Here is a 43,865-nt window from a genome sequence, read left to right as displayed (position 1 = left end):
AAGACCTTGCCCGACGGCCAGGCCATCGAATACCGCTACGACGAGCTGGGCCGATTGGTCCACGTCAACGACGGCAGCGATCATCCCCTGGCCTTTGAGTACGACGCCCAGGACCGGCTGGTTTGCGAACACCAGGGCTGGGGCACCCTGCGTTATCGCTACGACGCTTGCGGACGCCTCAACCACCTGCGCCTGCCGGACGACAGCCAGCTCGACTACCACCATGCCCCAGGTGGCGCACTGACCGCCATCGACCTCAACGGCTCGCGCCTGACCGAACACCGCTTTGTCGGCGGTCGCGAACGGCAACGCCAGCAAGGCCGGCTGCTCAGTGACTACGACTACGACGAACAGGGCCGCCTCAAAGCCCAGACCGTGTGGCAGAGCCAACAGCAGCAACTGTTCTGGCGCGATTATGCCTACAGCGCCAAGGGCAACCTGCAAACCCTTTCCGACAACCGAAACCGCCGCAGCTACCAGTACGACCCGCTGGATCGCCTGACCCGCATCGACTTTTCCCACAGCGAACCGCCGGAACACTTCTGCCACGATCCGGCCGGCAACCTGATGATGCAGGACCGCCCCGGCCCGACCACCCTCAAGGGCAACCGCCTGCTGGAAGAGGGCGACCGCCACTATGACTACGACGCCTTCGGCAACCTGATCCGCGAACGCCGCGGCCAGGCTCTGGTCAGCGCCTACCGCTACGACAGCCAGCACCGCCTGATCGGCGTCACCACGGCCGATGGGCGTGAAACCTCCTACCGCTACGACGCCTTTGGCCGACGCATCAGCAAGACCGTGGACGGCCTGACCACGGAATTTTTCTGGCAGGGCGACCAGGTCGTCGCCGAAAACAGCCCGCGCCACCACTGCAGCTACGTCTACGAACCCGGCACCTTCCGCCCGCTGGCGATGCTCGACGGCGAAGGCCCCGACGCCCGCCCGTTCTACTACCACCTCGACCACCTGGGCACCCCCCAGGAACTGACCAACCCCGCCGGCCAGATCGTCTGGTCGGCGCGCTACAACGGCTACGGCCAACTCACCGAACTCCAGCACGGCGGCGGCGAACAACTGGAACAACCGCTGCGCTTCCAGGGCCAATACTTCGACCCGGAAAGCGGCCTGCACTACAACCGGCACCGCTACTACAATCCCGGAACCGGCCGCTATCTGACGCCTGACCCGAGCAAATTGGCGGGTGGGCTCAATGGGTATCGCTACACGGTGAACCCGACGGGGTGGGTGGATCCGTTGGGGTTGGTGGATTGCCCGGGGAAGGGTGGGTGTCGGCCGGCGGTTGGGGGGCAGGATCCGGCGGTTAAGGCCCAAGTAGATGAGGGTGAGCCGCGGTTGCCGATGACGGCGGAGCAGCGGCGGGCGCGGATTGGTGAGTTGGGGGAGGCGAATGCTAAGCGGCGCGTAGAGGCGTATGAGGAGAAATATAAAATGCACACTGTCGCCAAGCACAATCCAGAAATATCTGACAAGGCGATTAGGCAACGGTCAATTGATGGAAGTCATCCAACGAAAAAAGGAAAGAAAGGACCGATAAACCATAGCTCGCAATTTATAAGTTGGAGGCTGCAGATGCATGCAATTAATGATGCGATTGCTAGGATGAGTCGGGTGCCGCCAGCTTATACAGGATTTACCAAGGACGGTGATCCAGTAGTAAGAAAAGAGATGCCTGGGGGAGGGAGAGGGTATAAGGTTAATAAAAAAGATAAGGATAATCCTGTGTATATGGATAGCTTGGATTACTCGGAAGTTAGGTTCGATCAGGCCGTTAAGGGTAGGCCTTATACTGCTTTCCCCGATTAGAGGTGTGTAATGTTGATGTGGGTAAATTATGATCTTCCCTTTGTGCCTGTGCTGTCGTATTGGCTAGGGGGGATTTCAATATATGATCTTGAAGAGACGCTGGGTGAGCAGCTTTGGGTGTTCAATCCAAACGAAAAGGATGATAGGGAGAAAATAATAAAGGAGTTTATTTTACGGCGGTTCGATGACTTAACCTATAGGCACAGATTTCTATTGCTTGAAGTTCTGAAGTCGGCTCTTTCTTCTCCTGGTTTTGACTTTTCGAAAGAGTTTGAGAGTGACTATGATGATCCACGCTCTATGGCTTGGGACGAGACTGAAATTGATGATCCTCGCCAATTCTTTGAGGATATATACAAGCTGGCAAGCGAAGAATGGAAAGAGGACTTGGATAAAGCATCCCTCGAAGATCCATCTACTTGGTAGGTCCGAACACAAAATTTCTGGCCTTCTCTCAGCTCAATCCACATACCGCTAAGCTGCTTTTGTGGCGAGGGGATTTATCCCCGCTGGGCTGCGGAGCAGCGCCCAAACCAGACAACTCGGAGTATCAGGAAGAGTGAGTTCGCTGCTTTAGGGCTGCTCTGCAGCCCAGCGGGGATAAATCCCCTCGCCACAGGGGTTGCGCCAGGGCGTTCGGGCCGCGGTGAATGGAGAATCCGCTTACACCGACAAACCCAACTCCACCACAGCCTCCCGCTCAGCCAAACCATCCACTAAATACACACTTCCTCCCAAAATTTCCTTGGCATGATGCTTGGCCTGGGAAGCCAGTTCCGCCAACTGGCTGGCGTCCAATTCCTCACAGGCCTCGGCGCGCAGGTGCACCACGCCAATCGACAGCGACAACAACGCGAACTCCTGTCGAACGCCCTGTCGGTTCAACGCAGTAAAGCATCCAACCTCCAGGTGTTCGGGGCGGTAGAAGCGACGGCAGTGGGTCTGGAAGTCGCTGAGTAGCTGGTCCAGGCGTCTGCGCCAGTCTTCCGGGCCGAGGACCAGCAGGAAGTCGTCGCCGCCGATATGACCGACGAAGTCGCGGCTGGGGTCGATACGTTCGTTCAGGCATTGGGCCAGGCACAGCAGGACTTCGTCGCCGCGACCGTAGCCGTAGATGTCGTTGAAGGGTTTGAAACTGTCGATGTCCACGTAGCAGATCACCGACTCCTGCCGCTGCTGCAGCAGGCGCGTGAGGCATTGCTGGATCGGTACGTTGCCCGGTAGCAGCGTCAGTGGGTTAGCGTAGCGGGCCTGTTGGATTTTCAGTTCAGTGATGAGCTTGAGCACATCGATCACCCGGCCCAGGCCCATGTAGCTGCCGTTGAGGGTGATGATGAAGTCCTCTTCGATGCGTTGTCGGGCGCGGCTGGTGATCAGGCGACTGACTTGTTGCAACGACTGGTTCAACTCCACTGCGAGAAAGTCGTCGCTCATCAAGCGGCTGATGGGTTTGCGGGCGAACAGGTCGGTGGCGAAGGGTTTGAGCAAGGCATCCGAGAGCGAATGGCGATGAACGATGCCGCAGGGCTGCCCTTGATCATCCAACACCGCCAGGGAGTTGAGGTTGGCCTGGCGACGAAAGGCTTCCAGCACGGTGGCTGTCGGCGTGTTGTGGGCCACTGCCGGTTGTTCGTTGAGTAGCGCACCGAGGTCGTTGACCTCATCGCTCAACGCCGCCACGCCGCTGTCCTGCTTGGGCATCAGCGCCCTGGCATCGCGTGACGGTTGTTCCTGAGGCCGGGCCAGCAGATAGCCCTGGACCAGATCGACGCCCATTTCGATCAGCACCGCCAGTTCTTCCGGCAGTTCGATTCCTTCGGCAATCACCTGGGCGCGGGAGGCCCGGGCGATTTTCAGGATCGAGCCCACGAACTCGCGCTTGAGGGCGTCCTGGTGGATGCCGTCGATGAAATGCCGGTCGATCTTCACATAATCGGGTCGCAATTCAGACCACAGCCGCAGGCTCGAATAGCCGGCGCCCAGGTCGTCCAGGGCAATCGAGAAACCCATCGCACGATAATGATGCAGCGCGGTTTGCAGGAGCTGGAAGTCATCGATAGGGGTTTGTTCAGTCAGTTCGATCACGACTTGGCTGGGGGCAATGCCGAGGTCCTGCAGCAGTTGCAGGGTGCGCCCGGTCTGGTGCGCGGACTCCAGCAGCGACTCGGGCGAGACGTTGAGAAACAGCTTGCCCGGGAGCTTTTGCTCATTGAAGCGCTGGCAGGCGCTGCGGCGGCAGGCCAACTCTAGTTCGCTGAGGCGGCCGGCCTGGCGCGCCACGGAGAGTAGCGCGATGGGGGAGTGCAACGGGCTGTTGGAGGGGCCGCGGGTCAAGGCTTCATAACCCACGATGCGCCGTTCGGAAAGGCAGATGATCGGTTGGAACAGGCTGTGCAAACCGCTTTGAGCCAGGATCGAACTCAAGGCACTCAGCTGTTCTGTCGTGGTCATGGCAATCTCTGGCGATAAAAAAAGGACCGGGTGCGTGGCACCCAGTCCTGTATTTCACGACAGACTGATGTCAGTTTGATGACACTCCGACGAGCATCACCATTAAATGGCCATCATCCTAGTGCTTGGCGATCGCTGTGTTGAGTTTCAGGTAATCCAGCAGGATCCGCCCGGTCTCGCTCAGGTAGGCATCGTCTTCCGGCTTGGTTTTCTCCGGCTCGGTGATCAGGTCTTCGTCCTCTTTCTTCAGTTCTTTGAGCGGTTCTTCGCCCTTGGCCTTGCGACGCAGGTTTTCCATGGTCAGTTGCTTGGCCTCGATGTCGGCATGCTGCGCGCGACGGTCGGCTTCGTTGAGGGTGACGGTTTTCTCCATCATCAACTTCTGCGCCAGGGCCAGCTTGTCGCGGATGAAGACAAACTCTGCATCCTGGGCCGTGCGGGTGTCATGCTCGGACTTGAGCTGGGCCAGGAACGGCTTGAACGGATCCACCGCCGGCTTGATCGCCGGGCGGATGGTGTCCCACGGCATCGCTTCGGGCAGGGCGCTTTCACCGATTTCCTTGGTGTCGATGATCGACGGGTAATCGATGTCAGGCAGCACGCCCTGATGCTGGGTGCTCTGGCCGGAAACCCGGTAGAACTTCGCCAGGGTCAGCTTCAGTTCGCCATGGTTGAGCGGCTGGATGGTCTGCACGGTACCTTTGCCGAAGGTCTGGCCGCCGATGATCAGCGCACGGTGATAGTCCTGCATGGCGCCGGCGAAAATCTCCGAGGCAGAAGCGGACAGGCGATTGACCAGCAAGGCCATTGGCCCCTTGTAGAACGCACCGGGGTTTTCGTCTTCCAGCACATCCACTCGACCATCGGCGTTACGCACGAGCACGGTCGGGCCCTTGTCGATGAACAGGCTGGTCAGCTCGGTGGCTTCCTGCAGGGAGCCGCCGCCGTTGTTGCGCAAGTCGATGACCACGCCGTCGACTTTTTCCTTCTGCAGCTCGGTCAGCAGCTTCTTGACGTCGCGCGTGGTGCTCTTGTAATCCGGATCCCCGGCGCGGAAGGCCTTGAAGTCCAGGTAGAAGGCCGGGATCTCGATGATGCCGAGCTTGTAGTCCTTGCCGTCCTGCTTGAGGTTGAGGACCGATTTCTTCGCTGCCTGTTCTTCCAGCTTCACCGCTTCACGGGTGATGGACACGATCTTGCTGGTCTGGTCGTTCGGCGCATTGCTGGCCGGGATGACTTCCAGGCGCACCACCGAGCCTTTCGGACCACGGATCAGCTTGACCACTTCGTCCAGGCGCCAGCCGACCACGTCGACCATTTCCTTGTTGCCTTGGGCGACGCCGATGATCTTGTCCGCCGGGCTGACCTGTTTGGTCTTGTCCGCCGGGCCCGCCGGGACCAGGCGCACGATTTTCACCTGGTCGTTGTCGCTCTGCAGCACCGCACCGATGCCTTCCAGGGACAGGCTCATGTTGATGTCGAAGTTTTCCGCGTTATCCGGCGACAGATAATTGGTGTGCGGGTCGTAGGACATGGCGAAGGTGTTGATGTACGCCTGGAAAACGTCTTCGGCGCGAGTCTGGTCCAGGCGAGCCAATTGGTTCTTGTAACGCTTGGTCAGGGTTTCCTGGATCTGCTTGGAATCCTTGCCGGCGATCTTCATGCGCAGCACTTCGTCCTTGACGCGCTTGCGCCACAGGTCATCGAGTTCGGCTGTGCTTTTGAGCCAGGGGGCGTCCTTGCGGTCGACCAGCAAGGTTTCCTTGGTATTGAAATCGATTTTGTCGACGCCTTTGTTCAGCTCGGCAAGGGCGTAGTCCAGACGCGCCTTCACGCGGTCCAGGTAGCGCTTGTAGATGGTGAACCCGGCGTTCAGGTCGCCGCTCTTGAGGAAGTCGTCGAACTGGGTCTTCCATTTGTCGAATTCAGCGATGTCGCTGGCCAGGAAGTAACTGCGCGACGGATCGAGCAGCTTCAGGTAGCTGTCGTAGATGATGATCGAGCGCGCATCATCGAGTGGCGGCTTGCTGTAGTGATGGCGCTTGAGCAACTCGACCACGTTAAGGCTGGCAATCACCTCGTCACGATCGGGCTGAAGCTTGTCCCAGCTGTTGGCTGCGAACGTATCGTTCGACAGCGGTAACAGGCCGAGGCCAATGACTAGCGCGAGGGCGGTACTGGGGAACAGATGCTTCATGCTGATTCGACGCAGGGACAATTGATAACGCATATTAGGCCGTCTTTGAAGTCGCCGGTTCCATGTGGCCCGGGCGCATAATGCAAGAAAGCCCGGCGTTGAAGCAGCGGGCCCAGTCGAGACTCACTATGGAGGCACCGTGAAAGCATTGCAAGGCGTTGAAGGCCAAGTGGTATGGGCAGATGAGCCGAGCCCGGCGTGTGATGTCGGGCAAGTTCGTATTCGTGTGGCAGCCGCCGGCCTGAATCGGGCCGATTTGCTGCAAAAAGCCGGACTTTACCCGCCGCCGCCCGGCGCCAGCCAGGTGTTGGGGCTGGAGTGCGCCGGGGTGATCAGCGAGGTCGGGCCGGGCTCGTCCTGGCAGGTGGGCGACCGCGTTTGCGCGTTGCTGGCCGGCGGTGGGATGGCCGAGGAGGTGGTGGTCGATGGCCGGCATGTATTGCCGGTGCCGGAGGGCCTGTCATTGACTGAGGCGGCCGCGCTGCCGGAGGTCTACGGCACTGCGTGGCTGAACCTGTTCCAGCTGGCGGCGCTCAAGCCGGGTGAAAAAGTACTGTTGCACGCTGGGGCCAGCGGCGTCGGCTCGGCCGCGATCCAGCTGTGCAAGGCGTTCGGCAACCCATGCTGGGTCAGTGTCGGTTCGACCGAGCGGCTGGCCTATTGCGAGGCCCTGGGCGCCCAGGGTGGCGTGGTACGCACCGATGGCCTGGAGAGTTTGAACGATCTCGGTCCGTTCGACGTGATCCTCGATCCGGTGGGCGGCAGCTACGCCAAACTCAACGTGAAACTTTTGTCAGTTGACGGCCGCTGGGTGTTGATCGGCCTGATGGGGGGGCGCTCGACCGAACTGGATCTGGCACAGGTGCTGGGCAAGCGTATCCAATTGCTCGGTTCGACCTTGCGCAGCCGTGACGAGCAGTTCAAGGCCGACCTGATCAGCGAGCTGGGCCAACAGGTGTGGCCGCTGTTTGCCGACAAGCGCCTGAGCCCGCAACTGGCCAAGACCTTCGCGATCAAGGATGCCGAAGCGGCGTTTGCGGAGTTGGCGACCAACCAGGTGTCAGGGAAGTTGGTGTTGGTGATCGACGAGAGTCTGAGCTAGTCGCGCAAGCAGTACAGCTGCGGTTCCTGTGTCGAGCAAGCTTGCTCGACACAGGAATTTGAGTGTCCTGTAGTAAGTGCTCGCTCCCGCGCTCGCTGGAATTTGCAAAGGGCTAGATAGGGATACACCCTGTCAAGTCTGACAGTAGACACCACGAAGAAAGTCACTCTAGAGTGGGTTCGAGAGTAATAGATGTCTCTCTGTTTAGTGTCCACTGACAGAAGAGGTGCTGTGATGGCTACGAAAGAGCTCCGCATGACCCAGGAATATGTTGACGACAACAGATCGCCCGACGTTGTCCTGGAGATCTATAAGGGCAAGAAGTTGCTGTTCGCGACTTTTGTCTCTGCGTCGAAAAAGAACGGCCCCTACGATACCGTCAATGTCAAAACCGACGCTGATGGCGACGGCGACATGGACAGGCAAGACGAAAAAGCAATTCTGGATCTGGCAAAAGCCTTTTCCAAGTTCAAGTAGGGCACTGGCATGTCTGATCATGTCGTTCTACACGCGCTGGTTTGTGCACTTTCATGGGGGCTCGTTGAAGCTGCCCAAGCACAAGTGCCTTCAGACACGTCAGAACAAGGGCCATGGGGAGATTGGGGCGCGGCTGCATACTGCCCTCAGGGACAATATGTCTGGGGATTCCGACTCAAAAGTGAACCCGATCAGGGCAGTGGGGATGATACGGCCCTGAATGCGATGCAGGTGTATTGCGGGCTCTAGCTCTAGTGCCTGTTGCCGTTTCGCAGACTCACCAGCACAGTGCAGGTGCGGCCCGTGGCAGCGACAAGGTGATATCGACGGTGGCTTTCACCTTTGACCGGCGACCACGGGCAAGCTGACCTTCGGTCGGCAGCCCGTATCCGATGCGCGGGCCCTGCTAGCGTTAACTAATGGGGGATGGGGTAACCGCAGCTTTCATTTCACCCGCCAGGTGAAGAGGTTGATCATGGCCATCGCCGAATGGCGCATGCAGGGCGTCGAATTCATTGCCTGCAACTGCAATTGGGGCTGCCCCTGTCAATTCAATGCACCACCGACCCATGGTCACTGCCAGGCGGTGGCGTCGATGCGAGTGGAACACGGATATTTCAATCAGGTCGCGCTGGACGGTTTGTGCTGGGCCGCCACCTTCGCTTGGCCGGGTGCCATCCATGAGGGCAGCGGCAGTTGCCAGGTGTTCATCGATGAACGCGCCGATGAGGCGCAACGCCAGGCCCTGTTGACCATTCTTTCTGGCTTGGAGAGCGACCCTGGGGCCAACGTGTTTCAGGTGTTCAGCAGCACCATGAGTGAAGCGTTCGAACCGCTGTTCGTGCCCATCACTCTTTCCATCGATGTCGATCAGCGCTTGGCGCACCTGGACATTCCAGGCGTGCTGCAGGCCAGCGGCGAGCCGATCCGCAGCCCGATCGACGGTTCACCTCATCGAGCCCGCCTGTCCCTGCCCAACGGCTTCGAGTTCCGTGAGGCCGAAGTGGCCAGCGGCAGCTACCAGACGCATTCAGCCCTCAAACTACAATCCCAGGGCAGTCATAGCCACCTCGCCCACGTGCACTTCACCGGCCATGGCATAGAGCCGTAATGGCAGAACCTCAGGCGGCGACGCCGAGCAAGCGACTGACAGGCGAGCAGTTACTGCTCCTGCTCTGCCTGCTCGCGCTGACTGCCCTGGCCTGGCTGATGTTGCTGGAGATGGCTCGCGACATGAGTGCGCCGGGCGGCATGGCTGATGCGGCGATGGGTGGCATGGTCATGCCTTGGAGCCTGGCCGATGCGCTGCTGATGTTCGCCATGTGGGTGGTGATGATGGTCGGCATGATGCTGCCCAGCACCTTGCCCATGCTGTTGATCTACCAGCAGATGCTGCGCAAGCGCATGCCGGCACCGCGGCGACACCTGGCCCTGCTGCTGTTCGGCAGCGCCTATGTCCTGGTCTGGGCCGGTTTTGCCCTGGGCGCCACGGCGCTGCAATGGGCGCTCGAGCAGCTCGCCCTGCTCAGTCCGGGGATGCGTAGCACCAGTACCGCGCTGGGCGCCGGCCTGCTGTTGGTCGCAGGCGTCTATCAGTGGCTGCCAGGCAAGGCGGTCTGCCTTGAGCATTGTCGCGGGCCGCTGCATTTTCTGCTCAGCTACTGGCGCCCCGACGTGCTCGGGGGTTGGCGCATGGGGCTGGCCCATGGCGCTTACTGCCTGGGCTGCTGCTGGGCCCTGATGGGCCTGCTGTTCGTGGTCGGCGTGATGAACCTGCTCTGGGTGGCAGTGATCGGTGCCTTCATTTTGCTGGAGAAAAACCTGCCGCAGGGACTCTGGTTCAGCCGTGTCTGCGGTGTGTTGTTGCTCGGCTGGAGCCTGTGGCTGTTGCTTGGCTGAACCTGTGGGAGCGAGTGTGCCTTATTGTCAGGAACTTACCGACGCACTCGTGCCCCGTGGCGAGGGAGCTTGCTCCCGCTGGGTGGCGTAGCCGTCCCAATCGAGACGACGCAATTGCCCAGGCAGATCGCGTCAACCGTTTTTACGACTGCTTCGCAGCCGAGCGGGAGCAAGCTCCCTCGCCACACAAGCCTGGGTGTTCTTCCTGGGGCTGTTCAGTGTTCATTTCCAGGTATGGATTGGCCACCCGGCCGATTCGGCATGGGCCTTCAGCACGGGATCCGGGTTGACCACGTGGGGGAAATCCACCCGCAGCAACAACGGCAGGTCATTGCGCGAGTCGGAATAGAAACTGGCGCCCTCCAGGTTTTCTTCCTCGGCATCCAGCCAGTCCAGCAACCGCGCGATCTTGCCTTCGCGGTAGGTCAGGGTGCCTACGGTCTTGCCGCTGTAGACGCCATGGGCCACTTCAAGGTTGATCGCCAGGATCTCGTCGATGCCCAGGCGTTCGGCAATCGGCTTGACCAGGTGCGTGCCCGAAGCCGAGATCACCAGGATCCGGTCGCCGGCCTTGCGGTGTTCGGCGATGGTCTTGGTGGCGTCGCTGAAGATGATCGGTTCGATGAAGTCTTCCACCCAAGGCCCTACCAAGTGTTCGATTTCTTCCGGTGTGCGGCCGATCATCGGTTCCAGGCTGAAGTCCATGTACTCTTCCATGCTCAGTTTGCCGTGGCTGTAGGCATCCATCAGCGCGTTGTTGCGTTGCATGAACGACTCGGGATCGACCCAGCCCAGGCGTCCCATCTGTTCGCTCCAGAGGGTGGCGCAGTCGCCGTGGATCAGGGTTTCGTCCAGATCAAAAATTGCCAGGGCCATCAGCGCGTTTTCCTCTTCAAGATCAACTTCAAAATCGATAAAGCCATCAGGCTACCTCACACAGCGCCGACGGATCGATGGCAAGTGACAACCGTGCGCCATCGGGGTGCAGGTCGGCGGCCGAGCGATTGAGTACATCCACCACCAGTTCCACGCCACGGGCCTCGACCCGGTAGCGAATCACGTTGCCCAACAGGCTGTGGCTGCGGATCAGCGCATCGGCTTCGCCACCGCGACTCAGCTCGATGGCTTCCGGGCGAATGGCGATGCGGCCGTTCACCGGGCGTTGCAGCAGCCGGCTGGCACTGTCGGCGTCCAGCAGGTTGTAGTTGCCGATGAACCCGGCGGCAAAGACGTCGACCGGCGCAGTGTAAAGGGTTTCGGCATCGCCGCTTTGTACGATCTTTCCCTGGTTCATCAGGAAAATCCGATCAGACATCGTCAGGGCTTCTTCCTGGTCGTGTGTGACGAAGATCGTGGTCAGGCCCAGTTCGCGCTGGATCTGACGGATCTGTTCGCGCAGGTGTTTGCGAATCCGCGCATCCAGGGCCGACAGCGGCTCGTCCAGCAGCAACAGGCGCGGCCGGGTCACCAGGGAGCGGGCGAGGGCGACGCGCTGGCATTGGCCGCCGGAGAGTTGATGGGGATAGCGGCCGGCAAAATCATGCAGCTCCACCAGGCGCAGGATCTCCAGCACACGCTTGTGGCTGTCCGAGGCGTCGACTTTTTGCATGCGCAGGCCGAAGGCGACGTTCTGTTCCACGGTCATGTTGGGGAACAAGGCGTAGCTCTGGAAGACCATGCCGATGCCGCGTTTCTGCGGGCTCAACGGGACGATGTCTTGCCCGTCCAGGATGATCTGGCCAGCATCCACTGCGGTCAGGCCGGCAATGCAGCGCAGCAGTGTGGACTTGCCGCAACCGGAAGGGCCGAGGAGGGTGACGAACTCGCCTTTGCTGATCTCGCAATTGATGTCGCTGAACACCGGCGTGCCGGCGTAGCTTTTTTGCAGGTGTTGGACGCTGACGTAGCTCATTGGCTTTTGTCCTTGTTCAAGATGTTGGCCGCCCAGGTCAGGACCAGTACGAAGAAGAAGTAGGAAATCACCAGGGCACTGGTGAAGTGGCCGCTGCTGTTGCGCATGTTGTTCAGGTAGACCTGCAGGGTTTCATAGCGCGTGCCGACGAGGATGTTGGCAAACACGAATTCGCCGAACAGGAACGAGAAGGACAGCAGCAACGCCACCATCAAGCCCTTGCGCAGGTTCGGCAGTACGACCAGGAACGCGGCCTGAAAGGTGCTGGCGCCGAGCAGTTGGGCGGCGTCCATCAGGTCGCGCAGGTTGATGGCTTGCAGGTTGTTGGTGATCGCCCGGTACATGAACGGCAGGGCGACGGTGAAGTAGCAGCCGATCAGGATCCACGGCGTGCCGACCATCGCCAGCGGTCCGGAGCCATAGAGTTGCAACAGCCCCACCGACGACACCACCGGCGGCACCGCGAAGGGCAGCAGGATGAGGATGTTCATCAGCGCGTCGAGTTTCGGAAAGTGGTAATGCACCACGAACAGCAACGGCAGGATCAACACCACCGAGAGCACCAGCGCACCAACGCAGACCAGCAGCGATTGGCCGAAGGCGTGGAGAAAGCGCGGATCGCTCCACAACTGCACATACCATTTGAACGTGAAGCCGCTGGGCAGCACGGTGGCCGACCAACTGCTGGCGATGGAGTAGACGAGCGTGCCCGCCAGGGGCAGCAGCAGGATGGCGAACAGCAGGTACACCACCGCCCGATGATAGAGCCCGGCGGAGCCCGGTTCAGCGCGAGACATGGTAGCTCCTCTTGAGCAGCAACTGGTGGACGATGGTCACGACGGTCATCAACGCCACCAACACCACGGCCAGGGCGCTGGCCAGGTTCGGGTCGAGGGAAATGTCGCCGGAAACCATGGCGGCGATGCGAATCGGCAGCACGTTGAAGTTGCCGGTGGTCAGCGCATAGACCGTGGCATAGGCGCCGAGGGCGTTGGCCAGCAGGATCACGAAGGTGCCCAGCAGCGCCGGGGTCAGCACCGGCAAGCCGATGTGCCGCCAGAACTGCCAACCGCTGGCCCCCAGCAGTTCGGCGGATTCGCGCCAGTCTTCGCGCAGGGCGTCGAAGGCCGGATAGAGCAGCAGCACACCCAGGGGAATCTGGAAGTAGGTGTAGAGGATGATCAGCCCGGTTTTCGAATACAGGTTGAAATCCTCGATGATCCCCGCCTGTTTGAGCATGATCGTGATGCTGCCGTTGAACCCGAGCAAAATGATGAAGGCGAAGGCCAGGGGCACGCCAGCGAAGTTGCTGGTCATGTTGGCGAACGCGTTGACGAAGTTGCGCAACCGCGAATCCACCCGGCGCAGGGAGTAGCTGCCGAGTACGGCGATGACGATGCCGAACACACTGGACCAGAAGCTGATCTCCAGGCTGTGCTGGATCGCTTGCAGGTAGAACTTGGAACTGAAGATCTTGCTGAAGTTGGCCAGGCCCCAGCCGAACTCTTCCGATTCCAGGCTGTTGACCAGCACCCACAGCAGCGGGGCGATCTGGAACACGATGAAGAAAATCGCGAAGGGCACCAGGCACAACGCTGCCAGCCATTTGCCGCGCGTCATGGCGTTCACTTGAGTAACTCCTGGCAATAGGGTTTGTCGTGGTCGACGCCGAGCAATTGGCAAATGGTGCCGCACAGTTCGGTCTGCCGGGGCGCGGCCGCGGGATCGAGACTGAAGCCGTCACCCAGGACAAACAGCGGCACTTCCCGTTCTTCGGCCAACAGGCCGTTATGGGAGCGATCGTTGTTCATGCCGTGGTCGGACGTCACCAGCACCTGGTAACCGGCGTCGAGCCAGCCTTGCAGGTAGACCGCCAGGTTGATGTCGGCCGAGCGGGCGCTGTTGCGGTATTGCGGGGTGTCGAGGCCGTGCTTGTGGCCGGCGTCGTCGATGTTCATCGGGTGCACCAGCAGGAAGTTCGGCAAGTAGCGCTGGCGCAGGTGTTCGGCGTCGGCGAACAGATGGGAATCGGGGTAGTGGTCATTCCAATAGAAATGCCCGTACTGGATCGGCAAATCGGGGTTGTCGGTATGACGATCTCGACCGGCCACGAAGGGTGAGACGTTGTAGAGCTCGCTGACCCAGTGATACGCCGCGGCCGCCGTACTCAAGCCGGCCTGGGTGGCGTAGTGGAAAATGCTGCGCTGATTCGACAGGCGCGAGACGTTGTTGTGCACGATCCCGCTGTCGATGGGCACGACGCCAGTGAGGATGCATTCATAGAGCGGGCGGGACAGGGCGGGCAACTCACATTCCAGTTTGTAGAGGGCCGCGCGTCCTGCGCCGACGTAAGCCTGCAAATGCCCCATGGCATGCCGGGCGACCTCATGGTTGAGGCCGTCGAGCACCACCAGGATGACGTTGTGCTTCATGGACCAAGACTCCGGATGGACACCAGAAAACTCGGATTCACCGCAGGTCCAATGTGGGAGCGAGATTGCTCACTCCCACAATTGGATTTCCATTGGATATCCGAGCGAGAGCTAGCGCCTCACTGCATATTGATGATCACTTCTTCCTGCCATTTCTGCGGCAGAGCCTTGGAGGTTTTTTCCCACGCATCGGCATCCTTGATCGGCGTCACGCCTTTGTACTGCTCATTCGGCAGCAGCTTGGCCTTGACCTCTTCCGGCAGTGTCAGGTGCTCGGCGCGGATGGGCCGGGCGTTGCCCTTGGCCAGGTTGATCTGGCCGGCGTCGCTGAAGATGTACTCGCGAGCCAGCTTGGCGGCGTTCGGGTGCTTGGCGTATTTGTTGATGATGGTGGTGTAGCCGGAGATCACCGAGCCGTCGGACGGAATCAGCACGACGTAGTCATCCGGGTTGGCCATCTTGGCCTTGTAGCTCAGGCCGTTGAAGTCCCAGACCACGCCGACTTCGACTTCACCTTTCTCCATCGTGGCGATGGTCGGGTTGGCCATGGACAGGCGCCCTTGCTTGGCGATCTCGGCGAACATCAACAGCGCCGGTTGCAGGTTTTTCTCGTCGCCGCCGTTGGCCAGGGCGGCAGCCAGCACACCGTTGGCCGCCTGGGCCGCGGTGCTCACGTCACCAATGGAGACTTTGTACTTACCGGTTTTCAGGTCAGCCCATTTGGTCGGCACTTCGGAGCCGTGCAGCAGCTTCTTGTTGACGATGAACGCGATGGTGCCGGTGTAGGCCAGTGCCCAGTTGCCGTCCTTGTCCTTGGCCCAGGCAGGCACCTGGTCCCAGGTGCTTGGCTTGTAGGGTTGGACCACGCCCTGCTTGACCGCGATCGGGCCGAAAGCTGCACCGACGTCGCCGATGTCGGCGCTGGCGTTGTCTTTCTCGGCGGCGAACTTGGCGATTTCCTGGGCCGAACTCATGTCGGTGTCGATGTGTTTCAGGCCGTAGACCTTGGCCAGGTCGTCCCAGGTGCCTTTCCAGTTTGCCCAGTCATCGGGCATGCCGACGCTGTTCACGGCGCCTTCCGCTTTCGCAGCGGCTTCCAATGTTTTCAGATCGGTGTCAGCGGCCATGGCGGCGGTGCACATGGCAATGGTCGAGCCTAACAGTGATGCCAGGAAAAGCTGTTTCATCCGAAGCTCCTATGGGCGTTTTCAACGCTGCGATTGCGGTTGTGTTGGTCTAGGTCAGCAATACCTGAGCCAATGTAGGCGAGCCCTGTGACATTTTGATGTCGGTGGTGGAGGCTTCAGGAAATGCCCGGCTCGTGGAGGTTGGCTGCGAATTAAGCGTAGACCATGGTTAAACAGCTGATCTGAAAGGACTTGGCCGTTAATTTGCACGCTTGCAAAACGACCGTTCGGCGGCTCTGTCATCTGCCAGTCATGTGCAGTGCCTAGGCTTGCTGGACCAAGAAGCGGATCGATGGACAGTCGATCTTGCCCCGAAACAGTGCTGGTCTAGTCCAGATAGGTAACGTTGATGCGCATCGATGCAACCAAAGCGGTGACAGCCATCGGACAGGTCCTGCAAGAGCAGCTCGACCACGGGTTGCTGGCGCCCGGCAGCAAATTGCCGGCCGAGCGCAAGCTCAGTGAGTTGTTCGGGACCACGCGGATTACCGTGCGTGAGGCGTTGTTGCAGCTCGAAGCCCAGGGGCAGATTTATCGGGAGGAGCGCCGGGGCTGGTTCGTTTCGCCGCCGCGCCTGGCCTACAACCTGATGCAACGCAGCCATTTCCACGCCATGGTCGCAGCCCAAGGGCGTGTGCCTTCTACCCAAGTGATCTCGGCGCGCCTGCAACCGGCCTCGGCGGCGGTATGTGCCTGGTTGCAACTGCCGGCGTTGTCCAGCGTGATCCAGATCTGCCGCGTGCGGCGTATCGACGAGCGGCTGGTGCTGTACGTCGAGCACTACCTGAACCCGCAGTATTTTCCGGACATCCTGGGGTTCGACCTCAACCAATCCATCACCGAACTGTACGCCCGCCATTACGACCTGCACTACGGCCGGGTGAAGTTTGAAATCGTGCCCACCTCGTTACAGCCGGAAGCGGCAGCGGCGTTGAAGGTTTCGGTGGGCAGCCCCGGGCTTCGCATCGCACGGGTCAACTATGACCAGCACCAGCGGCTGATCGATTGCGACCTGGAATTCTGGCGACACGATGCTATCCATGTCGGCGTGGATGTGCCGGAGCAACCGGTACCGGAACAATCGCCCGCAGCCTGAGGCAGGCTCAGAGCGATTCGTTGAGCTTGCTCAGGATCTTGATCACCACCGTGGCGAGGATCAGCAACATGCCGATCCACATGGCAAAGACCCCGACGCTCTTGTCACGGAAGTTGAAGCCGATGGCCAGCAGGATCATGCCGGCAATGATGGGCACCAGCATGGCGTTGAACGAAGATATGGAAACCATGGAGACAGCCTTGTCGGGGGGGATAAGGTCAGTCTAGTTGGGGTTTTCCCAGGATGTGATGATGTAAGTCACATCCCCCGCGATCCCGAGGTGAACACTCTTGTGGCGAGGGGATTTATCCCCGCTGGGTTGCGCAGCAACCCCCTACGCCTACCGGATAATCGCGGTGGTTGGTGAATTCTGGGACTGCTTCGCAGTCCAGCGGGGATAAATCCCCTCGCCACAAGAGCCTGCATGTCTCCGGTCCAAATAGGTTTAGCGGTTATGGCAACTCACGACAGGCATAAAACGCGCTCAGTACCTTCACCAGATGCGCCAGGTCATGGCTGCCGCACAGTTCGCGGATCGAATGCATGGCGAAGGTCGGTAGACCGATGTCCACGGTGCGCACGCCCAGTTGGCTGGCGGTGATCGGGCCGATGGTCGAACCGCAGCCCATGTCGCTGCGCACTACGAAGCTCTGCACCGGCACTTCTTCAGCCATGCACAGGTGGCGGAAGAACCCGGCGGTTTCGCTGTTGGTGGCGTAGCGCTGGTTGCTGTTGACCTTGATCACCGGGCCGGCGTTGAGCTTGGGACCGTGGTTGGCGTCGTGCTTGTCGGCATAGTTGGGATGCACGCCGTGGGCGTTGTCCGCCGACACCAGCAAGGATTTCTGAATGGTGCGGACGAACTCTTCACCTTCAGGCAGCAGGCGACGCAGGGTTTGCTCCAGCATCGGGCCGTCGGCACCACAGGCCGAGCACGAACCGACCTCCTCGTGATCGTTGCATACCAGCACGCAGGTTTCTTCGGTATCGGCGTTCAGCAACGCTTGCAGGCCGGCGTAGCACGACAGCAGGTTGTCCAGGCGCGCACCGGCGATGAAATCGCCGTGCAGGCCAATGACCGCAGCGCTTTGTGTGTCGTAGAAACTCAACTCGTAATCGAGTACCACGTCGGCGTTCAGGCCGTGTTCGCGGGCCAGTTGATCGGTGAGCACGGCACGGAAATCGACGCGCTCGTCCCCGGCGAACTGGGCAAGGATCGGCGGCAGTTCATTCTGCGGGTTGATGGCCCAACCCTGGTTGGCTTCGCGATTGAGGTGGATGGCCAGGTTCGGAATCGTAGCGATCGGCGCCTTGAAGTCGATCAACTGGCTTTCAACCTTGCCATCACGGCGGAAAGTCACGCGCCCGGCCAGTGACAGGTCGCGGTCGAACCACGGCGCCAGCAACGCGCCGCCGTAGACTTCCACGCCCAGTTGCCAGAACCCGTGGCGTTGCAGTTCCGGCTGCGGTTTGACCCGCAGGCAGGGGCTGTCGGTGTGGGCACCGACCAGGCGGATGCCATCGTGCAACGGTGAGTTGCGGCCGAGCTTGAAGGCGATGATCGAGGAGTCGTTGCGCGTGACGTAATAGCGACCGTTGGCCTCGGTGGCCCAGGTCTCGCGTTCGTCAAGACGCTGATAGCCAGCCGCTTCCAGGCGCTTGGCAAGGCTGGCGGTGGCATGGAACGGGGTAGGGGAGGCCTTGAGAAAGTCGATCAGGCCCTGGTTCAACTCTGCGCGCATAAGAAACTCCAGACAGCAATGGGCGGCAGTTTACCGTATTGGTGGTCGCTGGGGAGGGTGCGGCGTGGATATGTGAGTGACTCGGGGTGGGCCTGTGGCGAGGGAGCTTGCTCCCGCTGGGCTGCGCAGCAGCCCCAACAGCAGCAACCCAAGCAGACTTTCCGAGGTGTCAGTCTTTAGGGCCGCTTCGCGGCCCAGCGGGGATAAATCCCCTCCCCACAGGGGGCGGTGGTGTCTCTTAGAACGGTGCCGGGCACTCGAAGCGCAGGCGCTCGCCGCTTTGCGGATGAGTGAAGCTCAGCATGCTGGCGTGCAGGCACAGGCGTGGCCAGGCAGCGAGGGCCTGCGGGTGGGCGTAGAGTCCGTCGCCCAGCAGCGGATGACCGATGGACAGCATGTGCACGCGCAACTGGTGCGAGCGCCCGGTAATCGGCGTGAGTTCGACCCGGCACCAATCGCCGCAACGTTCCAGTACGCGCCAGAAGGTCAGGGCGTGTTTGCCGTGCTCATGGTCCACCACATGCCGGGGTTTGGTCGGCGGGTCGTAGCGCAAGGGCAGGTCGATGCTGCCGCTCTCCAGTTCCGGTTGGCCCCAGCACAACGCCGTGTAGGCTTTTTCGGTTTCGCGATCATGAAATTGCCGGGACAGTTCGCGATGAGTGTCCGGGTCGCGGGCCAACAGGATGATACCGGAGGTTTCCCAGTCCAGTCGGTGCACGATTCGGGCTTCCGGATAGCCGTTTTCCTGCAGGCGGGTGATCAGGCAGTCCTTGTTGTCGTCGGCCCGGCCGGGCACGGAGAGCAACAGGGTCGGCTTGTCGACCACCAGGACAGCGGCGTCCTGATGAATGATGCGGATGTTGGACAGGGGCATTGAAAACAGTCTCGTTACAAACGCCAACGGCGGCGCGGGCCCTTCTCAAGCCCACGAATGGGAGGAGAAGGACCCGAGCCGCCGTGGCTCCCGCCGGCGCGATCAGCGATCCGGCAGGGTGATGTTGAGTTCCAGGATCGAGCAACTGCCCTGGCTTTCCAGTGCCACGTGCACGTCATCGCTACCGATGTTGACGTATTTGCGGATCACTTCCACCAGTTCCTTCTGCAAGGCCGGCAGGTAGTCAGGGGTGCTGCGTTGGCCGCGTTCGTGCGCCACGATGATCTGTAGACGCTCTTTCGCGACCGAGGCGGTACTGGGCTTTTTGTTGGCACGAAAGAAGTCAAAAAGGTTCATTACCTACCTCCAAACAGGCGCTCGAAGAAACCCTTCTTCGTTACATCGAGGAATCGATGCGCTACGGTTTTGCCCAGCAGGCGATCGACGGCATCGCTATATGCCTGGCCGGCGTCGCTCTGGTCGTCGAGAATCACCGGCACGCCGGAGTTGGAGGCCTTGAGTACCGCTTGGGATTCGGGAATGACGCCCAGCAGAGTGACGGCGAGGATTTCCTTGACGTCTTCGACGCCGAGCATTTCGCCGTCGCTGACCCGTTGTGGGTTATAGCGAGTCAGCAGCAGGTGTTCCTTGATCGGCTCTTCGCCCTTTTCGGCGCGGCGGGATTTGCTTGCCAGCAGGCCCAGCATGCGGTCGGAGTCGCGGACCGACGACACTTCCGGGTTGGTCACGACAATCGCCTCATCGGCGAAGTACATGGCCAGGTGGGCACCTTTCTCGATACCGGCCGGGGAGTCGCAGACCACGAACTCGAAGTCTTCCTTGAGTTGCATCAGGACTTTTTCCACGCCTTCCTGGGTCAGCGCGTCTTTGTCGCGGGTCTGGCTGGCGGCCAGCACGTAGAGGTTCTCAAGGCGCTTGTCCTTGATCAGGGCTTGTTGCAGGTTCGCTTCACCGTTGACGACGTTGACGAAGTCATAGACCACGCGACGCTCGCAACCCATGATCAGGTCCAGGTTACGCAGGCCGACGTCGAAGTCGACGATGACTGTCTTGTGGCCGCGCAGAGCGAGACCGGTACCGATAGCGGCGCTGGTGGTGGTCTTACCCACACCACCCTTGCCGGATGTAACCACGAGAATCTTGGCCAAGGTGTTTCACCCCTAAGGAAAAAGGACTTTTTCAGCCCCTGAAAAACATCTCTGGAAAACGGCTGCAATTGGACAGGCTTGGCTGGAATCGGATGTCGGACGGGGTCTACCTCCGGTAAACACTGCCTGATCCTTTTTCCTACGTCGTTTAAGCCGTTTTCGCTCGTTTTAGAGATGCTTGGAAAATGCGGCAGTATCCGTTAAAGCCGAATGATGTTCAACACGTCGCCCGACAGGCTGATCTGAACGCCCGCCCCCCACAACGGATCGCGGCGCAAATCCTCGGAAACCTTGTACTGCCCGGCGATGGAGACCAGTTCAGCGCTCAATTGCTGACAGAAGATCCTGGCTTTCGTATCCCCCTTGACGCCGGCCAGCGCGCGGCCGCGCATCGGGCCGTATACATGGATGTTGCCATCGGCCAGAAGTTCCGCGCCCGGGCTGACCGAGGACACCACGACCAGATCGCCACCCTGGGCATAGATCTGTTGCCCGCCGCGTACTGGCGAGGTGATGACGCGCGTCGGCTTGATGGTGGGTTCTGGTGGTTTTTCCGGGACTTTCCTGGCTTCGACCGGGCTCAGTTCCAGCACGCGCTCCCGGGCGCCGGACGGCGGCAGCACCGGAATGTCCACGGCGATGGCCGCGGCGATGTCTTCGATGCGGCTGGCGCGGATCGCCAGGGTGCGCAGGCCGTGCTGGCGGCAAACGCGCATCAGGCCTGGCAGGTCCACCGCGCCTTCGCCGGCCGGCAGCTTGTCCAGGGCCAGCACCAGCGGTGCATTGCTGAAGAAGTTCGGCGCCTGGGCGACTTTGGCCGCCAACTGCCGGTCAAGGCCTTCCAGGTCGTTGCGGGCCAGCTCCAGCACCGTAATGGCGAGCATGCTGCCCTTCAACTGGAACACGGGATCTTGGTCTAGCGGTTCGGTTTGGCTCATGGTCGGCGTACAACGGCTTGTCACTAAAAGTGCCGAGACTTATAACGAGATCGTCCGCCAGCCGCAACCCGGGTCGAACAATGTAGAATGCGCGGCCCATGTCTTAATGGAAGCTGTAATGGATCGCCCGCGTTTTCGAGCTGCATTTTTTCATCCGCGTTTCTGGCTGCTGTGGTGCGGCCTGGGCCTGTTGTGGCTGATCGTTCAATTGCCTTATCCGTTGTTGCTGCGGGTCGGTCGCGCACTGGGCGCGCTGATGTATCGAGTAGCCGGCGACCGACGGCGCATCGCCCGGCGCAATCTGGAACTGTGTTTCCCGCAAAAGTCCGCCGTCGAGCGCAAGCGTCTGCTCAAGGAAAACTTTGCCTCCACCGGCATCGCTTTTTTCGAAATGGCCATGAGCTGGTGGTGGTCGCGTTCGCGTTTGGCGAAACTGGCCCATGTCGAAGGGCTGGAGCATCTCAAGCAGGCCCAGCGCGAGGGCAAGGGCGTGATCCTGATGGCGCTGCATTTCACCACCCTGGAAATCGGCGCGGCGTTGCTCGGCCAGCAGCACACCATCGATGGCATGTACCGCGAGCACAAGAACCCGCTGTTCGACTTCATCCAGCGCCGCGGCCGCGAGCGGCACAACCTCGACTCCCTGGCCGTGGAGCGTGACGACGTGCGTGGCATGCTCAAGCTGCTGCGGGCCGGGCGGGCGATCTGGTATGCGCCGGACCAGGATTACGGCCCCAAGCAGAGCGTGTTCGTGCCGCTGTTCGGCATCCAGGCCGCGACGGTCACCGCCACCAGCAAGTTCGCCCGCTTGGGCAAGGCGCTGGTGGTGCCCTTCATCCAGGAACGCCTGGCCGACGGCAGCGGTTATCGCCTGGTGATCCAGGCCCCGCTGACGGATTTTCCGGGCGAGACCGAGGAAGCCGATTGCATCCGCATCAACCAGTGGGTCGAGCAGTCGGTGAGTGATTGTCCTGAGCAATACCTCTGGGCCCACCGGCGCTTCAAGAGCCGTCCACCGGGCGAGCCGAAGCTGTACGACAAACGCGGTTGAGCCAATATCCGCCATTTTCAACACCTTGAGCACGGAGCATTGCGATGACCCCAGCTGAACCGGTTACAGGTTTGATTCTTTCCGGCGGTGGGGCTCGAGCGGCGTATCAGGTAGGCGTGCTGGCGGCCATCGCCGAATTGTTGCCAGACGGTGCGGACAACCCGTTCCCGGTGATCGTCGGTACGTCGGCCGGGGCAATCAACGCCGTCAGCCTGGCGAGCGGGGCGATGGACTTCAAGACCGCCATCGAGCGGCTGACGGCGTTCTGGCAAGCGGTGCGCAGCCATCAGGTCATGCGCAGCGACTGGCGAGGCGTGATCGCCCAGGCGACGCGTTTCATTACCCACAGCCTGTTGGGCCTGGGGGCCAAGTTGCCCGTGGCGCTGATCGACAGTTCGCCGTTGCGCGAACTGCTCCAGGCCCAATTCCACGCCTCGGGTATCGAGCAGGCCATCGTCGAGCAGCAACTGCGCGCCGTGGCAGTGACGGCGTTCGGTTATGAATCCGGCCAGGCCGTCACCTTCTACCAAGGGCGCGGGACCATCGATGCCTGGCTGCGACATCGACGTATCGGGGTGCCGACGCAGTTATCGGTGGAGCACCTGCTGGCCAGCTCGGCGATTCCCTTGTTGTTCGCGCCGGTCAGGATCGGCCCGCAATACTTCGGTGACGGCGCGGTACGGCAATCGGCGCCCATCAGCCCGGCCTTGCACCTGGGGGCCAATCGGGTGCTGGTGATCGGCGTCAGCGGCAATCCCCGTGGCGCGGGTGGTCAGGATCCCGCCGAGCGCAGCTACACCGGCCTGCAACCGACCCTGGCGCAGATCGGCGGCCATATGCTCAACAGCACGTTCATTGACAGCCTGGAAAGCGACATCGAGTTGCTTGAGCGCCTGAACGGGTTCAGTCACCTGCTGCCCGCCGACGTGCCGGCCCACGCCCTCGGCGCGGCGCCGGTGGACGTGCTGGTAATTTCGCCCAGCCAGCCCATTGATGAAATCGCCGCCCGCCATCGGCAGGAACTGCCCCGTGCGCTGCGGTTATTCTTGCGCGGGCCGGGCGCGACCAAGACCAGCGGCGCGGGGGTGCTGAGTTATCTGTTGTTCGAGTCGGGCTATTGCAGCGAACTGATCGAGCTGGGACGCCAGGATGCACTGGCGCAGCGTGAGGCGTTGAGTCGGTTTTTGGGGTTGGCTCAGGGATGAGTCCATCTCGAGCCCCTGTGGGAACGGGCTTGCTCGCGAAAGCGGTGGATCAGCTTGCACTGATATTGAATGTTCAGTCGTCTTCGCGAGCAAGCCCGCTCCCACAAGGATCTGTGGCGGGCCTGAGACTGGGTCGGATCAGAAATGGTACTTGAGCAAGAAGCTGGTATTGCTCTGGTTGGTCTTGAACCCGTCGCTGTCTTCGATCCCGTACTTGTTCTTCCAGTAGTCGTACTCCACGCCCACATACAACTGCTTGGCACCGAGCTTCAACGCCTTGCCCAGGTCATATTTGATCTGCGGGTTGATGTGCAGGTTGGCGTGGTAGGTGCCCTTGGAGTTGGTGTCATTGTCCACCACCCAGTCGATGAAACCGTCGATCAGGAGGTCGGATGAGCCCATGGGGATGGTGTAGGCCCAGGTCGGGGTGATCTGCCAGACGTTGTCGCCGGCGCGTGGACCTTCGGTCTGGCGGTTGTAGAAGTTCAGCTGGAAGTAGTCGAAGCCGGGAATCGCCAGGTCGAAACCCGGGCCGATCAGGTAGGACTCGTTGTCGCCTTCGCCGAATTCATAGGTCATGGCCAGCAGCACGTCCTTGATCGGACCCAGTTCCAGCTTCTGGTCGAAGATCTTGCCGAACGACAGGCGTGGGCTGAACTCACCGTAGTAGGTGTTCGGGCCGGACTGGCTGTCGTCCTGGCCGTTGTAGAAGATCCGGTCGAGGAAGAAGAAGTTATCCCCGTATTTCCAGGCATCGGCGTGTTCGAAGGTCACGGTCTGCTGGATGCGCGGGTTGACCTGGAAATCCTTGCCGTACAGGTAGGTCAGACTATTGTTCTGCCATTGGAACAGGTCATCGGCCATCGCTTGGCCTGCGACCAACAAGGCGCCTGCGAGTGTCAGGCTGGTGCATGTACGTTTCATTCGGTTTGCTCCCAAAGGTAAGTGGTACCGCCATTTTTTTTTCAGATCAGCGCTCTTGATGTGGCGCTTTTTTCTACGGATAAAAACATCCGTTCGGTCAGTTTTTTGCTCGTGGCAGATGCTGATAGCAAGAGCTGAGCCAAACCCGAAAAAAGCTCGTCCAGCTATTTGGAACAGTCGAAAAAGATGTTTTCCGGGGACGTCCGATATCCCCCGTGATGCCGGGATAAGCTGGCGTTTCGGTCAGGATTCGATGATTTTTTTTACGCTGCCCGGGTGTGAACGGCCGCGCAGGGTACGGGCTTGTCCTGATGGGATCAAGTGCCCTGCAACGGCGCATTCGCGGCGAATTTGGGGCGCGGCTCAGTTGGTCCGCGCGCCCTGGTTGATCCACGCGCCGATCAGGTCGCGTTCCTGCTGGGTCATCTGGGTGATGTTGCCCAAGGGCATGATCTGGGTGGCCACGGCCTGGGCCTGGATGCGCGCAGCCTGTTGCTGGATCTGCTCTGGTGTATCGAACATCACCCCACCTGGTGCGGCGCTGAACAACGGGCTGGTGGGCTTGGCCGAATGGCAGACCGAACAGCGCTCCTGGATCACGCTGTGGACCTTCTCGAACGATGGGCCCTGAGCGTTGGCGGCCTGAGTGGGTGCCGATGCCGGTGCGGCCGGGGCGGTTGCCGGTTTCGTGCCGCCACCCACTGCCGTTTCCGGCAACGGTTGGTACTCGATCACGCCAGGTACCTTGGCTACTTCCGGCGTGGTGGGCATGGGCTTGGGCCCCGTGACATAAGCCAGGCAGATCATCGCCAAAGCACCGACTGGCAGCGTCCAGGCAAACCGATTGCTGTCATGGCGCGTGTTGAAGTAATGCCGCACCAACACCGCCGCCACGGCGATCCCGGCCAGGATCAGCCAGTTGTACTGGCTGCCGTAGGTGCTAGGGAAATGGTTGCTGATCATGATGAACAGCACCGGCAGGGTGAAGTAGTTGTTGTGGCGCGAACGCAGCAAACCCTTGGCCGGCAACGCCGGATCGGGCGTGCGGTTCTCGGCGATGGCCGCCACCAGCGCACGTTGGGCTGGCATGATGATGCGGAACACGTTGCCGACCATGATCGTGCCGATGACCGCCCCGACGTGCAGGTAGGCACCGCGACCGCTGAACACCTTGCTGAACCCGTAGGCGGCGGCGATCAACAGCACAAACAGGATCAAACCGAGCAGGGCGGGGCGCTTGCCCAGGGCCGAGTCGCAGAGAAAGGAATAGACGAACCAGCCGACGAACAACGAGCCGATACCCAGCGCCACGCCTTCGGGGCCGCTGAGGCTGCTGCCGGGGGCCAGCAGGTATAGGGTCGGGTTCCAATAGAACACCACGCACAGCAGCGCGACACCCGACATCCAGGTGAAATAGGCTTCCCATTTGAACCAGTGCAGGTTGTCCGGCATGGACGGTGGAGCGAGTTTGTATTTTTCCAGGTGGTAGATGCCGCCACCGTGGATGGCCCACAAGTCACCAGCCAGACCACTTTTTGGATTGACGCGATTGAGGTTGTTTTCCAGCCAGACGAAGTAGAACGACGCGCCGATCCAGGCCACGCCAGTGATCATATGAACCCAGCGTACGCTCAGGTTCAGCCATTCCAGCATATGTGCTTCCACAGTCTTTACCTCTCGCCCGTCACGCTTGTCTGCGCGTGATCGGACCTTCTCTTATTGGTGGGGGGCGAGGATTAGAAATTCATCCTCTTGGAAAAAATGCTCATCGCAGTTATTGCCTGTGCCACTGCGATCAACCACCAGGAAGTCATCCCGCTTTTCGATCGTCAGCACCGGGTGGTGCCAGACGCCGCGATGGTAATTAATGCCCTGCCTGCCGTTGGTGACGAAGGCGCGGACCAAGCCTGATACAGGTGCATCGCCAAGTGGCGCGACCACGATCAGAAAGGGGTTGCCGAGCAGCGGAATGAACGCCTGGCTGCCCAGCGGATGGCGCTCCAGCATGCGCACGGTCAACGGCATCTCCAACGCGTCGGCGCGGAAGATGCTGATGATCGCCTGATCGTCCGGCGTGGCGGTTTGCACCGTTGCCAGGCGATGGAAGCGCATGGTCGAGCCGTTGTTGATCATGAAGTGATCGCTGCCATCGGTTTCGATCACGTCACCGAACGGGGCGAAGGCTTCTTTGGTCAACGGTTCGATCTTGAGTGTGCGCATGCTGGTCTTCTTATCCAAAAAATTCTGTGTCGTTTGTTCAGCTTTTGTGGCGAGGGAGCTTGCTCCCGCTGGGTCGCGAAGCGGCCCTCGAAATGGGACTGCTACGCAGTCCAGCGGGAGCAAGCTCCCTCGCCACAGGTGCGGTGTCTACTTCGCTATCTTGCCCAGCACCCGCAGACGACTCACGCCACCATCCGGGAACACGTTCAGGCGGATGTGGGTGATCGGCCCCAGGGCCTTGATCTGCTCGGCGAAGGTGTGTTCGGCGTGCATTTCCAGTTTCTGGCTGGGCAACAGCTCACGCCAGAACAGCGATTGGGTTTCGATCTGGCTGTCGGTGCCGCCCTTGACGAACGCGCCCTGGATCGAGCAACTGTCGGGGTAGTTGCCCTTGAAGTGCAGGGTGTCGACGATGACTTGCTCAACGATGCCGGCGTGGCCCAGGGCGACGATGACCCAGTCATTGCCCGGGGTGCGACGACGGGCGGTTTCCCAGCCATCACCCATGTTGACGCCACGACCCGGGTTGAGGATGTTGCTCATGCGGCCGAAGTGTTCATCGGAGCAGGCCAGGGCACGGCCTCCGTTGAGGGCTGCGGCCAGGTCGATCTGTTCGTTGTCGCCCACGGCCGACCAGTCGCGGTACGGAATGCCGTAGACCCGCAACCGAGCCACGCCGCCATCGGGGTAAATATTGAAACGCAGATGGCTGAAGGCCTGGTCGTTGTTGATTTCGTGATAGTGGTGGCTGTTGCCTTGCAACTCGACGGCCGACAGCACTTCAGTCCATTGGGTGTTTTCGTCTGGCTCGCCTTCAGTCAGGAAGCAGGCTTCGAGGGAGGCCGACGGGGGATAGTTACCGGTGAAGAATGAGGTGTCGATGTCCACGCCTTTGATCGAACCCGCCACGCCCAGGCGGATCACTGCGCTGTCGTAGCCTTCGAAGCGCTTGCGCCGCGATTCCCAGCCGTCCATCCACTTGCCGTTGTCGTCGAACACGCCCTCCTTCCACACGGCCGGGGTCGGCTGGAACAGACGGTTGGCGTCGGCGAACCAGTCATCGGTGACCGAGATGATCTTGGTGCCGAGGCGGGCGTCGGCCAGGTTGACGAACTTCTCGAAAGGTACGGCGTAAGCTTTCATTCTTCTTGTCTGCCTTTAATAAGTTGGCTGGGGATGCTTGCAGGAGGCTGCTCGCTAAAGGGTCAGTAGTCGGAACAACGCGATCTTGTTGATCTCTGCCAGCGCGCATTTGAATTCGGTGTCTACCGAGTGATGGATGCGCGTTTCGAACGCCGCGAGGATCTGGTGCCGGTTGCTGCCTTTTACCGCCATGATGAAGGGAAACTTGAACTTGGCCTTGTAGGCGTCGTTCAGCTCGGTGAAGCGCTGAAACTCTTCGGCCGTGCATTGGTGAATACCGGCGCCGGCCTGTTCGTTCGTGCTGGCTTCGGTCAGTTGGCCCTGGACGGCAGCAAAGCCTGCCAGGTCCGGGTGAGCGTTGATCAGTGCCAGCTGGCTGGCGTGATCGGCACTCAACAGGATGTCGCTCATGCGCTGGTGCAGGGTTTCGATCTGGTCGATCGACGGGTCCTGGCCCAGGTCGAAAGCCTTTTCCGCGACCCATGGCGAATGTTCGTAGATATCGGCAAAAGCCCGGATGAAGGCTTCACGGCTCAAGGTCGAGGGCTTGAGGGTCTGGAAGGCGGTCATTTCGACGCTCCTGGTTTCGAAGCCCCTTGATACGGATGGGTCTGCTGCCAGTGACGCGCAATGTCGACACGACGACTGAACCAGACGTGTTCATGGCCTTTGACGTATTCGAGGAAACGCTTGAGGGACGCCAGGCGGGCAGGGCGGCCGATCAGGCGGCAATGCAAGCCGATGGAGAGCATCTTGGGGGCTTCGGCGCCTTCGGCATACAGCACGTCGAAGGCGTCCTTGAGGTATTGGAAGAAATCATCGCCCTTGTTGAAACCCTGCACCTGGGTGAAGCGCATGTCGTTGGTGTCGAGGGTGTAGGGGATCACCAGATGCGGTTTGCCATTGGGCGTGTTCGGTTCCCAGTAGGGCAGGTCGTCGTCGTAGGTGTCGCTGTCATAGAGAAAACCGCCTTCCTCCATGACCAGCCGGCGGGTATTGGGGCCGGTGCGACCGGTGTACCAACCCAGCGGGCGCTCGCCAGTGATTTCGGTGAGGATGCGGATCGCTTCGAGCATGTGCTCGCGCTCCTGGGTCTCATCCATGTATTGGTAGTCGATCCAGCGATAGCCGTGGCTGCAGATTTCGTGACCGGCGGCGACCATGGCACGGATCACCTCCGGATGGCGCTGGGCGGCCATGGCCACGGCGAAAATGGTCAGCGGGATATCGAATGCCTTGAACAGCTTGAGGACCCGCCAGACCCCGGCACGGCTGCCATACTCGTACAGCGATTCCATGCTCATGTTGCGTTCGCCCTGCAGCGGTTGTGCCGCGACCATCTCCGAGAGGAACGCCTCGGATTCCTTGTCGCCATGCAGGATGTTGCGCTCGCCGCCTTCTTCGTAATTGAGCACGAAGGACAGGGCGATACGGGCATTGCCCGGCCACTGCGGATGGGGAGGGTTATTGCCGTAACCGATCAGGTCGCGTGGGTAGTCAGCGCTCACTGCAGTTTTCCTTCTTGTTCGAACCATGTGGGTGGCGCCCTGGCGATGGATCATAGGCTGGCGTCACGACGATGGAGTGATTGTATACAACTTTATATGCGATTTGTAAGCCTGGTTTTTTGCATTTTTCACCGCTGTCCCGGGTTTGTCTACACTGCAAGAAACCTGCCCATATGGTCAATTAATGGTTGGAAGAATGGCGTATCCGTTGGTTTGGCTTAAGATTGGGCGGGAACCTTTGTCGGGACGAGTGCCGACTGAATATCTGTTTTTTATTGTGTACAATTTTCTTTTAAAGTGTCTTAATTCGCTCATCGCCGTAGTGTTTCGTGCTCCGAAACGGTGCGGCCTGTCTTTCAACTGATTCAGGAGGCGTCGCGCCGGACTGCCCAGCAGCGAGGCACGCACAATCAATGGGACGTTTGACTACTCACGTTTTGGATGCTGCACACGGCTGCCCGGGCAGCTCGATCAAGGTCGAGTTGTACCGCGTGGAAGGTTCGCAACTGCAGCTGGTCGCCAGCGCGCTGACTAACAGCGACGGTCGCTGCGACGCGCCGCTGCTGCAAGGGGATAACTACCGTTCGGGCGTCTATCAGATTCAATTCCATGCCGGCGATTACTACCGCGCCCGTGGTGTCCAGTTGTCCGAGCCGGCGTTCCTGGATGTGGTGGTGCTGCGCTTCGGCATTTCGGCCGAGCAGGAGCATTATCACGTGCCCCTGCTGATTTCGCCTTACGCCTATTCAACCTATCGAGGCAGTTGAGCCCCCAAGCAACTGCCTGGTCCTGGAAGCCACTGCGCATAAAGCTTCTTTGGTTTTTCGCCCGCTCACACTGCGGGCTTTTTTTGCGCGGCGTATTTACAGCCTGGAATTGTCATCCCGGATGATGAAGACCGTGTCGGCAATGCCTGGACGGATTTCAGTACCGCCTTTGAGCCAGATGATTTTGTTGGCAGCGTGGGCGTCCCTGACGACTTTCGCCGCGGCTTCGCCGAGCTGGTTTTCCAGGAGGACGCCGGCTGTATTGGGGTCCAGGTACGTTGGCAGGGAAATCTTTGGGATCCTGGTGCGATGCAGGCTCATGAAAAATACATGGTCATGCTCGGCGCGTTGGAATACCAATGCCGGGAAACTATTGTAGGAGCTTGGCTCCATGACCGTGTAGCCGTTGCGGGTCAGAAGGGCGGCCATAAAGCGTTTGAACTCCACGGGTGTGTACGTCGACTGGAAAGAAAGCCACTGTCGCTGGAACCGCATGGGATCAAAATCCAGCCGCTCCAGCGTCCCCGTCGAAAATGGGGCGGGCAGGGTTATCGAGCGGGCAGCCCCTCTGGAGGAGGCCGTGGTCGCAAGCGTTGGCAGCATCAAGAGCGGATCGGACCATTGCGGATGCGGCGCGAGGTTGGCGTTTTTCCAGCCGTTGAAAATCTGGCGCAGGGCGGTCAAGCCCGCGGCATCGGCGAACGGTCCGTTATTGGCGAGTTCGAATTGCTTTCTTGCGATGTTTTCCAAGGTGACTGTCGTGACTTCTGGAAAACAATCCCTGACGTAAGCCGTCAGTGGTTTTTCAAAGGGAAGCCGGGCGTCAATTTCCCACTGGTTATCCGGTGGGATTTGCATTGCGCCTCGGGGCTGCTCGTCAGGCGTATGCCGGAGGGTGGCTTCCAACAGGTCAAAATCATAGGTGGGATGAGTGGGCGGCTGAACGTAGGCGATCGGATGTTCTCGCGCGTCGCTGCGTGTCACCACCTTGTAGTGGACGTTGTCCAGGGTGATGAACTCGGACACCATGAATCTTGGGTCGATCCCCCAGTTCTTACTGAATACCGGGGCGCTTTGCCCAGGTGCTTCGCTCTGTGAGGTCGTCGCACGCTGACGCTTAGGCGCGGTCACTGGCGACGCCTCATCATCCGATAGCCTATGGGGCGTGGAAGCCAGATCGGAATCATCGTCGTGCATCGCCTCTCGGTGCGGAATCTGACGCCATAGGTGGCTGCCTTCCACTTGCTCCAGGCGTGGTCCGGAGGCGACGAGTTCGATGCCTGACCGGGCCCTGTAGTTCTGTTCGGAATCGCGTCCAAGCAGCACCGTTCCACCTTCTGAAAGCTCGACGTAAGTGCGTGTCCTGAACGTCCGGATCCCAGACGTTGCGTCCGGCTCCGATAACATGGGCACCAGCTCGGGTGAAAGGTAGTAATCGTCCAGCGATACCGAGGCAGGGGCTTCACGGATGGTGGCCGGTGATGCCATTTCGGATATCTGAATGGTCGAGAGCAAAGATTCAGGCGTTTCAATCGAGTGCTCGGTTGGCGAGACGGATGGTGGATCGATTCCCTCTCCCCTCACTGGGTTTGCGAGCGTTGTTTCCGCTGTCGTATCGCGGCTGGAGTGAGGTGTATCGGGGGGCGACTTTGGCGGCTTGGGCCGGGTGTTTTGTCTTGGACTCATTGAAAATGCCTGTTCTTGAGTTTGAAAAATAGTGTTGATTCATGCGGCCATGAAGCGAGCGGCCTGTCGCATAGCGGGCAGGCCCAGGGCTTGAGAATGTTCGTGGAAAACCAACAGGCAGATGCGGTACATATGTATGGCGTCTGGAAAAAACTTCGAAAAGATGCCTGAAGCCTATATCTGTTCGGGAGAGGGCTCAGCCAATGAGAGGAGCCAGCCCATTTGCGAAAGCCTGATGCCGAAGACCGCGCTCAGGGCTAGCGCCCGGGCAAACATCACCGAGTGTGCCAATGTGACGCTCTCCATCAATTCCACGCACTTGCCACGCAACGAACGCAGGGCTTCATCCCCCATGGGTGGGGTCTGGCTGAGGCCATCGCGGGCCAGGTCCTGATAGATCTGGAGGGCGTGTTCACACAGGTCTGTTTTTTTCAGGTCCGCCGTCTCAATGACTCGGGACTTATCGGTGTCGAGGATCCATTGGCGGGTTTTGAGGTTATAGCTCAAGTTGCCGGGAGACCCATCCTTGACAGCAATGTGAAGGACCTTCAGTTCTTCGGATGCCAGGCTGGACAGTTCGCTGGGCAACACTGCGCTGGGATCGGCGAGTGGGACAAAGTACCGGCCATCGAGCGCTTCTACATAAACTCGCTCGAACAGACTGTCGACAGCATGGACAACGCCTCGTGCGGTGATGACGCGTATCTGGTCGACAAGGTCTCCAGCTTCATGGACTGGAAGATGAATGATTGCTGTGCCGATCCGCAGCAGGTTGGAAGAAAACGTGATCTCAACTGGCCCGAGGTGCCGGGCGTCGAGTTCCCATAGCGAGGCCCGGGGGAGTCGGGGGTTGGCGCCGGCCAGCGCGCCCGGCGTGGACAGGCGTAGCGTCATGTCCGGGCTCAAGTGAACAAGGTAGGTGGCGCCTTCGCCAATCAGGACTTCGATGCCTGTCTGTTCGGTAGGGGATGTGAGCAGGGCGCAGGCTGCCCAACTGCGCATGTAGTGGGGATGCTTGTCCAAGGGCTGTAGGTAGGCGTAGTGCTTTCTCGTCGGTGTGAGTGCCCGTGGCGCTTCTGTTTTCCACTCGACCGGCTCTTTACCGATGAATGTTTTGTCCAGCAACAGATCATAGTCAGGCGAGGGTTGGACCAGACGGTAGGATGAGCCGTCGTTCATGACCAGAATGAACGTGTGATGCGAACCCAAGGCGGAAAATGCACGCCGCCCTGTCTGCGGGTTTTGCGCGCTATAACGTTCATCGGAACTTGCCAGGTTCTTCAAGACGACTCGGCGAACGCCAAAGTGTAATGTCAGGCCACATTCGCCGTATTTCACGGTATCCCCTTCGGCTTCCTGAGTGGCGTGGGCGCTGTAATGGGCTTCGATACGGGTCAGTTCAGCGTCGCTATAGTCCAAATGGAGGGTGGTGGAGAATTTGCTTTTTTGCTTGACCTTGAGCCGGGTGAGTTCATTGATGCGCGAAACATAAAAACTCGTGTCTTTGTCATGGGCGATCTGCTGCTCGCTTCGTCCATTGAGAATGGCCGGGTTTCGTGGTGTTCCTGCCTGCACCACGATGGCTTCAATGTCCAGCGGACCGCGGTGCTCGATCGTGTCAGGCAGGTCGGGTACCAAATGGTAGCCATCCTGGGTGATGAACGTCAGCCTATTGTTTTGTAGGGGGCTTGGATAATCGGTGTCTTCATAGACGTTCCTGATGATGACTTTTCGAAGCGCCCAGTCGTTGGCATCGAAGCAGGACGTCAGAACCAAATGACCTTCTTCTATCCGCCAGCTTTCAATCAGGTCCGCTCTCCAGTCCAGAGCGATGACGCTGTTGCCTACGCCATCTTCGCTGATGGAGACACAACCGGGTTTATGCGCGATGGCATAGACGTCATCGCCAGGTCCACCGTCTGCGTTACGGTTGTTTCCATTCAGGAGAAAAATCCGGTCATTTCCCGCGCCGGCCTCGATTGAGTCATTGCCGCGGGATTTAATAATGTTCGGGCCGGCGCTACCCTTGATGACGTTGGCACCGCCCTCGGGGATTTCGACATTTTCAATGCCTTCAAGGCGCGCATGGGGAGTGTGTTCGCTCTCTGTTTGATGACTGGCTTGAGTGATGACGGATACGTGCCCGGCCTCCAGGTCGACCTGATAGCCCAGGCGCGGCTCCTGACTATTGCGGGTGCGACCTGATAAGATGAGCGTATCGTTGCCCAGGCCTCCCACCAGGGTATTCGTTGTTTGTCCTCCACTGAGAGACTCTGCCGAGCCCTCGAAGATGAAAACGTCATCTTTCACGCCGCCGGTCAGTTTTTTAACGCCCGCCCCGTAATGGAAGACATTTGGCTGGTTTTCAACGCCTAGAACCGTGTCGTCGCCACCGCCGATATACCAATGGATGCCTTTATCTTCCGCCGACGTTTCAATGACTGCGCCGGGCGTCTGAGCAGTAACGCCACTTCGCGCGTCGATCCAGTCGTCGCTGTCCTTGATCCTGGGACGTACTGTGGTCGCCTGGTATTGTTCTCCCGTCCACCAATTCCAAGTGGTGTAGGTCACCGGTTCGAGTTCTACGGTGAATGCTCCGTTTACGATCGCCTCAGTGCTGTCTTTCAACGGGCCCTTGAGCAAGTACAAGGCATTGGCCCGCAGCCGCTTGGTATGTTCGGCGGTCGCCTTGGCGAGGGTGTAGCGATCCTGGATGTCTTTATCAGGGCTGATTGCCCAGAAAGCGAGCCAACCGGTGCGCAGGCGCTCGTGCGCGGTGAGTTCGATATAGTCGTCGATTTCATCGACTTGACGAATCGCGCCCCAGATTTGTGATCCCACCACCAGGATAAGCCCTGCGGCAAGGCCCACGGGTCCGGCTGAACTGAAGCCTGCCAGTGCGGCGATGCCGAGGGTCAAGCTCATGGCCGCACTGGTGACGCTCAAGGCGGCGCTGACGTAGTGGTCGGTGGCTTCCTTGCCGGTGGCGCGGGCGGCGGCCTTGAAAGAGTCGACAGCGGCGATGATATCGAAAGGCAGTGTCAGTACGCTGGCGATCAAGCTGCTTCCACGGGCGAGCCTTATGGCGAAGCCTGTTTTGGCGAAATCCCTGAGGGCGCTCTGGCCGGCCTTGATCATCTGAGTGGCTTGTCGGGTCACCGCTGCCTCGACACCGATCGAGGCCATCTCGGCCGCCACGCCGGCCCCGTTGAAGACCGTCTGGTAAGCGTCCTTGTTCTGGATGGCGTCCTGCAGGCCTCGCAGACCGCTGTAGATGCCGAAGGCCTGGAGGCCAAGGCCCGTTGGGATGAGGAGGTTGCTCTTCGCTTGGCTCACCCAACTCATGGTTTGCGAGAGCGCATGGAGGTTGAGTCTCTGGGCGGCGTTCAAAAGCTTTTCAAGCGTGCTTCGATACCCGGTTGGTTCAGCCTGTGTATCAGGATTTTCTTTCAACAAGGGGCGCGCCGTGGGCGAACGTTGACTCGCTATTTCGAAAAGCAAAGTGGGTAACCGATAGTCGTCCACATCGCTGGTGATCGTCATACGCGTTTCGATGTCAACGGCGCTGAACTGCAGCGAGTTCAAGAAAAAGCGATTGGGGGTGCGGAAAAAAGTATTGTCCCCTGTCAGCGGTTGTCCATCGGTCGTGGCGCCCAACGCATCCAGGGCTGAACGGGTCACCTTCACGGTGCCGATAGAGAGCGGGCCATAAAGTTTATCCACGACGTCGAGTTGGGCCTGCCGATGCTTGTGTTCGGTGCTGAGCGGCGTCTCATCGGCCACCCTGAAGTCGAGTGTTTCGGCGGTGTGCTCATTGGCATGAAAGCCCAGGTCCGTAATGACTACGGCGTGCTCGTCAGAAACAGGGGAGGGATAGAAAACCTTGGTCATTGTGAACGTCCTTGTTCAACGATGATGTGAATGGCCCTCTATCTAAGGTGTTTTCCTGAAGGGTGTACATCGATTGGTTGTTGCGGTGTTTTGCGAAAGCCTGACATGAAAAACGACGGGTTCAGTGGCTGGACAGTAAAGAGGCTGCGCCCGCGCCGCCAAATAATCCTGCGCTGATGCGGTTGAACCAGCTCTGGCCTTTCCCCGTACGCAAATACCGCGCCGCGCCGTGGGCGCCGAGACCGTAGGCCAGCTTGCACAGCAGGTCGAGCACGGTCCAGGTGGCGATCATGATCAACAGTTGCGGCAGGAACGCTTGCTCGGCGCTCAAGAATTGCGGCAGGAACGCGGCGAAGAACAGGATGTCCTTCGGGTTGCTGGCGCCCAGCACGAACGCCCGGCCGAAGAGGGCGCCAAAGCGTGGGACGGCTGCGGCCTGGGGCACTTCGGCGCCTTGGGCGGGTTGGCGCGACTGCTGCCAGCTCTGCCAGGCTAGATAAAAAAGGTACAGCGCACCAACGATCTTCAGGGCACTGAACAGTTGCTCCGAGGCCATCAACAACGCACCGAGCCCCAACGCCGATGCGCTCAACAGGCAGATCGAGGCGATTACGCCGCCGAGGAACGCCGGGTACGAGCGGCGCAGGCCGTAGTTCAGGCTATTGCCGATCATCAACAGCGACAGAGGGCCGGGGATGAGGATCACCACCAAGGCGGCGCCGCTGAACAACAGCCAGGTTTCCAGATTCATTGCGTGGGTCCTCAGGTGCAAAAGCCTCATCCAAGGGATGAGGCGGGTGGCTAGGTGTATCGCTTACAAGAAGATGAACTTGGCGATGAAGATCGCGCAGAGCACCCACAGGCTGACGGAGATTTCCTTGTGTTTACCGGTGCCGGCCTTGAGCACCACATAGGTGATGAAACCCAGGGCGATACCGTCGGCGACCGAGAACGTCAGGGGCATCATGATGGCCGTGACGATGGCCGGGATACTGTCGGTCGCCTCGTCCCATTCGATATGGGCCATGCCGCCCATCATCAGCATGGCGACGTAGATCAACGCGCCGGCCGTGGCGTAGGCCGGGATCATCCCGGCCAGCGGTGCGAAGAACATGGCGGCAATAAATAGCACACCGACGGTCACGGCGGTAAGCCCCGTCCGGCCACCCGCCGCTACACCGGCGGCGCTTTCCACGTAGCTGGTCACCGGCGGCACGCCAACCATGGCGCCGAATACACTGGAGGCGCTGTCGGCTTTCAAGGCGCGGGACAGGTTCTCGATCTTGCCGTCGGCTTTCACCAGGCCGGCGCGCTGGGCAACGCCCATCAGGGTGCCGGCGGTGTCGAACATGTGCACGAACAGGAAGGCCAGCACCACGCTGATCATGCTGACGTTGAACACACCGGCTACGTCCATCGCCATCCAGGTGGGAGCCAGGCTCGGTGGTGTCGACATGACGCCGTTGTACTGCACCAATCCCAGGCCCCAACCGGCCAGGGTCACCGCGATGATGCTGATCAGGATCGCGCCGAACACGCGGTGATAACTGAGCACGGCGATCATCAGGAAGCACACCGCGGCCAACAATGGACCGGGCTCACGCAACGAGCCGAGCTTGATCAGGGTCGCGGGGCTGTCGACGATGATCCCGGCGGTTTTCAGGCCGATCAGTCCGAGGAACAAGCCGACCCCCGCGCCCATGGCGAACCGCAGGCTCACTGGAATGCTGTTGAGCAGCCACTCGCGCACCCGTGACAGGGTCAGGATCATGAACAGCACACCGGAAATGAACACCGCGCCCAACGCGGTTTCCCAGTTGTAGCCCATGGTCCCGACCACGGTGTAGGTGAAGAACGCGTTCAAACCCATGCCTGGCGCCAGGCCCACCGGCCAGTTGGCGTACAGTCCCATCAGCAGGCAACCCAGGGCCGCGGCGATGCAGGTGGCGACGAAGGCGGCGCCGTGATCGATGCCGGCGTCGGCCATGATGTTGGGGTTGACGAAGATGATGTAGGCCATGGTGATGAAGGTCGTCAGGCCGGCAATCAGCTCGGTCTTCACCGTGGTGCCATGCAAGCTGAGTTTGAAGATGCGCTCCAGCCAGCCACTGCGTAGCGGCGGCGAGAGGTCCAGCGTCCGGGCTTCGGGTTTGCGGCTTTCCACAGCGAGTACTCCTCAAGAGTCTTATTGTTATTTCCAGCACCGCATACGCCCTGGGGGTGGTTGCGATGCGCTGAGGCAGGTAAGGCTGGCGAAGTATGTTGACCTGTTGGTCAGGAACTCGCACGAAGCGAATTATGCTTTTGTATACAAATAATGCAAATAATGTTTTCTATGTTGTCGACGAAATGTCGGGCGATAGGGATATATCGCCGTTGCGGGCACTATCGCGAGCACGCTTTGCTCCCACAGCGAGCGTCCGCTGAGACCCTCCGTGGGAGCAAGGCTTGCCCGCGATGGCGATAGACCGGGCAATACACAGCTTGCGGAGGAAACTCAGTCGACAGCCACCTGTCCCTTCCCCAGTGCCAGGTTTACCGCCAACCAGCCATTCACCGCCGCCTCCCCAGCCTCGGTAAACACCCGCTCCAGCAATTTCACCTGCTCACGCCGCAACGCCTGTTCGAACCGCTCGCCCTCGGCCGTCAGTTCCAGCAGCCGTTTACGCTTGTCGGTCTCGGACGCGACGCTGTTCACCAGGTGCATTTCCATCAGCTGCCGCAACGGCATGTTCAGCGCTTGCTTGCTCACGCCAAGAACCGCCAGCAACTCCTTCACGCTCAGGGACGGGTAGCGGGCGATGAAAAAAACGATGCGCTGGTGCACCCGGCTCAACCCGCGGCGCTCGAGCATTTCATCGGCCTTGGCGGTGAACGCCTGGTAACCGAAGAAGAACGCTTCCATGGCCATTTGTTGGGATGTTGGGTTTTTAAGGTCAAGCATATTGACGTATCCACACGGGTCGGCGTAATTTCGGTCAACCAGTTTGACTCATTCCTCCCGTGCCCCGCTACAGGTGACCCCATGGCTTTTTCCGAACGTGTCTCGCGCCTCAAAAGTTCTTTGATTCGAGAAATCCTCGCGGCGGCGCAGCGCCCTGAAGTGATGTCGTTCGCCGGCGGCCTGCCGGCCGAAGCCATGCTGCCGAAAGTGGAATGGGCGGCCATGCCCTTGTCCATGGGCCAGTACGGCATGAGCGAAGGCGAACCCGCCCTGCGCGAAGCCCTGGCGGCCCAGGCGCGGGCGCTGGGTGTGGCCTGTGAGGCGAGTCAGGTGCTGGTGGTCAGCGGCTCCCAGCAAACCCTTGACCTGGCGGCCAAGCTGCACATCGACGTTGGGACTGAAGTGATGTTGGAAGCGCCCACTTACCTGGCGGCGTTGCAGATTTTCCAGCTGTTTGGCGCCGATTGCATCACGGTGCCCCTGGAAGCCGACGGTCCGGACCTGAAAGCGTTACGGGCTCGGCTGGAGCGGCATCGGCCGGCGTTCATCTACCTGATTCCGACCTTCCAGAACCCCTCGGCGGTGCGCTACAGCGAGACCAAGCGCGATGCCGTGGCGGCGCTGCTGGATGAGTTTGGCGTGACCCTGATCGAAGACGAACCTTATCGCGAGCTGACCTTCGACGGCGGCAGCGCCACGCCGATTGTCAGTCGCTTGCGCAAGGCCAGTTGGATCTACACCGGCACGGTGTCGAAAACCCTGTTGCCCGGGCTACGGGTGGGCTATTTGATTGCCAGCCCGGATCTGTTCCCGCATCTGCTGCGACTCAAGCAGTCAGCGGACCTGCACACCAATCGCATCGGCCAATGGCAGGCGTTGCAATGGATCGGCACCGAGCGGTACCGTCGCCATTTGAGTGAGCTGAGGGATTTTTACCGGGACCGCCGCGATCGGTTCCAGGCCGCGCTGGAGAAGCATTTCACCGACCTCGCGGACTGGAACGTGCCCGAGGGCGGGCTGTTCTTCTGGCTGACCCTCAAGCAACCGCTGGACACCCGCACCTTGCTCGCCGCCGCACTGGCTGCCGACGTGGCGTTCATGCCGGGGGAGCCCTTTTTCCCCGAGCCGGACCAGCACCCGGGGCACTTGCGTTTGAATTTCAGCCACATCGACCCGGCGCGGCTGGATGAAGGGCTCAAGCGCTTGGCGGGGGTGGTGCGGGAGGCGTTGGCGGCAAAAGCGGCTTGATATCAGGATTCTGCGGTGGCTGTCCGGGCCCCATCGCGAGCAAGCTCACGATGGGGCCAGTCGTCACGGTGGAAAATGGTCAGGCTGCCGAGAACCGCTTGTCCAGATACTCAATGATCACCTTGGACTCATACATCCAGGTGGTCTCGCCATTTTCTTCAATCCGCAGGCACGGCACCTTGATCCGGCCGCCTTGTTCCAGCAGTGTCTGGCGATCCTGCGCGTTGTTTTTCGCATCGCGCAGGGCCACCGGTACGTTGAGGCGGCGCAGGGTGCGGCGGGTTTTCACGCAGAACGGGCAGGCGTGGAACTGATACAGCGTCAGGCTGCGAGCGGCCTGCTCGACCTGCGCCTGGGCCTCGGCTGGGCGCTTTTTCTTGCCCGGGCGGGTGATGAAGTCGATGAAGATGATGAGCTGGCCCAAGCCAACCCGAAGCGCTTTGACGATCACGGTATTAAGCCTCGCGGCAGGGAAGAAGAGGGCGCGCAGCTTACCTGATTTTTCACAGGCGAAAAAAAACCGGCGATCAATGCCGGTTTTCTTCATGCGGCGGATTACTTGATGAGGCTGAGGAATTCGCTGCGAGTGGCGGCGTTTTCCCGGAACTCGCCGAGCATCACCGAGGTGATCATCGAGGAATTCTGCTTTTCCACACCGCGCATCATCATGCACATGTGCTTGGCCTCGATCACCACCGCCACGCCCAAGGCACCGGTCACTTGCTGGACCGCGTCGGCGATCTGGCGGCTGAGGTTTTCCTGGATCTGCAGGCGACGGGCATACATGTCGACGATGCGAGCGACCTTCGACAGCCCCAGCACCTTGCCGCTCGGGATGTAGGCCACGTGAGCCTTGCCGATGAAAGGCAGCAGGTGGTGCTCGCACAACGAGTACAACTCGATGTCCTTGACCAGCACCATCTCGCTGTTGTCGGAGCTGAACAAGGCACCGTTGGTGACTTCTTCAAGGGTCTGTTCATAACCGCGGCAGAGGTACTGCATGGCCTTGGCAGCACGCTTGGGCGTGTCGAGCAGGCCCTCGCGGGAAACGTCCTCGCCCAATTGGCCGAGGATCGCGGAATAATTCTGTTCCAGAGACATGAAACTACCTGTGGGATTTTACGCAAAGGGCAAGGGTACGGTGGCGGACACGGCGCTGCAAGCTCGGCAATCGAGGGCTATTCGTCGCGACCTTCCATCATGGTGCGCTTGAGCATCACGTACACCGCTCCGGCGCCGCCGTGTTTTGCCTGGCAGGAGGTGAAGCCCAGCACTTGCGGGTGCTGGCGCAGCCAGGTGTTGACGTGGCTCTTGATCATCGGCCGCTTACCGTCCAGGCGCACGGCTTTGCCATGGGTGACGCGCACGCAGCGGATTTCGAATTTCGTGGCTTCGGCCAGGAACGCCCAAAGAGCTTCCCGGGCCTTTTCCACGGTCATGCCGTGCAGGTCGAGGCTGCCTTCGAAGGGGATCTGGCCGACCTTCAGCTTGCGCATCTGGCTTTCCTGGACACCGTCGCGTGCCCACATCAACTCGTCTTCCGGCCCGACGTCGATCACGAACTGATCAGACAAGCCATCCACGGTCGTGGCGTCGGTGCGCACGGTAGCGGCCTGGCGCAGCTTGGCGATTTGTGCGCGGTCGGCCTTGGGCTTGCCGGTCTCGGCGCGGTCGTGCTTGATCGGTTTTACGCCCTGGATCGCACTTTTGAACAGGGAAAAGTCGTCGTCTTGCATGTCAGCCTCCGCGAAGCCGACCAGTTTACCCAACTCTGGCGGGATCAGGCGCGACAAAACGTCGGATGGCGGGTCAGTCGTGCTTTTTCATCAGGTGCGGAGCCATGGCCAGCTCCAGGGATTGGCGGGCGCGACGGCGGCAGCGGCGCCAGAGCCAGACGCCCAGCAACAACACGAAAAGACCGATCGCCAGGATGATCGCCGAACCCAGTGGGGTGGCATTCAATTCGCCCAGAGCGGGCGGGCGGCCCAGCAGGCTGGCCGCACCGGCCATGGCCAGCAACACACCGAGTGTTGCCAGTAGCGCGGCGATTGCCGCGCCAAAACGAAACCGCCAGTTGCTCGGGCCCTTGGGCCGCAAGCGACGTGCGTCAAAACCATCGGATAACTTCATTCCGACCTTCCTCAATGGGTATCGGCCCTTCGACCGGAAGATGTTCGGGTTGTTCCTGAAGGTAGGGCAATTGCGGCAAATGCGAGGCTTTTGCGGATGAGCGGCGAAAGTGGCCGCTCATCAAGGCGAATCAGATGAAGTCACGGGTCAACGCCAGGGTGGCGAAGTTGTCCGCCATGATCGCCATTTCGGTCTGCTGAACGTGTTCGGCGCTGAGGACGCCGCCCTTGTACGGCAGGTCGCGAGTGGCGCAGGCGTCTTCCACCAGGGTACAGCGAAAGCCCAGGTTCTTGGCGGCGCGCACGGTGGTGCTGACGCTGGAGTGGCTCATGAACCCGCACACGATCAGGTCCAGGGGGCCGAAGTCTTCCAGGCGCTTTTTCAACTCGGTGCCGTGGAAGGCGCTGGGCAGTAGCTTTTCGATCACGGTTTCGTCGGCCTGGGGTTCGAGGCCGGGAATGAACTCCCCGCGCTCGCCTTGTGGATCGAACAGCCCGCCATGGGTGCCCAGGTGGCGCACATGCACGATTGGCCGACCGGCTGCACGGGCCGCGCCGAGCAATTGCTTGATGTTCGCGACGGCTGCATCCATGCCGCTCAGGGCCAGGGGGCCGGCGAGGTATTCTTTCTGGGCATCGATGATGATCAGGGTCGCTTGACTCAGATTGGCCGCTGCATAACCACGGCCGCTGAGTTGAAACATCGTTTTTGGAACGGACATTCTGGGGCTCCTTCGAGTGGGGCTTTTGCGACATTGTCCTCTGGCTGAGCGGTTCTGTGAATCGCTTCCATCGCAAGGGCCGCCGTTGCTGGCCTACAGCCTTGTCAAGATGCTCATCTTGTTCAATAGGCTGATCAAAAAACGGATAATTCCTACGATTGGTCCGGGGTTTTTCGTTCGTCATCGGGGCGTGTTTGGGTGGGGTCGCGTTTGACTGGTAGACTCGCCCGTCGATTTTTCTGGAGTTTGCCGCCGTGATCACTTCTCGTCTCCGTACCCTGCGCGACCATATCCGTTGGGCCGTCAGCCGTTTCCATGGGGAGGATCTGTTTTTCGGCCATGGCACCGACAATGCGTGGGATGAAGCCCGGCAACTGGTGTTGGGCGCATTGCACCTGCCATGGGAAATTGCCGACAGCTACCTGGACTGCCGTCTTGAAGACGAAGAATTGGTTCATGTGCAGCGCCTGCTGCGCCGGCGTATCACAGAGCGTGTGCCAACCGCCTATTTGTTGGGTGAGGCCTGGTTCTGCGGGATGTCGTTCATCGTCGACGAGCGCGTGCTCATTCCGCGCTCGCCCATCGGCGAACTGATCGAAAAGCATTTCGAGCCGTGGCTGGGCCAGGAACCGGCACGAATTCTTGATCTGTGCACCGGTTCCGGCTGCATCGGCATTGCCTGTGCCTATGAGTTCCCGGAGGCCGAGGTGGTGCTGGCCGACCTGTCGTTCGAAGCGCTGGAAGTGGCCAACCAGAACATCGAGCGCCATGGCGTCGACGAGCGCGTGTTCACGGTCCAGGGCGATGGCTTCGACGGTCTGCCGGGGCAACGTTTCGACTTGATCGTGTCGAACCCGCCTTACGTCGATGCGGAAGATTTCGCCGACATGCCGCAGGAGTACCAGCACGAACCGGAGCTGGGCCTGGCCTGTGGCGATGATGGCTTGAACCTGGTTCGCCGGATGCTGGCCGAGGCGGCCGATCATCTGACCGAGAAGGGATTATTGATTGTCGAGGTGGGCAACAGCCAGGTGCACGTCGAGGCGTTGTACCCGGAAGTCGATTTCGCCTGGCTCGACTTCGAACGCGGTGGTCATGGCGTGTTCATGCTCAGCGCCGAGCAG

Annotated in this window: 43 protein-coding genes; 13 read left to right on the top strand and 30 right to left on the bottom strand. The window is 60.2% G+C overall.

Features of this window, described 5'->3' with window-relative positions; translation table 11 throughout:
* A partial coding sequence (locus tag BM300_RS27215) for an RHS repeat domain-containing protein (protein ID WP_139232393.1) occupies positions 1-1,827 on the top strand: 1,827 nt, incomplete at its 5' end.
* 9 nt (positions 1,828-1,836) lie between these two features.
* A complete protein-coding gene (locus BM300_RS27210) occupies positions 1,837-2,253 on the top strand; it encodes a hypothetical protein (protein WP_092201680.1) in 417 nt (138 codons plus the stop codon).
* Positions 2,254-2,490: 237 nt separating this feature from the next.
* Here the strand turns inward: BM300_RS27210 and BM300_RS27205 are convergent, their stop codons facing one another.
* Together BM300_RS27205 and BM300_RS27200 are read right to left on the bottom strand one after the other, a co-directional pair.
* Positions 2,491-4,278, bottom strand: coding sequence for a bifunctional diguanylate cyclase/phosphodiesterase (locus BM300_RS27205; RefSeq protein WP_092349534.1), 1,788 nt, complete (start codon positions 4,276-4,278; stop codon positions 2,491-2,493).
* Positions 4,279-4,396: 118 nt separating this feature from the next.
* Positions 4,397-6,475, bottom strand: coding sequence for a carboxy terminal-processing peptidase (locus BM300_RS27200; RefSeq protein ID WP_170846016.1), 2,079 nt, complete (start codon positions 6,473-6,475; stop codon positions 4,397-4,399).
* Positions 6,476-6,614: 139 nt separating this feature from the next.
* On the opposite strand from BM300_RS27200, the gene BM300_RS27195 reads away from it, so the two are divergent.
* The 5 genes from BM300_RS27195 (at position 6,615) to BM300_RS27175 (ending at position 9,953) form a co-directional block, all read left to right on the top strand.
* The gene (locus BM300_RS27195; RefSeq protein ID WP_063324792.1) at positions 6,615-7,577 is read left to right on the top strand and encodes a zinc-binding dehydrogenase; all 963 of its coding nucleotides are present in this window, start codon (positions 6,615-6,617) and stop codon (positions 7,575-7,577) included.
* A gap of 255 nt (positions 7,578-7,832) precedes the next feature.
* Positions 7,833-8,054, top strand: a complete 222-nt coding sequence (locus BM300_RS27190; RefSeq protein WP_092224639.1) for a hypothetical protein — start codon at positions 7,833-7,835, stop codon at positions 8,052-8,054.
* A gap of 9 nt (positions 8,055-8,063) precedes the next feature.
* The gene (locus BM300_RS31885; RefSeq protein ID WP_092349537.1) at positions 8,064-8,303 is read left to right on the top strand and encodes a hypothetical protein; all 240 of its coding nucleotides are present in this window, start codon (positions 8,064-8,066) and stop codon (positions 8,301-8,303) included.
* A 226-nt stretch (positions 8,304-8,529) separates the two neighbouring features.
* Positions 8,530-9,165, top strand: coding sequence for a DUF1326 domain-containing protein (locus BM300_RS27180; protein ID WP_092147721.1), 636 nt, complete (start codon positions 8,530-8,532; stop codon positions 9,163-9,165).
* Positions 9,165-9,953, top strand: coding sequence for a DUF2182 domain-containing protein (locus BM300_RS27175; RefSeq protein WP_092147724.1), 789 nt, complete (start codon positions 9,165-9,167; stop codon positions 9,951-9,953). The genes BM300_RS27180 and BM300_RS27175 overlap by 1 nt, the downstream gene beginning before the upstream one ends.
* 222 nt (positions 9,954-10,175) lie before the next feature.
* Here the strand turns inward: BM300_RS27175 and BM300_RS27170 are convergent, their stop codons facing one another.
* From BM300_RS27170 to BM300_RS27145, 6 genes are all read right to left on the bottom strand, one after another.
* Entirely contained in the window at positions 10,176-10,829 is a 654-nt protein-coding gene (locus tag BM300_RS27170) for an HAD family hydrolase (RefSeq protein WP_063324797.1), read from the bottom strand.
* 46 nt (positions 10,830-10,875) lie between these two features.
* Entirely contained in the window at positions 10,876-11,865 is a 990-nt protein-coding gene (locus BM300_RS27165) for an ABC transporter ATP-binding protein (protein ID WP_092147727.1), read from the bottom strand.
* Positions 11,862-12,662 (bottom strand): ABC transporter permease, encoded by an 801-nt coding sequence (locus BM300_RS27160; protein ID WP_092201692.1) that lies wholly within the window; start codon positions 12,660-12,662, stop codon positions 11,862-11,864. The genes BM300_RS27165 and BM300_RS27160 overlap by 4 nt, the downstream gene beginning before the upstream one ends.
* Positions 12,649-13,485, bottom strand: coding sequence for an ABC transporter permease (locus BM300_RS27155; RefSeq protein WP_161951765.1), 837 nt, complete (start codon positions 13,483-13,485; stop codon positions 12,649-12,651). Before BM300_RS27155 ends, BM300_RS27160 begins: the two co-directional genes overlap by 14 nt.
* Before the next feature lie 5 nt (positions 13,486-13,490).
* Entirely contained in the window at positions 13,491-14,297 is an 807-nt protein-coding gene (locus tag BM300_RS27150; protein WP_063324801.1) for an alkaline phosphatase family protein, read from the bottom strand.
* 119 nt (positions 14,298-14,416) lie between these two features.
* Positions 14,417-15,484: an ABC transporter substrate-binding protein gene (locus BM300_RS27145; RefSeq protein WP_092349541.1), complete on the bottom strand. Its 1,068-nt coding sequence runs from the start codon at positions 15,482-15,484 to the stop codon at positions 14,417-14,419.
* A 349-nt stretch (positions 15,485-15,833) separates the two neighbouring features.
* On the opposite strand from BM300_RS27145, the gene BM300_RS27140 reads away from it, so the two are divergent.
* Entirely contained in the window at positions 15,834-16,580 is a 747-nt protein-coding gene (locus BM300_RS27140) for a UTRA domain-containing protein (protein WP_063324803.1), read from the top strand.
* Positions 16,581-16,587: 7 nt separating this feature from the next.
* Here BM300_RS27140 and BM300_RS27135 read toward each other — a convergent pair whose 3' ends face one another.
* The 6 genes from BM300_RS27135 to minC form a co-directional block, all read right to left on the bottom strand.
* Positions 16,588-16,770, bottom strand: a complete 183-nt coding sequence (locus BM300_RS27135) for a hypothetical protein (protein WP_063324804.1) — start codon at positions 16,768-16,770, stop codon at positions 16,588-16,590.
* A 262-nt stretch (positions 16,771-17,032) separates the two neighbouring features.
* Positions 17,033-18,322, bottom strand: a complete 1,290-nt coding sequence (locus BM300_RS27130) for a M18 family aminopeptidase (protein WP_092224650.1) — start codon at positions 18,320-18,322, stop codon at positions 17,033-17,035.
* 238 nt (positions 18,323-18,560) lie between these two features.
* On the bottom strand, positions 18,561-19,196 hold the full coding sequence (locus tag BM300_RS27125) for an RluA family pseudouridine synthase (protein WP_092224652.1): 636 nt from the start codon (positions 19,194-19,196) through the stop codon (positions 18,561-18,563).
* 102 nt (positions 19,197-19,298) lie between these two features.
* A complete protein-coding gene (gene minE / locus BM300_RS27120; protein WP_003179111.1) occupies positions 19,299-19,553 on the bottom strand; it encodes a cell division topological specificity factor MinE in 255 nt (84 codons plus the stop codon).
* Positions 19,553-20,365, bottom strand: coding sequence for a septum site-determining protein MinD (gene minD, locus BM300_RS27115; RefSeq protein WP_058542331.1), 813 nt, complete (start codon positions 20,363-20,365; stop codon positions 19,553-19,555). Before minD ends, minE begins: the two co-directional genes overlap by 1 nt.
* Positions 20,366-20,565: 200 nt before the next feature.
* Complete coding sequence (minC, locus tag BM300_RS27110; protein WP_063324805.1) at positions 20,566-21,303, bottom strand: septum site-determining protein MinC; 738 nt, start codon at positions 21,301-21,303, stop codon at positions 20,566-20,568.
* 118 nt (positions 21,304-21,421) lie between these two features.
* Between minC and BM300_RS27105 the strand changes: the two genes are divergently transcribed.
* The gene (locus BM300_RS27105) at positions 21,422-22,354 is read left to right on the top strand and encodes a lipid A biosynthesis lauroyl acyltransferase (RefSeq protein WP_092349544.1); all 933 of its coding nucleotides are present in this window, start codon (positions 21,422-21,424) and stop codon (positions 22,352-22,354) included.
* A gap of 44 nt (positions 22,355-22,398) precedes the next feature.
* Positions 22,399-23,559 carry a patatin-like phospholipase family protein gene (locus BM300_RS27100; protein ID WP_092147736.1) on the top strand — a complete coding sequence of 387 codons (1,161 nt, stop codon included), beginning with the start codon at positions 22,399-22,401 and terminating at the stop codon, positions 23,557-23,559.
* Between the two features lie 138 nt (positions 23,560-23,697).
* Here BM300_RS27100 and BM300_RS27090 read toward each other — a convergent pair whose 3' ends face one another.
* From BM300_RS27090 to puuE, 6 genes are all read right to left on the bottom strand, one after another.
* Positions 23,698-24,483, bottom strand: coding sequence for an outer membrane protein OmpK (locus BM300_RS27090; RefSeq protein ID WP_092147742.1), 786 nt, complete (start codon positions 24,481-24,483; stop codon positions 23,698-23,700).
* A 363-nt stretch (positions 24,484-24,846) separates the two neighbouring features.
* Entirely contained in the window at positions 24,847-26,148 is a 1,302-nt protein-coding gene (locus BM300_RS27085) for a urate hydroxylase PuuD (RefSeq protein WP_092464497.1), read from the bottom strand.
* A gap of 51 nt (positions 26,149-26,199) precedes the next feature.
* Positions 26,200-26,703 (bottom strand): ureidoglycolate lyase, encoded by a 504-nt coding sequence (locus BM300_RS27080; protein WP_092147750.1) that lies wholly within the window; start codon positions 26,701-26,703, stop codon positions 26,200-26,202.
* Positions 26,704-26,850: 147 nt separating this feature from the next.
* Positions 26,851-27,846 (bottom strand): allantoicase, encoded by a 996-nt coding sequence (alc, locus tag BM300_RS27075; protein ID WP_063324811.1) that lies wholly within the window; start codon positions 27,844-27,846, stop codon positions 26,851-26,853.
* A gap of 54 nt (positions 27,847-27,900) precedes the next feature.
* Positions 27,901-28,416: a 2-oxo-4-hydroxy-4-carboxy-5-ureidoimidazoline decarboxylase gene (gene uraD, locus BM300_RS27070; RefSeq protein ID WP_092349546.1), complete on the bottom strand. Its 516-nt coding sequence runs from the start codon at positions 28,414-28,416 to the stop codon at positions 27,901-27,903.
* A complete protein-coding gene (puuE, locus tag BM300_RS27065; RefSeq protein WP_092464495.1) occupies positions 28,413-29,354 on the bottom strand; it encodes an allantoinase PuuE in 942 nt (313 codons plus the stop codon). Before puuE ends, uraD begins: the two co-directional genes overlap by 4 nt.
* A 413-nt stretch (positions 29,355-29,767) precedes the next feature.
* On the opposite strand from puuE, the gene uraH reads away from it, so the two are divergent.
* Complete coding sequence (gene uraH / locus BM300_RS27060) at positions 29,768-30,121, top strand: hydroxyisourate hydrolase (RefSeq protein WP_063324814.1); 354 nt, start codon at positions 29,768-29,770, stop codon at positions 30,119-30,121.
* A gap of 96 nt (positions 30,122-30,217) precedes the next feature.
* On the opposite strand, the gene BM300_RS27055 is transcribed toward uraH, so the two are convergent.
* The 5 genes from BM300_RS27055 to BM300_RS27035 form a co-directional block, all read right to left on the bottom strand.
* Positions 30,218-31,807: a hypothetical protein gene (locus BM300_RS27055; RefSeq protein WP_139232392.1), complete on the bottom strand. Its 1,590-nt coding sequence runs from the start codon at positions 31,805-31,807 to the stop codon at positions 30,218-30,220.
* A gap of 174 nt (positions 31,808-31,981) precedes the next feature.
* Positions 31,982-35,698 (bottom strand): calcium-binding protein, encoded by a 3,717-nt coding sequence (locus BM300_RS27050; RefSeq protein WP_177344951.1) that lies wholly within the window; start codon positions 35,696-35,698, stop codon positions 31,982-31,984.
* 121 nt (positions 35,699-35,819) lie between these two features.
* Positions 35,820-36,449, bottom strand: a complete 630-nt coding sequence (locus tag BM300_RS27045; RefSeq protein WP_092349555.1) for a LysE family translocator — start codon at positions 36,447-36,449, stop codon at positions 35,820-35,822.
* Positions 36,450-36,512: 63 nt separating this feature from the next.
* Positions 36,513-37,862: an NCS2 family permease gene (locus BM300_RS27040; protein ID WP_063324817.1), complete on the bottom strand. Its 1,350-nt coding sequence runs from the start codon at positions 37,860-37,862 to the stop codon at positions 36,513-36,515.
* 333 nt (positions 37,863-38,195) lie between these two features.
* On the bottom strand, positions 38,196-38,642 hold the full coding sequence (locus tag BM300_RS27035; protein WP_092147764.1) for a MarR family winged helix-turn-helix transcriptional regulator: 447 nt from the start codon (positions 38,640-38,642) through the stop codon (positions 38,196-38,198).
* Between the two features lie 81 nt (positions 38,643-38,723).
* Here BM300_RS27035 and BM300_RS27030 point away from each other — a divergent pair, with 81 nt between their 5' ends.
* Positions 38,724-39,890 carry an aminotransferase-like domain-containing protein gene (locus tag BM300_RS27030; RefSeq protein WP_092464493.1) on the top strand — a complete coding sequence of 389 codons (1,167 nt, stop codon included), beginning with the start codon at positions 38,724-38,726 and terminating at the stop codon, positions 39,888-39,890.
* Positions 39,891-39,969: 79 nt separating this feature from the next.
* On the opposite strand, the gene BM300_RS27025 is transcribed toward BM300_RS27030, so the two are convergent.
* From BM300_RS27025 to BM300_RS27005, 5 genes are all read right to left on the bottom strand, one after another.
* Entirely contained in the window at positions 39,970-40,341 is a 372-nt protein-coding gene (locus tag BM300_RS27025; RefSeq protein ID WP_092147896.1) for a glutathione S-transferase N-terminal domain-containing protein, read from the bottom strand.
* 104 nt (positions 40,342-40,445) lie between these two features.
* Entirely contained in the window at positions 40,446-40,991 is a 546-nt protein-coding gene (gene folE / locus BM300_RS27020; RefSeq protein ID WP_072348971.1) for a GTP cyclohydrolase I FolE, read from the bottom strand.
* A 77-nt stretch (positions 40,992-41,068) separates the two neighbouring features.
* A complete protein-coding gene (locus BM300_RS27015; protein WP_092349561.1) occupies positions 41,069-41,626 on the bottom strand; it encodes a Smr/MutS family protein in 558 nt (185 codons plus the stop codon).
* 73 nt (positions 41,627-41,699) lie between these two features.
* Positions 41,700-42,020 carry a hypothetical protein gene (locus BM300_RS27010; RefSeq protein ID WP_063324821.1) on the bottom strand — a complete coding sequence of 107 codons (321 nt, stop codon included), beginning with the start codon at positions 42,018-42,020 and terminating at the stop codon, positions 41,700-41,702.
* Positions 42,021-42,150: 130 nt separating this feature from the next.
* Positions 42,151-42,741, bottom strand: coding sequence for a cysteine hydrolase family protein (locus BM300_RS27005; protein WP_003204493.1), 591 nt, complete (start codon positions 42,739-42,741; stop codon positions 42,151-42,153).
* 254 nt (positions 42,742-42,995) lie between these two features.
* On the opposite strand from BM300_RS27005, the gene prmB reads away from it, so the two are divergent.
* Positions 42,996-43,865, top strand: an 870-nt coding sequence (gene prmB / locus BM300_RS27000; protein WP_092464491.1) for a 50S ribosomal protein L3 N(5)-glutamine methyltransferase, incomplete at its 3' end; no start/stop codon positions are given.

Origin of the sequence: Pseudomonas sp. NFACC46-3 (assembly GCF_900114515.1) — a bacterium.
Lineage (GTDB): Bacteria > Pseudomonadota > Gammaproteobacteria > Pseudomonadales > Pseudomonadaceae > Aquipseudomonas > Aquipseudomonas fluorescens_Q.
The sequence above is the reverse complement of the archived record's forward strand: the minus strand, read 5'-3'. Positions and strand labels throughout refer to the sequence as shown.

What these genes read in the sequence shown, in the direction of transcription:
- BM300_RS27210 (WP_092201680.1), top strand. Translation starts at nt 1,837, where the DNA reads ATGTTGATGTGGGTAAATTATGATCTTCCCTTTGTGCCTGTGCTGTCG.
- BM300_RS27205 (WP_092349534.1), bottom strand. Translation starts at nt 4,278, where the DNA reads ATGACCACGACAGAACAGCTGAGTGCCTTGAGTTCGATCCTGGCTCAA.
- BM300_RS27200 (WP_170846016.1), bottom strand. Translation starts at nt 6,475, where the DNA reads ATGAAGCATCTGTTCCCCAGTACCGCCCTCGCGCTAGTCATTGGCCTC.
- BM300_RS27190 (WP_092224639.1), top strand. Translation starts at nt 7,833, where the DNA reads ATGACCCAGGAATATGTTGACGACAACAGATCGCCCGACGTTGTCCTG.
- BM300_RS31885 (WP_092349537.1), top strand. Translation starts at nt 8,064, where the DNA reads ATGTCTGATCATGTCGTTCTACACGCGCTGGTTTGTGCACTTTCATGG.
- BM300_RS27180 (WP_092147721.1), top strand. Translation starts at nt 8,530, where the DNA reads ATGGCCATCGCCGAATGGCGCATGCAGGGCGTCGAATTCATTGCCTGC.
- BM300_RS27175 (WP_092147724.1), top strand. Translation starts at nt 9,165, where the DNA reads ATGGCAGAACCTCAGGCGGCGACGCCGAGCAAGCGACTGACAGGCGAG.
- BM300_RS27170 (WP_063324797.1), bottom strand. Translation starts at nt 10,829, where the DNA reads ATGGCCCTGGCAATTTTTGATCTGGACGAAACCCTGATCCACGGCGAC.
- BM300_RS27165 (WP_092147727.1), bottom strand. Translation starts at nt 11,865, where the DNA reads ATGAGCTACGTCAGCGTCCAACACCTGCAAAAAAGCTACGCCGGCACG.
- BM300_RS27160 (WP_092201692.1), bottom strand. Translation starts at nt 12,662, where the DNA reads ATGTCTCGCGCTGAACCGGGCTCCGCCGGGCTCTATCATCGGGCGGTG.
- BM300_RS27155 (WP_161951765.1), bottom strand. Translation starts at nt 13,485, where the DNA reads ATGACGCGCGGCAAATGGCTGGCAGCGTTGTGCCTGGTGCCCTTCGCG.
- BM300_RS27150 (WP_063324801.1), bottom strand. Translation starts at nt 14,297, where the DNA reads ATGAAGCACAACGTCATCCTGGTGGTGCTCGACGGCCTCAACCATGAG.
- BM300_RS27145 (WP_092349541.1), bottom strand. Translation starts at nt 15,484, where the DNA reads ATGAAACAGCTTTTCCTGGCATCACTGTTAGGCTCGACCATTGCCATG.
- BM300_RS27140 (WP_063324803.1), top strand. Translation starts at nt 15,834, where the DNA reads ATGCGCATCGATGCAACCAAAGCGGTGACAGCCATCGGACAGGTCCTG.
- BM300_RS27135 (WP_063324804.1), bottom strand. Translation starts at nt 16,770, where the DNA reads ATGGTTTCCATATCTTCGTTCAACGCCATGCTGGTGCCCATCATTGCC.
- BM300_RS27130 (WP_092224650.1), bottom strand. Translation starts at nt 18,322, where the DNA reads ATGCGCGCAGAGTTGAACCAGGGCCTGATCGACTTTCTCAAGGCCTCC.
- BM300_RS27125 (WP_092224652.1), bottom strand. Translation starts at nt 19,196, where the DNA reads ATGCCCCTGTCCAACATCCGCATCATTCATCAGGACGCCGCTGTCCTG.
- minE (WP_003179111.1), bottom strand. Translation starts at nt 19,553, where the DNA reads ATGAACCTTTTTGACTTCTTTCGTGCCAACAAAAAGCCCAGTACCGCC.
- minC (WP_063324805.1), bottom strand. Translation starts at nt 21,303, where the DNA reads ATGAGCCAAACCGAACCGCTAGACCAAGATCCCGTGTTCCAGTTGAAG.
- BM300_RS27105 (WP_092349544.1), top strand. Translation starts at nt 21,422, where the DNA reads ATGGATCGCCCGCGTTTTCGAGCTGCATTTTTTCATCCGCGTTTCTGG.
- BM300_RS27100 (WP_092147736.1), top strand. Translation starts at nt 22,399, where the DNA reads ATGACCCCAGCTGAACCGGTTACAGGTTTGATTCTTTCCGGCGGTGGG.
- BM300_RS27090 (WP_092147742.1), bottom strand. Translation starts at nt 24,483, where the DNA reads ATGAAACGTACATGCACCAGCCTGACACTCGCAGGCGCCTTGTTGGTC.
- BM300_RS27080 (WP_092147750.1), bottom strand. Translation starts at nt 26,703, where the DNA reads ATGCGCACACTCAAGATCGAACCGTTGACCAAAGAAGCCTTCGCCCCG.
- alc (WP_063324811.1), bottom strand. Translation starts at nt 27,846, where the DNA reads ATGAAAGCTTACGCCGTACCTTTCGAGAAGTTCGTCAACCTGGCCGAC.
- uraD (WP_092349546.1), bottom strand. Translation starts at nt 28,416, where the DNA reads ATGACCGCCTTCCAGACCCTCAAGCCCTCGACCTTGAGCCGTGAAGCC.
- uraH (WP_063324814.1), top strand. Translation starts at nt 29,768, where the DNA reads ATGGGACGTTTGACTACTCACGTTTTGGATGCTGCACACGGCTGCCCG.
- BM300_RS27055 (WP_139232392.1), bottom strand. Translation starts at nt 31,807, where the DNA reads ATGAGTCCAAGACAAAACACCCGGCCCAAGCCGCCAAAGTCGCCCCCC.
- BM300_RS27050 (WP_177344951.1), bottom strand. Translation starts at nt 35,698, where the DNA reads ATGACCAAGGTTTTCTATCCCTCCCCTGTTTCTGACGAGCACGCCGTA.
- BM300_RS27045 (WP_092349555.1), bottom strand. Translation starts at nt 36,449, where the DNA reads ATGAATCTGGAAACCTGGCTGTTGTTCAGCGGCGCCGCCTTGGTGGTG.
- BM300_RS27035 (WP_092147764.1), bottom strand. Translation starts at nt 38,642, where the DNA reads ATGCTTGACCTTAAAAACCCAACATCCCAACAAATGGCCATGGAAGCG.
- BM300_RS27030 (WP_092464493.1), top strand. Translation starts at nt 38,724, where the DNA reads ATGGCTTTTTCCGAACGTGTCTCGCGCCTCAAAAGTTCTTTGATTCGA.
- folE (WP_072348971.1), bottom strand. Translation starts at nt 40,991, where the DNA reads ATGTCTCTGGAACAGAATTATTCCGCGATCCTCGGCCAATTGGGCGAG.
- BM300_RS27015 (WP_092349561.1), bottom strand. Translation starts at nt 41,626, where the DNA reads ATGCAAGACGACGACTTTTCCCTGTTCAAAAGTGCGATCCAGGGCGTA.
- BM300_RS27010 (WP_063324821.1), bottom strand. Translation starts at nt 42,020, where the DNA reads ATGAAGTTATCCGATGGTTTTGACGCACGTCGCTTGCGGCCCAAGGGC.
- BM300_RS27005 (WP_003204493.1), bottom strand. Translation starts at nt 42,741, where the DNA reads ATGTCCGTTCCAAAAACGATGTTTCAACTCAGCGGCCGTGGTTATGCA.